This is a genomic window from Flavobacterium sp. CF108, assembly GCF_900129795.1.
Lineage (GTDB): Bacteria > Bacteroidota > Bacteroidia > Flavobacteriales > Flavobacteriaceae > Flavobacterium.
This window is the reverse complement of sequence record NZ_FQWW01000002.1, coordinates 692,058-738,134: the sequence shown is the minus strand read 5'-3', so window position 1 is coordinate 738,134 and position 46,077 is coordinate 692,058. Positions and strand designations below refer to the sequence as shown.

The following is a 46,077-nucleotide window of genomic DNA, read 5'->3' as shown; positions in this document are numbered from 1 at the left end:
CTAAAAAACCCATATAAATCGTCAGATTTGAAACGATATATATGGGCTATTGCTAGATTAGGAGGATGGAAAGGCTATCTTTCTGAAAGAAAACCTGGCATCACAACCTTTTGGATTGGTCTGCAAAAATTTAATTCAGTAATGCAAGGTTGGAGACTCTTTACAGATGTGTCCAGACGGTAGGGCTTAACTGCCTCTTTTTTTATTTATAAACCAGCCAATTACATACGGTAAAATGGACTGAATTATTTTTACATACGAATTTGAAAAGTAATCAGTGTAAGATGAAACGAATCCATTTACAATATTTTGTGGTGTTATGCTTTCTTTAGTTCTCTGAAAACTTAAAACCAATTTCTGATAATTGATATCTTTTTCCAATTTCAGAATTTCTAAATCTCTGTCAATTTCAGCGTATGAGGAGTATTTTTTCTTTTCCATAATTCTCAATCGTTAAAAAATATTTCTGAAAATTTCTCTAAAATCGGACCTTCAACAATCTTATCTTTTATCAGAAAAAGTAAAATGGTGAACAAAAGATAGATCCCTCCTACTGCCAAAAATCCCAAAGCATTGCTTCCCAGTAAATCTCCAAAAGCATACGCTGCTGCAAAAGATCCAAAAAGCAAGACCATACTAAAACACAATAATATCAAAGTAAATTTGAAAATTAAAGTTGTTGATTTCATTGCTACTTTAAAACCCCAAAGTTTGTAGTAAGCTAAATGACTGTCAATGTAAACTTTAGTTTGTTCCTGAATTTTCTCGGTGTTTTCTTTTAACTCTTCAAAAGCCATAATTAGTTTTTTAAAATGAAAAAGCACAAAACTATCTTATAAAAATAAGACAATTATGTGCTTCTTTAATAATTATTATTTTTGAAGTTTAGCGTTTTGTGCTTTTAAATCAGCCAATTTAGATTCTAAAAAAGTGATTACTTCTTCTGTTTTATGGCTTACATTTGAAAGTAAATCATTTAAAGTTCCATCAAGATTTTGTGTTGCACCTGTGAATTTTTCACGCAGCACTTCAGAACTTGCCTGAAAAGAATCCTGCAGATTATGTTTTGCATCATCAATTCCTTCTTTAATTTTAGCACGGGTTTTTGCTCCTTTATCTGGAGCAAATAAAATTCCTAACGCTGCTCCTACTGCAGCACCAGCTAAAATTGCTGCAATTGTATTTGAATTATTTGACATGATATTTATATTTAAAGTGATTAATAAAGATACTCCTTTTTTAAAATGCTAAACTTTATAATTTAAAATTTAACAATATAATTAATACACGTAAGCAACTGCTTCATATTTTCCATCAGCCTTTTCAATAATACTCACAAAAGGATAACCATTTGAAGCTGACTTCGTTTTGATTCTCATAGCAGTCTGCTTTTGATTTGCAATTGGCGGTTCACCTTTTGTCCTTGTCGAGACTCCGGTAAAACTTGCTGCCTGCTTCAGCCCTATTGTCTTTTCCTGGGGAAGAACAGTTACCATTTTGTAATCGTCTTTTGAATCTACTATTATTTTATCAGAAATTTTTTGAGTTTGTTTTGTCTGCTTATTTGTAATAGATGAAACTGCATATTTGCTAATTTTAATTTCTTCAGAACTTCCGTTCAGCGAATAGTAAATTAAACCATTTTCGTTTTTAATAAAATTAACATCAAGTTGTTCACCATTGTGTTTTGTAATTTGATGAGTTTGAGAAATTGTAATATTTGCAAATAACATTGCTAGCGTAAAATATAAAATTTTCATGATAATTGAATTTAAATTTTTATAATTAAAATTTGTCAGATAGAATTATAAAACAATAATTGCCTAAAACTAATGCTATGGAAATTTCACAATTATAAAGAAATTTGAAAAATACCTTTTACGCGAAATATTATCAAAACAACTTCATAATAAAAATTAGAACATAAAATTTGCCGTTTCAAGAATTCAAATTAGAAATAATCTTAAAAACAAAAAGTATTGTCTTTTGTTTTCAAAAAATTCAACTTAGAATCTAATTGGAAATATCAATTTTATAAAATCATTTCTGACTTTTGGTATTGAGATAAAAATAGCAACTTTATAAACAATTGTATGTTAATAACCCGTTAAACTGACAAAAATAACGGTAAAACTTTAAATTAAAGCCATAAATAAACAATAATTCAAAAAATGAGTTATGTATCAACCTAAATTAAATATTACCTTAAAATCAATTTATGAAGGTTGAAATTAATCTATAAAAACTATAATTTTTAATATTTAAATAGTTTTTATGAATAATAATTAAAATTAATAATATTAAAAAATTTAATAAATTATTTTAATAAATAAAAATTAGTCCATTTTCCATTTTTATGAAGTGAAAAAACCAAAAAATTACAAAAAAAGACGAAACTTAAAATAAAGAGTTTTAAAAAAGGATTTCAAAAAAAAGGATTCAAGAGATGGATAAAATTAAAAATTGTCTTAAAATTAATTTATGAAAGTCACTTTTTAATTTAAAATATTTATAAAAAATATAATATTAATAGAAAATATAAATAATAAAAAAAAGCGCTTATAAAAAGCGCTTTCAATAGATTCTAATTATTATTTACTTTTTTACCATTTCAGATAAAATTTCAATTTCTCTCTCCAATGCATTTTTTGGAGGATTTGAATATAATTTTAAAATTTCATCATCAAATTGATTTTTGAAACTTTCATTTTCAATATCTCTTAAATTTAAAAGTGCTTTTGATCGAACATAAGTTGATTCACTTTTTAAAGACATTGAGTATAATTTTTTAATATCTTCTTCTTCAAAATCTGAAGATTTCCAGCTTGAATATTTCAAAATAAATTGAGAAAACAACAACGAAGCCTTATTATTGTTGATATTCTTCTTTAATGAATTTTGTAAAAGTGAAAAACTAGAAACATTTTTGATGTTCTCCCCTATTGCACTTTCAATTGCAATACGTTCCGGTTTAGTTTCAACTTTAAAATATTTGTTGATTTCTTTTAAAGAATTATTGATGCTGTTTTCTTCTTTTTTACCTTTTTCTTCCCAGGCATCTTTCAGTCCAACAGTTTTGTTAAATATTAGTTTTGAAGAAGTTGAGTCTTTATCAACAGTAAAATAACCTAAACGTTGAAACTGAAATTTATCTTCGTTTTGAACAGTCGCTAAACTTGGTTCAACAAATCCGGTTACAATTTCTAATGAATTTGGATTCACAAAATCTAAGAAATTTTTGTCTTTATAACTGTCCGGAGCTTCATCTGTAAACAAACGATCGTACAAACGAACTTCTGCTTCAAGAGCATGCTGAATTGAAACCCAATGTAAAGTTCCTGATACTTTTCTTTGGCTTGCTTCAGTCCCGCTTCCGCTTAAAGAATCAGTATCATATGTTACATGAATTTCTGTAATATTTCCTTCAGAATCTTTTATAACAGATTCACCTTTAATGATATAAGCATTTTTAAGACGAACTTCTTTCCCTAAAGTTAATCGGAAAAATTTAGCAGGAGCTTCTTCTAAAAAGTCTTCTCTCTCAATGTATAATTCACGAGAAAAAGGTACTTTTCTGAAACCTGCATTTTCATCTTCCTGATTATTTTCGGCTTCAAGCCACTCCTCTTTTCCTTCTGGATAATTGGTAATTACCAGTTTTACAGGATCTAAAACAGCCATTACACGAGGTGCAATTTTGTTTAAATCTTCACGAATACAGAATTCTAAAACCGATACATTTATTAAATTATCACGTTTTGCAATACCAATTGTATTGGCAAAATTACGTAAAGATACAGCTGTATAACCACGTCTTCTTAATCCAGAAATTGTTGACATTCTTGGATCATCCCAACCGTTAACATGCTTTTCCTTAACTAGTTGCTGTAATTTTCTTTTACTAACAACAGTATGTGATAAGTTACGTCTTGCAAATTCTCTTTGCTTTGGACGCAGTTTATTTTCATCTAAAATTTGATCTAAAAACCAATCGTATAATTCACGGTGAGGCAAGAATTCAAGTGTACAAAATGAATGTGAAATAGCTTCTAAATAATCACTTTGACCATGTGCCCAATCGTACATTGGATAAATTTTCCAGGCATCTCCAGTTCTATGGTGGTGTTTGTGTAAAATTCTGTACATGATAGGATCACGCATCAACATGTTTGTTGATTTCATGTCAATTTTAGCACGAAGAATATGTGTACCAGCCTCAAATTCACCGTTTTTCATTCTTTCGAATAAATCTAAATTTTCTTCAACAGAACGATTTCTGTACGGACTATCTGTACCAGTTGTCGATGGAGTTCCTTTTTGAATAGCCATATCCTCAGAAGACTGGCTGTCAACATATGCTTTATCTTTTTTAATTAATAAAACTGCCCAATCATACAATTGTTGAAAATAATCTGATGCATAACGTTCTTCTGCCCAAGTATAACCCAGCCATTCTACATCTTTTTTAATGGCGTCAACAAATTCCTGTTCTTCTTTTTCTGGGTTTGTATCATCAAAACGTAAGTTTACAGGTGATTGATAGTCAATACCTAATCCAAAATTTAATGCAATAGAACTTGCATGTCCAATGTGTAAATAACCATTTGGTTCTGGTGGAAAACGAAAATGAAGTTTAGTTTGTGAAAGACCTGATTTTAAATCTTCCTCTATGATTTGTTCAATAAAATTGAGTGATTTCTCTTCTGATGCCATTATTTTATAGTAATTTTAGCAAAGATAAAAAAAAGGTTTCAGGTTTCAGGTTTAAAGTTATTTAAGTGGCAGAAAACATGAAACGTTAAACCTGAAACTCAAAATTAATTTAATTAGTATTTTTGTATAAATATTCAGAATTATGAGACAATTAACTGTTACAATTCCAGACGATTTTTACGAAACTTTTATTAGTTTTTTCAAGCATGTTCCTGATGTTTCTATTGATGAAAATGTTGAGAATGAAATTCCGCTATGGCAGCAAGAAATGGTTTTAGAACGTATAAAAAATTCTAAACCAGAAGATTATATTCCTCTGGATGATGCTTTAAAAGAATTAGATAAAAAATGGCTGTAGAAGAAAATTATAAAACCATAATTCTTCCTAGAGCAAAAATAGAAGTAGACGAAGCTGCTTTTTATTATGAATCTACAAAAAAAGGTTTAGGCAAATTATTTTATAAAGAGTTTAAAAACTATGCTCTAACATTAAAAACATTTCCTCTTTTTGAAGAAAAATACAACATTGTTCGTACTTTACCTTTAAAGAAATTCCCCTACACCATTCATTTTACAGTTGATGAAATTAACAAAATAGTTGCTGTTCATGCTGTAACTTCTAATTACCAAGATCCAAATACTACAAGAATAAAATTATAAAAATGGGAGTTATTAAACTAAAAAACATTCGTACTTTTTCTTACCACGGATGTTTAATTGAAGAAGGAAAAATTGGATCTGATTATACAGTTGATCTAAAAGTGAAAACGAATCTTCAAAAATCAGCAGATACAGATCATCTTTTAGATACTGTTGACTATGTTCATTTGAACAAAATTGTTACCGAAGAAATGGCAATTCGTTCGCATTTATTAGAACATGTGGCTAAAAGAATCAATAATCGCGTACTTGCTGAGATAGAAACTGTAGAAAAAACAACAGTTTGGGTTTCTAAAATAAATCCTCCTATTGGCGGTGATGTTGAATCAGTTACCATAAAAATGACGGAAATTAGAAAGTAATTATTTTATTTAAAATCGTATTTTTTCAAAATAGTTTATATGAAACTTTTGAATTTTAAAGATTTTAGTTACTTTTGCCATCCGTTCAAGCAATGGCGTCGTGGCCGAGCGGCTAGGCTGGGCTCTGCAAAAGCTCCTACTCCGGTTCGAATCCGGACGATGCCTCTAAAACCTTCAAAGCAATTTGAAGGTTTTTTTTATGTTTAATTTTTAGATAAAATTAGATAAATATTAGCGTTCGAATCCGGACGATATCTCAAAAAGAGATATAGAAAAATGTGTCTCTTTTTTTATACCTTGTCCTTGTGAGAAACGAAGCAATCTCACTAATATGATATAAATTGTTGATATACTTCGTGAGATTGCTTCGTTTCTCGCAAGGACTTATAAACAAAAAAAACCTCTGAAATTCAGAGGCTTAATTTTATATTTTTGAGTTATTAACAACTACTTATTTTCAATCTTTTCGAAAGCATTTTTAACCATTTCTTTTTCTTTTGGAAACCAGCCTTGAGTTATTAACACTACTCCAAAAACCATTAAAACAATACTAATTCCTTTTTTGATTTTTAAGATATTAGTTGGTGTCATTTTAGATTTTAATTGTTTGGCTAGTAATATTTTAAGACAATCAACCAGTAAATAAGTTATGATTACCGAAGTAAAAAAAGTAAACATTCTTGTATTTTGCATTTCTAATTTTGGTCCAACTGAAATAATTACGGCTAACCAAAAACCTAAAACACCAATGTTGATAACGTTGAGTAAAAAGCCTTTTATAAATAAACTTCCGTAATTTCTTTTTATAATATCACGGTCAATTTCTTCATCATCAATTTTTTCTTCATTTCTTAATCTTACAAAAGAAATTACACCGTAAGCCAGCATAATTATACCTCCAAAAATGAAAAGAGCAGGTTTATCTTTTAAACTCTGAATTAATCTATAACTTCCTAAATAGGCAATTGCTATAAAAAAAATATCACCTAGAACTACACCAAGATCAAATACCAATGCGGCTCTGAACCCTTTTGTAATACTGGTTTCTAATAGTATAAAAAATACCGGACCTACCATAAAGCTTAGAAAAAGTCCCCATGGCAGTCCAGCCAGAATATCATTTATCATCAAATTACTAATTGTTATTTTACTTCTTCGATTTTACCTCCAAATACTGTTTTTTGATTTATTTGCTTTGGTTTACCATAAATGTAAATAGAGCCTCCTGCGCTTACTTTTGCATCAACAAGGGTTGATGCATTAACATCGGCTTTTCCGCCCGCAGAAACGCTTATTTTAGTTTGAGACGTGGCTAATTTACTTCCTAAGAAATATCCACCGGCTCCTAAACTTGCATCAAGGTTATCTGCTTTTCCTGTTGCGGTGATTTCTCCACCAGAAACTGAACTTACTTTCAGTTTATCAACATTCAAATCTACATTAATTTTTCCACCTTCCTGTGCGCTTACTTTAAATGAAGTTGCTTTTATGGCTTCTTTACTGATAACTTCTGCACCTTCATTAACATCAATCAGTTCAATATGTTTATAATACAAAGTAACTTCGAGATCATTTCCTGACAGCAATTTTGGAAAAGGCATTCTTAATTTTAACACACCGTTTTTATTTACAGCTTCCAGCTCTGCTTCTCTTGCTCCTTTTATAACAACTTTATTTTCAGATGACGGAATTAATTTTACACTTAATTTGTCGTAAACTTTTACGGTATCAAAATCTCCTAACTCTTTTGTAACCTGACCAAAAGACATTTGTACAAATAAAATTGCCGCTCCTATAATTAACTTTTTCATACTTTTATTTTTATAATTAAACTTTTATTCTGCTCTTCTTAAAAAATGAAAATCTAATTGTTTTTTAACCAAATCAGCATTTTTTACTTTCACATAAATTTCGTCCCCTAATTGCAAAATGCTGTTTGAAGTTGCTCCAACTAAGGCATATTGTTTTTCATCGAAAGTATAATAATCATCTTTTATCTCTCTGATTCTTACCATTCCTTCGCATTTATTAGAAACGATTTCAACATAAATTCCCCATTCTGTAACTCCAGAAATAACCCCAAGAAATTCTTCGTCCTGATGATCCTGCATGTATTTAACCTGCATGTATTTTATACTATCTCGCTCAGCATTAGTCGCTAAGCTTTCCATATTAGAACAATGTAAACTTTTTGTTTCATACGTTTCTTCGTCTACAGAAGCCCCGCCATCGAGATAATATTGTAACAAACGGTGTACCATAACGTCTGGATAACGACGAATTGGTGATGTAAAATGGCTGTAATAATCAAAAGCTAAACCATAATGACCAATATTATCTGTCGAATATTTAGCTTTACTCATACTTCTAATCGCAAGAGTATCAATTAAGTTTTGCTCTTTTTTACCATTTACTTCTTCCATTAAAGAATTCAATGATTTTGCAATATCGCCTTTATTTCGAAAATCAATTTTATAACCAAATTTAGCAATTACGGTTTGCATCGCAATTAATTTGTCTTCGTTTGGTTCGTCGTGAATCCTGTAAACAAAGGTTTTCTTTTGTTTACCAATGTATTCAGCCACTTTTCTGTTAGCCAAAAGCATAAATTCTTCAATTAGATGATTGGCATCTTTTGAAATTTTAAAGTAAACTCCTTCTGGTTCTCCTTCTTCATTCAAATTAAATTTCACTTCAACTTTGTCAAAAGAAATAGCACCTTGCTGCATTCTTTTCTTTCTTAAAATCTTAGCTAATTCATCTAATTTTAAAGTTGCCTCTACAATTTCATCCGAAACAACATAAGATTCTCCAGTAATAGAAATATCAACTGGAATTGTATTGTCTTTTGTTTCAATGATATATTGTGCTTCTTCATAAGCAAAACGCTGATCTGAATAAATTACTGTTCTTCCAAACCATTGGTTAATAACCTGTGAAGTTGGAGAAATTTCAAATACGGCTGAGAATGTATATTTCTCTTCATTCGGGCGAAGCGAACAAGCAAAATTAGATAAAACTTCAGGAAGCATTGGCACTACTCTATCTACTAAATAAACCGAAGTTGCACGTTGATAAGCTTCATCATCGAGGATTGTTCCTTCTTCTAAATAATACGAAACATCAGCAATATGAATTCCTATTTCGAAATTTCCATTCTCTAACTTTTTGAAAGACAAGGCATCGTCAAAATCTTTTGCATCTTTTGGATCTATCGTAAACGTAAGTGTATCACGCATATCACGACGTTTTGCAATCTCAGATTCCTGAATAGAAGTATCAATTTTTTGTGCGTACACTTCTACTTCTACCGGAAAATCGGCAGGTAAACCATACTCAGCTAAAATGGCATGAATCTCTGTATTGTGTTCTCCGGGTTTTCCTAAAACTCTAATTACAGATCCAAACGGACTATCAGCTCTCTTAGGCCATTCATCAATCTTAACTAAAACCACATCTCCATTTTCTGCTTCACCAATTTTATCTTTTGCAATAAAAATATCGGTATACATTTTAGGATTTGCAGTCGAAACAAAAGCAAAATTTGCCTGAATATCAATTACTCCAACAAATTCAGTTTTATCTCTTTCTATAACTTCAATAACTTCACCTTCAGGTCTTTTACCTTTTCTACGGTTATAAACGTAAACTTTTACTTTGTCTTTATCTAAAGCACGATTCAAATTATTAGTCGGAATAAAAACATCTTCTTCAAATTCGTCACAAATAAAATATGCCGTTTTTCTACTCGTCATATCTATCGTTCCTTCATAATAATCCTGACTAATTGCTTTGACTAAATATTTTCCAGGTTCTGTTTCTACAATCTTCTTTTGAGCTGCCAGAATTTTTAAATCTTTTATAATCTGGTTTCTGCTATTTGTATCGTCAAGTTCTAACTTCGCTCCTATCTGTTTATAATTAAATGGCTTATTGGCATTTTGCGATAAAATCTTAAGGATCTTCCCAGAGAAATCTTTCTCTTTTTTTATCGGCTTTCTAATTTTCTTACTCATATATCTTTTCTTATAAGGTTTAAAATTACAAATAAGAAATCAGATAATTCTTTTTAACAAATAGAATTATTAAAAATATAACTTTTCGTACATTTACAAAAAGACCTCATATGGAAAGCTTTAAGACGATCGCCGTATTCAATTATCTGCACGAAACAGTGGTTCTCAAACACTTACTTGAACAAGAAGAAATCCCATATTTTTTCGAAAATGAAATGACACTTTCTGTTATGCCGCTTTACTCAAATGCCGTGGGCGGAATCAAACTTAAAGTTCATCCAAACGATTTCGAAGAAGTGCAGCAAATTCTGGACAATCTAAACAATCCTCTCAAAATCGTTTAAACTTCTTCTTTTTTTCAACTCAAAAAAATTTTTTTTTCCTTTTCAACTTTTTTAGTTTTCAACATATATTAAATACAACAAAAAAGAAATTTTAAATTTAATTAATTTTTGATGGTTATTATAGCTTGTTAATATGTCGAATAAATTTATTTTTAAAAGTATTGAAATGAAGTTTCTCTTAGTTATTGGGAGTTATCAACATAGTTATATTTAGCTAAAAGATTAATTTATAAGACTTTTTGTATTTTAATTAACAACGGTTGACAACCAAAAATGAATTCATTTTGTAGATAAGTTCATATGCTGCTATTTGTTGAAAATGGCATTTTTGATATTGATAACTTTTCTAAAAATTCCTAAAACTTTATTAGGATTTTTAATTCCAATTTTGGATTAGGTATTTTTTTGACACAACCAAAAAAAACTTCTAATTTTCTATCTCAACTTATTAACAAATAATGTTAACTTAAAGTTAATTGAATATCAACGAATTACGATTTGGTATTAACATTCTAAAATTTTAACAAATATCTTGTCTATTCTTAATTGATTATGAGGTAGTTATGTAGTTGTTAAAAATGTTGATAAGTGTTAAGGTTTTGATATGATGTGAGTTATAAAAAAGCCAGTATTTAGTGGATTTACCGCAAAGCATACAAAGTTTTTACTCAAAGTTGATAAATTGAAATTTGGATAATCTTTGACTAAATTGTTGCTGCAAAAGAACACAAAGTTTAGTTTTAAAGGATTAAATTTTTGTAAACAAATTCAATTTTTATTTTTTAAAACACAGTAAAATGTTAGTAAGCAAAAAATTAGTGAAAATTAGTGAAATTCGTGGCGAACATTTATTAATTAAGTAAATTTGCATAACACAACTTAATAGTATAGAAAAATGAAAATTTCGATAGGAAACGACCACGCAGGACCAGAATATAAAAAAGCAATTGTGGCAATGCTTGAAGCAAAAGGATATGAAGTAACGAATTATGGAACAGATACTGATGCTTCTGTTGATTATCCTGATTTTGGACATCCGGTTGCGAATGATGTATCTGAAGGTAAAGCTGATTTTGGAATTGTTATCTGCGGAAGCGGAAACGGAATTGCAATGACGGTTAATAAACACCCGAAAGTGAGAGCTGGATTATGCTGGACTAAAGAAATTGCGTATTTAACACGTTTACACAACGATGCTAATATTGTGAGTATTCCGGCGCGTTTTACTTCTATTCCGCAAGCAGTTGAAATCGTTGAAACTTTTTTAACGACTGCATTTGAAGGTGGAAGGCACCAAAACAGAGTTAATAAAATTGCTTGTTAATAAGAGTCGAAAAAAAATCGGGTGCTTCGCACCAAATAAATAGAAACACACCGGGCGGATTTTTTAAATTCATCCGGTTTTTTATTACTTACAATGTAAATCTGATTTATGTACTGATCAAATTAACGTTAATTAGGTTAATTAAATGACTCAATTAATGTTAATTGAGTCAAAGTAATGACTGAATTAATGTTTTTTACTTATATTTGTATTCTAAATTATAAGCCAATTAAAATGAAAAATCATTTAAAAAGAGCTGTTATTGAAGAGTTTAATAAAAAACTAGTACCCAATAAGGTTTTGATTTTGCTTGGAGCCCGTCGTGTTGGTAAAACAGAATTAATTAAAAGTTATTTAAGAGAAATACCATCCGAAAGTTATCTGCAGCTTAATGGAGAAGATATCAATGATGTAAATTTATTAAAAGAACGATCTGTTAATAACTATAAAAGATTACTGTCTGGTATTGATTTACTGGCTATTGATGAAGCTCAAAATGTTCCAGAAATAGGGATAATTCTAAAACTGATTGTGGATACAATTGACGGAATTAGAATTATTGCTACAGGATCTTCGATGTTTGATTTAAGCAATAAATTAGGCGAACCTTTAGTTGGAAGAAAAAATACTATTTATTTATTTCCGTTAGCACAAATAGAATTTTCTGAAAAGGAAAATTACAAACAAACACTTGAAAATTTAGAAGAAAGATTACTTTTTGGAGGTTATCCCGAATTGATACAATACGATAATTGGGAAGATAAAAAGGAGTATCTTTTTGAAATTATCAATTCATATTTATTGAAAGATATTTTGGTTTTTGAAGGTATTAAACATGCAGATAAAATTTATGATCTACTTCGTTTAATTGCGTATCAGGTTGGTAAAGAAGTTTCTATACAAGAATTAGGCAATCAATTACAGTTGTCTAAAAATACGGTAGCAAACTATTTAGATTTACTTTCGAAAGTATTTATTCTTTTTAAAATAGAAGGGTTTAGTAGAAATTTGCGCAAAGAAATCGTAAAATCAAGCAGATGGTATTTTTATGATAATGGTATAAGAAATGCAATTATTAATAATTTCAATACTTTAGACTTAAGAAATGATGTTGGCGATTTATGGGAAAATTATTTGGCTTACGAAAGAATTAAGAAACAACATTATCAAAAAATAAAAACCAGTAATTATTTCTGGCGAACCTATGACCAGCAAGAAATGGATTGGCTCGAAGAAATAGGAGATAAACTGGAAGGATTTGAATTTAAATGGAGTGAAAATAAGAAAGCTAAAATTCCAACTGCTTTCGCAAAAGCTTATCCTGAAGCGGTTTTCAACCTTATTAATAAAAGTAACTACTTAGATTTTATCACTTAATTTCAAATAAACTAAAACAGCCTGAATCAAAAAAATCAATGAGAATTTTACAATAAATGAGGTTTTACTCGTTTTATGTCTAAAGAAAAACATTGCTGTTAATAAACCGGGTGTTCCTCCAATCGCTTCAAGAAAAAACAAAGTATTTTCGGGGATTCTTCGTTTATTTTTTCGGGCCAGATATTTATCATAACCGGCAAGAATAAAAACGATGATATTTATAAATAAAAAATAGAGTAAAAAAATTTCCATTGGCATAATATTAAAAACAAAGATATTAATTTAGCCGAATCATTGATTAATTTCCGAATTAATTTTAACAAGTAAATTACATCAATTTATAATTAAGAATTTATTTCATTAAAGTATGACTAATATTCAATTCATTGCCAAGTCTGTTCAGGCACCTGCAGTTAGTATTCAAAACACTGTAAAATTACTAGAGGAAGATTGTACAATTCCGTTTATTTCGCGTTACCGAAAAGACATTACCGGGAATCTTGACGAAGTTGTAATTGAGCAGATTGCAAAATTGCAAAAAGATTATGATACACTTGTAAAACGTAAAGAAGCAGTTCTAAAATCTATTGAAGAACAAAAAGCGCTTACGCCAGACTTGAAGAAAAAAATTGAAGATAGTTTTGATTTACAGGAAATAGAAGATTTTTATCTTCCGTACAAAAAGAAGAAAAAAACAAAAGCCGATGTTGCCCGCGAATTTGGTTTAGAACCTTTGGCAAAATTGATTATATCTGAAAGTGATGTTGATATTGATTTCCTTTCTACACAATACATCAATGAAAATGTTATTAACGAAGAAGCGGCCATTCAGGGCGCAAGAGATATTGTAGCGGAATGGATTAACGAAAATATTTACGTTCGTAAACAGCTACGAAGATTGTTCCAGAGAAAAGCAACTATTGGAACTAAAGTCGTAAAAAAGAAAGCGGAAGAAGAAGGCGCACAAAAATTCAGTCAATATTTTGATTGGGAAGAATCTTTAACAAAAGCGCCAGCGCATCGTTTACTAGCAATGCTTCGTGCAGAAAATGAAGGTTACATCAAAATGAAAATTGATGTTGATATCGATGATGCTTACGATGTAATTGATGAAATCATCATTAAAAAACAAAATAATACAACAGCTCATTTGCAATTAGCAATTGAGGATAGTTACAAACGTTTGTTGAATCCGGCAATTGGAAATGAAACTTTGCAGGAAGCAAAAGCAAAAGCTGATGCCAATTCTATTCAGGTTTTTGCTAATAATTTAGGACAATTATTATTGGCTCCGCCTTTAGGAGAAAAAAGAATTTTGGCAATCGATCCAGGATTTAGAAGCGGATGTAAAGTAGTGTGTCTGGACGAAAAAGGCGATTTATTATACAACGAAACGATTTATCCGCACGCACCTCAAAACGAGGAATCGATGGCGATAAAAAAAATCCGTTCGATGGTAAATGCGTATCAAATTGACGCGATTTCTATCGGGAATGGAACGGCTTCAAGAGAAACGGAATTTTTCATAAAAAAAATCGCGTTTGACAAACCAGTGCAGGTTTTTATTGTTTCTGAAGCGGGAGCTTCGGTTTATTCAGCATCAAAAATTGCGAGAGAAGAATTTCCAAATTATGATGTAACGGTTCGTGGATCAGTTTCTATTGGGCGAAGACTTTCAGATCCTTTGGCTGAATTGGTAAAAATCGATCCAAAAGCAATTGGAGTTGGACAATATCAACATGATGTTGACCAAACTAAATTAAAAGAAGAATTAGACAGCACGGTAATTCGCTGCGTAAACTCGGTTGGAATCAATATCAATACAGCGAGTAAACATTTACTAAGTTATGTGAGTGGAATAGGAGAGAAGCTGGCCGAAAACATTGTACAATACCGTTCTGAAAATGGACCTTTTGAAGACAGAAAACAGTTGAAAAAAGTGCCGCGTTTAGGAGATAAAGCCTATCAGCAAGGAGCAGCGTTTATTAGAATTACAAATGCTAAAAATCCGCTGGATAATTCGGCGGTGCATCCGGAGGCTTATCCGGTTGTAGAAAAGATGGCGAAGGATTTGAATCTTTCGTTAAATGACTTAATTGCCAATAAAGATAAAACGGTGCTTATTAAGCCCGAAAAATATGTTACACCTGAAATAGGTTTACTTACGTTAAAAGATATCATAAAAGAGCTTGAAAAGCCTGGATTAGATCCAAGAAAGTCGGCTAAGGTTTTTGAATTTGATGCGAATGTAAAATCGATCAAAGATTTGAGAACCGGAATGATTCTTCCGGGAATTGTTAATAACATCACCAATTTCGGCTGTTTTGTTGATATCGGAATCAAAGAAAGCGGATTGGTCCACATTTCGCAATTGAAAGCCGGTTTTGTAAGCGACGTAAACGAAGTGGTAAAATTACATCAGCATGTTGATGTTAAGGTTACTGAGGTTGATGAAGATAGAAAGAGAATTCAGTTGACGATGGTACTTTAATTATTTGTAAATTTGTAAAAACTCAATTTTTCAATGGATTATAGATTAGAACTACTTGAAGATGATAAAAAATTTGAAAGTTTAGTAAATACAATTTGCCAAAAAATTTTAGGTATTGCTGTTATAGAATTCTCTGAAGGTAAAGATGGTGGAAGAGATGGAAAATTTACAGGAACAGCGCAAAACTTTCCTTCAAATATAGATTCGTGGAAAGGGAAGTTTATAATTCAAGCAAAGTTTACAACAAATAGCCAAGCATCTTGTTCAGATAGAGAATTTGAAAAACTTATAGATCTTGAAATACCAAAAATAAAAAAATTAAAAGAAAACGGAGAAGTTGATAACTATTTAATTTTTACAAATAGAAAATTTTCAGGAATAACAGGTTCAAAACTATTGAATAAAATAAAAAAAGAAACAGGTTTAGTTAATGTAGAAATAATAGGAAAAGAAACCATTAATAATAGATATTTGAATCAATTTAATGATATTGTTAAATTATTTGACTTAAATAAACATCATATTCCTTTTGAATTTTCTGAAGAGGAAATTAAAGATATTCTTTTAGAGTTTAAAAAACAATTACCAGAAATAACGGAAGAAATAAAGACTAAAATTGAGAAAGTTAAATATGATTTTGATAAAATTGAAATAGAAGAAAAAAATAAAAAAAATTCTTTAAGTAAAGATTATTATGAGAACGAGATTTTATCTAAGTCACTTTTAGAGTTTACAAAGATTCAAAATTTTTTAGAAGATGATAAAAACTCTGAATTAAGAGATTATTATTTTGACATTACTTCTGAATTAAGTAGTTTGATTACTTTAAAAAGAGATGACTTTAACATGTTTGATGAAGTATTAGTTTTTATATATCAAAAGATGGCTGATGGTTCTTATGAATTAAAAGGAGGAAAAAGACATATTTTTACATTATTACATTATATGTATATGAATTGTGAAATTGGATTAAAATGATAAAACCAACTCGACATACAAATCCGGATTATTCAGTTATCAATATAAGTGCATATATTATTAAATTATTAAAAGCACAATATAGTATAGAGTATGATAAATTATTAGGAAAAGTTTGTAATGAATTAGGAGAGAAAGCAAAAGAAAATTATCCCTATGCTTTAAATTTTTTATTCTTATTAGATAAAATTAAATATCTAGAAAAAACAGATACATTTATTTTTAATGAAGCTAAGTAAATTATATAGTAATCAAGAGAAGTTTAAAAACATTTTGTTCAATTTGAATGGATTGAATGTAATTTATGCTGAAGTTCAAACAGACCTAAAAGATAAAAAAAATTCACATGATTTAGGAAAAACGAAAGTTGCTGAATTAATAGATTTTTTATTATTAAGAAAAATTGACAAAAAAGATTTCTTACTTAAATTAACCAATATAGATAATAAATCGATATTTAATGATTATATCTTTTATTTAGAAATCGAACTAGATAACGGTAAATTTTTGACAATAAAAAGAGGAATTGAAAGTAACACAAAAATATCATTCAGTTTATTAGAAAAGAGAAGCACAGATTTTTTTCCACCTACAAAATTTGATTATGAAAATATTTCAATTGATAAGGCAAGAGAAATTTTGGCTGATTTTTTAAATTTTAATTTTTTCTTTGACAAAAACTATGATTATAGAAAAGCATTAAGTTATAATTTAAGAACTCCTCCTGATGATTATAAAGACGTTTTTCAATTATCAAAATTCTCAAATGGTAAACATAAATATTGGAAGCCTTTTATTTTTGATTTGCTGGGGTTTGATGGAGAACTGCTATTAAAAAAGTATGAAAATGATGAGGAGATAGAAGAAATAAATGGTTTTATAGGAACTTTAAAAAGAGAGTATAAAATAGATAAGAAAGACAGGGACTCTTTAATTGCTGAAAAAATTTCAATTGAGGAAAATAATGCAGAAATTGAAAATAAAATAGATGCATTTAATTTTTATGAACAAGATAAAAAACTAATTCAAAATGGTATATCGGACATTGAAAATTCGATAAGCGAATATAATTCATTATCATACAATTTGAATTTCGAAATTGATAAATTAAAAAAATCAATTCAAAATGATTTTGCTTTTGAATTAAATAAAGTGCAAAAGGTTTTTGAAGAGACAGGTATATATTTTGGTGAACAGATTAAGAAAGATTATCAAGAATTATTAGATTTTAATTCTAAAATAACAATTGAAAGAAATAAATTGATAAAAAAAGTATTAGTTAAGAAACAAAAAGAATTAGTACAAATAAATTCAAGTTTAAGTGAACTAAATTCAAAAAAGGAGAATCTTTTATCTGTTTTACAAGATACTGACACCTTTAAGAAATTTAAAACTTACCAAAAAGCCTTAGCAAAAACAGAAGAAGAACTTAATAATGTAAATTTAAAAATAAGTTACATAGATTTAATTTTCTCAAAAGAGGATGAAATTGAAACAAAAAGAGGTGATATTGAAGAAACAATTGACAAATTAAAATATTTGTCCAGACATACAGAAGAAAACAATAAATATGAAGATATAAGAAAAAAATTTCATTCATATTATAAATTTATTATGGATGAGAGTGCTAATATTTCTTGGCATTTAAACTCAAGTAATAATATTGAATTTCCACCTCCTAAAGTACAAGATAACACGAACAAAAATACAGCAAAAGGAGAAGGAACAACATATAAAAAATTATTATGTGTAGCTTTTGATTTAGCTATTTTAACAAGTTATAATAATCAACCTTTTTTTAAATTCATTTATCATGATGATGTCCTTTCAACACAAGACAATGGTATTAAATTAAGATTATTAGAATTAATTAATAATCTTCTAAAGGATTTTGATTTTCAATATATTTTATCTGTTATTAAATCAGACTTACCAATTGACGAAGAAGAAAATATTCTATACTTTGAAGAAAATGAAGTTGTTTTAAGATTAAATGATGTGAGTGAAGAAGGAACTTTATTTGGATTTAGTTTTTAATCACAATAAAGATATCCATAAATATAAAACAAAAAATCCCAGACTACAATTAGTAATCTGGGATTTTTAATAACTTTTACGTTATTATTTTGTTTCTTCCTCTTCTTTTTTAGCAGGAGCTGGTTGATCGTCTTTAGCAGCGTTTTTAAATTCCTTAATTCCACTTCCTAAACCTTTCATTAATTCTGGAATTTTTTTACCTCCAAAAAGTAATATCACAATACCTACGATAACAAGGATTTCTGTAAGACCTAATCTTCCCATGACTATTATATTTAATGCCGAAGCAAATTGATTTTTTATTTTCACCGCAAAGGTATATAGAATATACGAACAAGAATGGTTTTTGGATTAAAAAATTTCTTTTTAAGAGCGTTAAATATTTTATAAAATCATTATATTACTGCAAATGCTCATTTTTCGCAAGCATCAACAATGCGATTAATTACTATATTTGCTCGTATAAATAACCAAAATGGCTAAGAAAAAAAGGAATTTTAGGAAAAAATTATTCATCAAAAACCGACTGGTAATTTTGAATGAAGATACTTTTGAAGAAATTTTTTCCTTCAGACTTACATTAATGAATGTGTTTGTAATGTTTACTTTAGGCGGAATATTTCTTATTTTGGTTACTACTTTCATTATTGCATTTACTCCTTTACGAGAATTTATTCCGGGTTATTCTTCTTCTCAATTAAAAAGAAATGCGACAGAATTGGCCATAAAATCAGATTCATTAGAAACGGCTCTCAAAAAAAATGAAGCTTATATAAAAGGAGTTCAAAAAGTTTTAAGTGGTCAGCTTGAATACGCAAAATTTAATAAAGACTCTATTATAGGTGAAGCTGATGAACCTTCAGATTTAAATATGAAAGCTTCTGAAGAAGAAATTAAATTAAGGGAAGAAGTGGCAAAAATAGAGCAGGAGACAAGCCAGAAAAAGGGCAAGAAAAACAAAAGTGACAAAAAATAATACCACAAAAAATGTCAATTAAATCGATAGCAGCAAAAATATTTGCCCGCAAAATATATAATCAAACTCTTTCCTGGGCAAATAAACCAGTTGAAACTCAACTAGAAGTTTTTAAAAGTCTGATTGAAAATGCGAAAGAAACCGAATTTGGAAAAGACCACCATTTTGATAAGATAAAAACATTTGAAGATTTTCAAAAAAATGTTCCCATTCGCGATTATGAAGATTTAAAAAATTATATCGAAAAGGTTAAGGTTGGCGAAGAAAATATTTTGTGGAAAGGAAAACCCATTTATTTTGCCAAAACATCCGGAACAACTTCTGGTGCTAAATATATTCCGCTTACAAAAGAATCAATGCCTACGCACGTCAATGCGGCACGAAATGCAATTCTTCATTATATTAATGAAACTGGAAAGGCAGATTTTGTTGATGGTAAAATGATATTTTTACAAGGAAGTCCTATTTTGACTGAAAAACACGGAATTAAATTTGGAAGACTTTCGGGTATTGTAGCGCATTTTGTTCCGAAATATTTACAAAAAAACCGAATGCCATCTTGGGAAACCAATTGTATTGATGACTGGGAAACAAAAGTAAATACAATTGTAGGCGAAACGATTAATGAAAATATGTCTGTGATTTCTGGAATTCCGTCTTGGGTACAAATGTACTTTGAGCGTTTACAGGAAAGAAGCGGCGGAAAAAAAATAAGCGAAATCTTTAAGAACTTTAATTTGTTCATTTACGGAGGTGTTAATTATGAACCTTACCGCGCCAAGTTTGAGCAAATGATAGGTAAAAAAGTAGACAGCATTGAGTTGTTTCCTGCTTCTGAAGGGTTTTTTGCGTATCAGGATTCTCAAAAAGAAAAAGGAATGCTTTTATTATTGAATTCCGGAATTTTCTACGAATTCATTAAAGTCGATGAATTCTTTACGGAAAATCCAAAAAGATATACAATTGGCGAAGTAGAACTAGGCGTAAATTATGCTTTAATAGTTTCTACAAATGCCGGACTTTGGGGTTATAATATTGGCGATACGATTCAGTTCACCTCTTTGGCTCCGTATCGTGTCATAGTTTCAGGACGTATCAAACATTATATTTCTGCTTTTGGCGAACACGTAATTGCAAACGAAGTCGAAAACGCCATGAAAGAAGCAACGGCCGGAACTAACATTGTAATAAACGAATTTACAGTTGCGCCGCAAATCACGCCGGCAAACGGATTGCCATATCATGAATGGTTAATAGAGTTTGAAAAAGAGCCGGAAAATATAGAAACTTTTGCAGAAGCGATCGATGATTCGATGCGAAAACAAAATATTTATTATGACGATTTAATTACCGGAAACGTTTTGAGAAAAGTTGTTATCAGCAAAGTATCTAAAAACGGATTTCAGGAATACATGAAATCGCAAGGAAAATTAGGCGGACAAAATAAAATTCCGAGATTGTCGAATGACAGAAAGATTGCGGATAATTTGAAATAAGGATGAAATTTGGATTTTCACACACCATATGAACAAGCTCGAAAAAGAGACTGTGATTTTATAGTCCAATATCGTTTTTTTTCTCCAGAAGAAGGCGGAAGACCAACTGGAACTCCAATGCAGGGATATCGTTCTGATTTTATGTATTCTGGCGATGAAAAAGCCAGACAACAATGGATAATCTGGCCAGAGTTTTTGGATGATAAAGATAATGTCATTTTAGATAAATCATTACGGGTTCCAGCTTCAGGAAAAGCAAAAATGTGGATATTAAATGATGCACTTACAGAACTTCATAAAGGACGAATTAAAATTGGATTAAAAGCCTTTTTCATGGAAGGACGATATATCGCAGCAGAATGTGAAGTCATTCAAATTGTAAATCCTAATTTGAAATAAACGTTATAATTAAATCACATTTCTAGTTTTCAACTAAAAATAATATTAATATTTCCTACTTTCGCTTGTCAAAGTTAGAATGATCTTCACTATTTCGAAGATTTTTAAAATAAAATAGAATGAAAGAAACCAAACATATATCAAGATCAAGAGCTCAGGAATCATCTGCAGCGATAGAAAAAATGTACATTACAATGCGCCATTTATTCAACCGTGGTTTTTACAAACCAATGGGAGTTTCTGGCGACAGCTTACGTGAATCATTATTGGCTTTACGTCCAGAAATCTACGGAAATATTGCCGAAGAAAAAGTAGAACTAAACGGGCTTTTATATGTTATAGAGCGTCTTCCGATAGGAATTGAACAATGTAGATTCATTAACTTAACTTCAGACGAAGGATATTCTAAATCACATTTTCAGCCAATTGTTCCTCCAAAAAGAAGAAGAAATTGCTACAGAATAGACGAAGAACAAATGAATGTTGAAATCACGCGCGGACGCTCGGACATTTATGATATCCTGACGCATTTGACTTTTATTTTCATAGAATCTCACAAAATTAAAAACAGAGTTTTAATTGACGACGGAGGAGAAGTTTCACGCGATTGGCTAAAATTAGAACAAGCCGTTACGCAGACAAAAAAGCTTTCGCAGATTGAAAAAGAAAAAGCAATTTCGCACGTTGCCAATATTCTAGCCAGAACTTTTGAAGAAGTTTTAGACATTTACGATGCCTTTGGTTCAGAAAATGCACCAGATCGTTTTCTGCATGTTATCTATTGGTTAGGAAAATTAGCGATCGAAGAAATTGTAGAAAACAATAAACGAACCATAACTTTTAGTCCGGTTTTACGTGAACGTCTTGGACATCATATTCACGGAGAAATCTGGGCCACAAACATCAAGGAAGTTCTAAAAGCAAACAATCTTTTAAAACGTCCAATTCATGTAATAAGTGCCAACATGCACAGTGTGATGAACTCGATTTTTGCGACGCCTTTGTTAACATCAAAATACAAAGGCAAAACAGATTTCTTTATTTATGAAGAACTAAGCAGTTCAGGTTCAAAAGAAATAAGAACTCAGGTTGAAGAATTAGCACTGAAAAATGGAATGATTTCTTTGCCAGATACTTCTGGAACAAATATCGACGTTCAAATTTTTGATACTGCTAAAATTGACTGGTCAAAAACGGCATTTTCATATGCCAATATCGACGAAGATAAACCGGTAATTATTGTAATGGATTATGCTTTTGGAGAACAGGCTTATGAAACAATCGATGAGCTTTTAAAACCATTTAAAAAAGAAACATTACTAAACGTAAAATCAGTTTCTATTATGGGTAAAGCCGGAATTCTGGAAGGAGGAAAAGGCGATATCATGATTCCTTCGGCACATATAAATGAAGGAACGGCTGATAATTATTTCTTCGAAAATGAATTGACAGGCGCGATGTTCGAAGGAAACGACATCGATATTTATGAAGGAGCAATGGTAACAGTTTTAGGAACGTCATTACAAAACAGAGATTTGTTGAAATTTTTCCACGAATCGACCTGGGGCGTAATTGGTCTTGAAATGGAAGGTTCGTATTATCAAAAAGCAATTCAGTCGGCATCAAAAATTAGAAAAAGCGTGCCGCACGATATAAAAGTTCGTTATGCATATTATGCTTCAGATAACCCATTAGAAACCGGAAGTACATTAGCCTCAGGCGGATTGGGAACAACAGGTGTAAAACCAACTTATTTGATCACAATTAAGATTTTAGAGCAGATTTTCAACATCAAATAAAACCAAAAATGAGTACAAAAGTACCACCAAATAATACAGATCAGGAGATTGACCTATTTCTAATTTCAAAAAGTATAGGTAGATTTTTTGATAGAATAAATACTGCTATTTTTAGATCGATTCAGTTTTTAATTCGAAATTGGATCATTGTTATAACATTACTTTTATTCGGATTTGGATTGGGGTGGTATTTGGACTCAAGTAAGAAATCATTTCAAAATCAAATTATTGTAACACCAAATTTTGGAAGCGTTGATTATCTGTATTCGAAAATTGATTTAATTGATGCAAAAATTAATGCCGGTGATACTGTTTTTCTAAAAAAGGTTGTTGGAATTTCTCATCCTAAAGCAATCAATAAAATTGAAATTAAACCTGTTTCGGATGCTTTTAAATTTGTAGAAGATAGAGAACAAAACTTTGAACTTATAAAGTTAATGGCTGATGAGGGTGACATCAATAAAATTTTAATTGATAATGTTGTAAGTAAAAATTATACTTATCATACAATATCTTTTATTTCAAGTGAATTAGTTAATGAAAAAGACTTTATAGAACCGTTATTAAAATATTTAAATTCTTCAGAATATTTTGATTCTGCCCAAAAAATAGGGTTTAAAAGCATGAAACAGCAAATTGCTCAAAATGATACTATTATTGCTCAAATAGATAATGTTTTAAGCGGTTTTTCGAATACAGTAAAAAACACGAATAAAAATGATAAATTGGTTTATTATAATGAAAACACCCAATTGAATGACCTTATAAAAACCAAACAATATTTAGTTGTTGAGCAAGGAAGAAACAGATTAAAATTATTAAGTTTTGATAAAACAATTAAAGAAATCAATTCTACTTTAAATATAAAAAACACAAAGTCGCTCAATGGTAAATTAAAGTTTATATTACCTATTTTGTTTCTTTTCTTTTTTCTGTTCTCTAATTTTCTTTTTAAATTTTATAAGAAGCAGTTATTAAAAGAGAAATCAATTAAATCATAACAAAGAGTATACAGGTAATAATTTACTTATGGATAAGTTGAACTGATAAGAAAACGAATAGACTCTATTATTGGTTATTAATTGTATTTATAGACCAATTTGCTAATAATGAAAAAGAATACAATAATAGATTATCTAACATATGGTTCAGGACAGTTAATAAACTTAATTGCACCGCTATTAGTGGCTCCAAAAGTCATTTCTGTATGTGGTATTGAAAATTGGGGTAAAATTGGCGTTGCATTATCTGTTTTTACATTATTAGGATTGTTTATTGATTTTGGTTCTAATATTCTGGGAGTTAAAGAAGTCAGTATTAATAAAGACAATTTTTGCAAAATTCAGGAATATTTAAACACTTCGTTTGCGATTAAACTCATTAACTTTTTTATACTTTTTCTAGGTATCTTTTTGATAAGTTTGGTTTTTAATAACATTGATAAAAAGCTTTATTTACTAGCTCTAACACTTTTATCTGGCCAATTTTTCAATATTACATGGATTTATCAAGGACTAGAGAAATTTGGCATTATAAATAGACTTATATTCTTTTCAAAAATAATTTACGTCTTAATAGTTTATCTTTTAATTCGACAGAAGGAAGATTATTTTCTAGTTTTATTTATACTAGGAACATCAAATACCTTAGTTTATTCGTTTTTTTTTATAAAAATATGGAGATCATATAGACTGTCTCTTTTTAATGCGAAAAGACATTCAATTATAAAACAATTTAAAAATGAATATCCTATACTGATATCTAACTTTTCTATTGCAGCATATGTCCAAAGCCCAATTTTAATAATTCAATATTTACTTGGTGATTATTACGCCGGAATTTATAAAATTGGCGATATGATTCTCAACATTTTTCGAAGCTATTTATCTGTTTTCTTTAATGTTAGTTTTCCTAAATTTTGTGAGAGTTACAGTAAAAGCAAAAAAGAAGGGATTTTATTTTTAAAAAAAATAAACGGTATTAATATTTCACTATTAATTTTTGGAGTTGTAGTTATTTTAACCGGCGGCGTTATTTTTATAAATAACTATATAATAGATGATAAAATTTATAACCTTCTGGGGTTTTATTCAGGTTTTATAATAGTACCAATTATTACGGCTTTAAATATTCCTTTTTATCAATATTTAATTTACAAAAATGAACAGAAGTTATTATCTAAAATTTTATCTTTCGGCTCTGTAATGATGTTGTTATTGGGTTATTTTTTGACCTTATTTTTTAAATTACAGGGAAGTTTGACTGCCGTTTTTTTAATAGAAGGATTGATCACAACTTTGATAATACTATTTTGCTTCCAGAAATACAAAATTAAAGACATTTAAAACAAGCTAGTAAGCAATATGCAAGAATCTTATTTAGATAAAGAAAAAGGATATTTTTCCAATATTAGAAAAGATATTGTTTCTTTTATAGGTATATCAAAAGATCAAACGATTTTAGAAATTGGTGCCGGCACCGGCGCGACTTTATTAGAATTAAAAAATAAAGGCGTTGCAAAAATAATAATGGGATTTGATATCGTTGATGTTAATCAGGATAAAGAAAAATTTGATTCTTTTATTATTGGAAATATTGAACAGGGCAATATCCCTTTTGAATTAGATTTTTTTGATAGTATACTGTTGCCAGATGTCTTAGAACATTTAGTAGAACCGCAAAAAACAATTCAAAAACTGATACCGCATTTAAAAAAAGAGGGACATTTTTATATTAGTTTACCTAACATAAGAAATTTTGAAGTTTTTTATAAAATTTTTATCAAAGGAAATTTTGAGTATACAGACGAAGGAATTTTTGATAAAACACATATCCGTTTTTTTTGTAAAAAAGATATGCTAAAACTAATCAGTTTATTTCCAGAGTTAAAAGTGCAAAAAATAGAATCAAATTTAAAACACCTTTCTTCAATAAAATCAACTTTGAACAAAATTACTTTAGGTGTTTTTGAACAATTTTTAAGTACACAATATTTTCTGAAAGTTAGACGAAATTAAAAACATACAACGCTGTTAATGAATAAGAAAGTATATATTGTTCTTTTAAATTATAACAACTCTGAGGATTCTATTGAATGCTTAGAAAGTATTTTAAAGTTACATTATACTAATTATCAAATCATTATTATTGATAATAGTGAAACATTACGCTATTTTGAAAAGCTGCAATCGTGGGCAGAAGGACAATCTTCATCTTTTTTAAGTATTGATGAAAAAGATTTTTTACTAGAAAGTAAAAATGAAAAAATACTTTTGGTTAAGTCTCATGAAAACAAAGGTTTTGCTGCAGGAAATAATCTGGCATTAAAATATATTTTAAATCAAAAAGAACATGATTCTTATATTTGGCTTTTAAACAATGATACTGTTTTAGAAAAAAACAGCCTTGCAGATATTGTTTCTGAAGTTGATAAGCAAGACATTCCAAGCTTAAAAGTTATTTATGGAACGGCTTTATTAGAATATGATGATCCAACAAAAGTTCAATCTTTAGGAGGTATGTACCATCCGAAAACAGGTTTGACATCACATTTAGGAGAAGGAATTTCGATTAATGAAGCAATTTTAAATTTTAACAAAATAGTTGAAAAAGCAAATTATCCCATCGGAGCTTCTATGATAATTAAGTATACTGATTTAGAATCAATAGGATTATTGTCAGAAGATTACTTTTTATTTTATGAAGAACTTGACTGGGTTTATCGAGCAAAACAAAAAGGCGGAAGTTTAAAAATATTACCGGTTTTTGGAATTTATCACAAACAAGGAAATAGCACAAAGTCAAAAATTAACGAACAAAAATCTGAATTTATAGACTTGGTTTCGATGAATAGCCGAATTACTTTTGCTAAAAAGTATAACCGAAAAAACCTTGGATTTATTTATCTGTCGATTTTAACTTTAACCATTGGGAATAGAATTTGGCAGAGAAATTTTAAAATAATTCCAAAGATTTTAAAAATGGTTTTTAGTAAAACCAAAAATTTAAAGCAATCAAATGAAAATTGATATTAGAAAAGTTTTTTTAGTGTTTCTGCCTTTTACTCAGGCACTAACATTGAATATTTTTTTTCCACTCAAAATATCTGAAATTGCTCTTGTAATTTTGCTGCTTTTCTATATTAATAAAAAAACAATCTCAAGAGATACGATTTGGTTTTTTAACAACAATATTATAATTGTATTAGTTGCGATTTTGGTCACATTATCGTTTATCGTAAATATATATTGGAATTATCCTTATCCGCCAAAAGAATTTCCGTTTCGAATAAATAGGGTTGGAGATAGTTTTATTAGAGTTTGTTATTTTTATTTGTGTCTGGCAGCTTATTTTGTATCTTATAGATTATTTACAAAAGATATAAAAATTTTAGAAATATGGATTTTTGGAGCCATAATAGCAGCAGTCTATGGATGGTATTTATTTTTATCATCAAAATTAAACATACCTTATTTTAAGCTTCCGGGAATCGAGGAGCCACAAATGTTAGAAGGTTTTATCAGGTCTAGTACTTTCAAAGAAGGTAATTATTTTGGATTGTTTTTATTACTATCGGCATCCGTTTCATTTTATTTAAAAAAAATGGTTCATGGCTGGTTTTTACTTTTTAGTGTCATTGTATCAATGTCTACAATTTCAATACTTTCGGTATTTATTTTTGTTTTCTTTTTTTATAAAAAAAAGCTTCTCCAATTAAGTTTTCTCCTTAAAGTTATTCCTGTTGTAATTATAAGTATATTAATATTTACTCAAACTGAATTCTATCAAAAATATGTATATGGAAAATTATTTGATCCGACAAAAACGCTTACTCAAAATAATTTTTCAAAAGCAGATCGGATTATTACCGGAAATGTTGCTTTTTATTCTGGAATAGAAAATCCTTTTTTTGGAGTAGGTCCAGCCAGTTATGGACTTCATTACGATCATTATAATAAGTATAAAAAAATTGTGGTGAATAGAAACGCATATTTTGATCATTTTGCACAACGGAAAAATGAAAGAGCGATACCCAATAATGTATATTTAGAGGTTTTCTCAGAATATGGTGTAATTGCTTCAGTGCTATTTCTACTGTTTTTGTTTTTAATTTTAACGAAAGCTTTTTATTTAAAAGAAGATTCTATTACGGCAGGTATAATTTGCATCATATTATCTTTTAATGCATTTCCGTCCTTTATTATGCTTTTTATTTGGGTTTTTCTGGCAATACCTTTTGCTATTCATAGAAATAAATTAAACGAACAGAAGCTAATAACAAATTAATTTTATCCATCAAAAAAACAGATTATTATGATTCAAGATATGTTTAAGAAATTTAAAATAGAATTAGTTTGTTTATTTTTCATAGCATTCTCATTTGTGTTTAAAATTTCTTTGGCTACACCGGCTATTTTGCTATTATTGCTTTTGAATGTTTCAAAAATAAAAAAACAAGATAATAATTTAACCGTTAAGTTATTGAGCTTATTGTTTGGATCAATTTATGTTTTATACATTTTATCTTTCCTTTTCAATTACGATTCTTCCTCAAAATTAATTGTCAGATCGCTTGGTTTTATATTTATTCCGGGAATGTTTTTAGTTAAAAAATTCAGTTTTGAGGAAATTAAATTTTTTATTTTTTCCTTTTTGTTTTTGCAGTTAATACATTTATTATACGTTGATTTTATTGTATTACAATATCAGTTTTTTTCGGACTCTAAAAGCTTTGAAAACTTTACAGCTTTAGTAGAAAACAAGTTTATTCTGGAAAGACCTTATTTTTCTCTAAATTGTCTACTATCCATTTTTTGTATTAAATTTTTACTCGATAATACAACAATTAAAAAGGCAATTCTTTATTTATTTATTGGTTTAATAATATTTACGTTGTTTATTATTGCGGCAAGACTTGCAATGGGAGTTTCAGTTTTGCTTTGCTTTTTTATCTTTTTAAAACAAATAAAAATCGTTTACGTTGTAGGATTTGTAAGTGTGTTGTTTATTATTGTATTTACTAATCAATACATAATGCAAAGATTAACTGTTGAAAAAGGAGAACCAAGAATTGTAATTTGGAAATGCGCAAAAGGAATTGTCGATGAAAAAACGTTTAATTATTTTGTCGGAACTTTTAGCAGTGAAAAGGTTGATGCAAAATTAATAGATTGTTATAATTCAAAAGAAGTATTGAGCGGTCCATATTGGTGGATTGGAAAAAAGAATTTTAAATACAATACCCACAATCAATACATTTGGTACTTTGTTACGTATGGTTTCTTGGGGCTTACTTTATTTTTAGGAATTTTTGGTATTCAATTTTGGAACTTTATAAAGAATAAAAATGGTTATTCATTTTTTTTCATTTTCATTTTTTCATCCCAAAGTTTATTTGAAAACCTTTTAAGCAGACAACTAGGAATATATTTGTTCTTATGGTTTTGTTACCTCTTTGTAATTCGAACTGAAAATACGATTCAAGATGCGTAATAAAATAGTAGTCAATGGTCGTTTTTTAACTCAAAAAGTTACGGGAGTTCAGCGAGTAGCTACAGAAATAAGTAAAAATCTGCAGGAGCATTATAGCGAAGAAATAGTTTTTCTTTGCCCAAACAAACCCTTCTTAAACCCAGTTTCAGAATCATTAAATTGTAAAAAAATAGGCTGCTTTTCAGGTTATTTTTGGGAACAAGTTGAATTACCTCTTTTTTTATTTAGGAATAAAGTTTTCTTATTAATTAATTTTTGCAATACAGCTCCAATTCTTTTTAAAAAGAATGTGATCGTTGTTCATGACATGGCTGTAAAAGAAAATAAAGATTGGTTTAGCTGGAAATTTGCTTTTGTTTATAACATATTTTTTTATTTCAATTTAAAAAAAGCTTTGAAAATAATTACTGTTAGTAATTTTTCTAAAAATGAAATTTTAAAATTTTATCCAAATGTTGAGCCATCAAAAATAGACGTTGTTTATCTGGCAAGTCTTTTTAGCTCTAATGAAGAAGCAAATCAAAAAGGCGATTATTTTATTGCCGTAAATTCATTAAATCCTAGAAAAAATATTAAAGTAATTTTAGAAGCTTTTAAAGTATTAGATCTACATCAATTTAAATTAAAAATTATTGGGGATTCTTTCAATAATGTATTTAATAATGATCTTTTAGAATCTGATAGTTTGAATGTTGAATTTTTAAATGATATTTCAGATGTTGAATTAAAAAAAGAAATGAAAGGAGCAAAGGCACTTATTAACGGTTCTTTTTACGAAGGATTTGGGCTTTCTGCACTTGAAGCAATGAGTGTTTCTACGCCATGTATTTTGTCAAATATTCCGGTATATAAAGAATTATATAATGAAACAGCATTGTTTTTTGATCCAGGCAAACCTTTAGAATTAGTGCAAAAAATAAAAGATTTAATTGATTTAGAAAACTATACCGATCTTTGTAAAAGATCATTTGAACTATCTCAAAAATTTAACTGGGAAACAACGTCACAACGTTATATTTCTATAATTGAAAATTTGAAAAAAAATAAAACAACTTGAAAAAAGCACTAATTAACGATTGGTATTATGTAAATGGAGGTGCCGAAAAAGTAATTCATTCCATTAACTCAATTTGGAATAATTTTGATCATTTTGCATTAATAGATTTCCTTAATGATGAAGATCGAAACTTCATTCTTAATGGAAAAAAAGCCAAAACGAGCTTCATTCAAAAATTACCAACAGCAAAGAAAAACCACCGTAAATTTTTGCAGCTATTTCCACTAGCAATAGAACAATTTGATTTAAGCGATTATGATTTAATTATTAGCTCATCATCTGCTGTGGCAAAGGGAGTTGTAACAAAACAAGAACAATTACATATTTGTTACTGTCATTCCCCTATGCGTTATGTGTGGGATTTACAAGAAGAATATTTACAAGATGCCAATTTAAATAAGGGAATAAAAGGGCTTTATGCTAAACATGTTTTAAATAAAATAAAAAAATGGGACGTTGCAAACTCTAAAAATGTTGATTTTTTTATTGCAAATTCAAATCATATCGCCAAAAGAATAAAAAGGATTTATAACAGGGAATCAATTGTAATTTATCCGCCTGTTGATGTTGATTTTTTCCAATTAGAAGAACAAAAACAAGATTATTATTTTACAGCATCGCGCTTAGTTTCTTATAAAAAAGTTAGATTAATTGTAGAAGCGTTTAATGAACTTCCTCATTTAAAATTAATTGTTGCAGGAGATGGACCAGAATTTAAAAAACTACAAAAAATAGTTAAAAGCAACATTAAACTTGTTGGTTTTGTTGATTATGAAATGCTTAAAAATTATATGCAAAAGGCTAAAGCGTTCGTCTTTGCCGCTCAGGAGGATTTTGGAATAATTCCTGTTGAAGCACAAGCTTGCGGAACTCCAGTTATAGCTTTTGCAAAAGGAGGAGCTTTAGAAACAGTTGTTGAAAATGAAACAGGGATTTTCTTTAATGATCAATCATGTAAAAAGATTAAAGAAGCTTTAATTGCTTTTGAAAAGACAGAATTTGATCCTAAAAAAATTCGGGAACATGCCATGAAATTTTCTAAGCAGCGATTTGAAAATGAAATGAAAGATTTTGTTGAAAAAAAGTTTAAAGAGCATATGAGGCTTGAACAAAAAAGTATTTGAAAATTATCTTTAAAAGTAAAACGGAAAAAATTTGTTAAATACTATGTTAACAATATTTTCTTAAACAATAAATTTTATCTGTAAAACGATTATTTTTAAAAACAATTAAATCATAAAAATTTAGACATGAAAAAATCATTTTCAATATTAACATTTTTTATTTCTGCAATGTGTTTTTCGCAAATTTATGTGCCATATGGTACTGTATATGCTACTACAAATTCCAGTACAACAAGTAATATTGGAATTGCGGTTACTGATCCAAATGAGAAATTAACAATTGATGGAAATATAAATCTTATAAATCCGGTAAATGTGTATCGAAAAATTGGATTTACAACAACAGATAGTTTTTCAAATGCTCAAACCAACAATATACCAATAGCAAATTATGGTATGACGATGAGTAAATTTGATAGTTCTAGCCCATCGCCAACAGTTTCATTCTCTGGATGGAATGGAATTAATTTTTATACAAATACTGCAGAAAGAATGAAAATAAGCAGTTCTGGAAAAGTAGGAATTGATGTAACTACTTTTCCAACAAATCCACTTTATGCTAACTATAAACTTTTTGTAAAGGGAGGTGTCTTAACAGATGAAATACGTGTTAGTTTAAGTTCAAATGGAACTTGGGCAGATTATGTATTTTATGATAAGTATAAATTAATGCCTTTATCTGAAGTAGAAACTTTTATAGCAACTAATAAACACTTACCAAATGTTCCATCTGCCAAGCAAGTGGAAGAAGATGGAATTAACGTATCAGAGATGTTTAGAATTCAACAAGAAAAAATAGAGGAGTTAACACTATATATTATAGAGCAGAATAAAAAAATAGAAGCACTTGAAACGATAGTAAAATCTAAGAAATAGTATAAAAATCATTTTTAAAAAGAAGAATGATTTGATTTTAAAAACAGCATTTATATATTAAATAACTGCCTAATTAATTTTAGGCAGTTTTGTTTTTTATGATAGTTCTATAATTTTCAAAACACTTACATTTGCGTTGTATAAATAATCATTATGAAAAGAATACTTATTACCGGAGCAGCGGGTTTTTTAGGATCACATTTGTGCGATCGATTTATCAAGGAAGGTTATTTTGTTATTGGAATGGATAATTTGATTACCGGAGATCTTAAAAACATTGAGCATTTATTCAAATTAGAACATTTTGAATTTTACCATCACGATATTACAAAATTTGTCCACATACCGGGCGATTTAGATTATATTTTACATTTTGCTTCACCGGCAAGTCCTATAGATTACTTAAAAATTCCAATTCAGACTTTAAAAGTTGGTTCTTTGGGAACCCACAATTTGCTGGGATTGGCAAGAGTAAAAAATGCAAGAATTCTTATCGCTTCAACTTCTGAAGTGTACGGAGATCCTTTAGTACATCCTCAAACAGAAGAATACTACGGAAATGTAAATACAATTGGACCAAGAGGCGTTTATGACGAAGCTAAACGTTTTCAGGAATCAATAACAATGGCTTATCATACTTTTCATGGTGTAGAAACCAGAATCGTGCGTATTTTTAATACATACGGTCCAAGAATGAGACTAAATGACGGACGTGTTATTCCAGCGTTTATTGGGCAGGCACTTCGCGGAGAAGATTTAACAATCTTTGGAGACGGTATGCAAACTCGTTCATTTTGTTATGTAGACGATCAGGTTGAAGGTATTTTCAGATTATTACATTCTGATTATGTATATCCGGTAAATATTGGAAATCCTGACGAAATCACAATTAAAGATTTTGCAGAAGAAATTATAAAACTAACAGGAACGAATCAAAAAGTAGTATACCATCCTTTACCAATAAATGATCCGTTGCAGCGTCAACCGGATACAACAAAAGCAAAAGAGTTATTAGGTTGGGAAGCAAAAGTAAGTCGTTCTGAAGGAATGAAAATTACATACGATTATTTTAGATCACTTTCTAAAGAAGAACTTTCTAAAGAAGAACATAAAGATTTTTCGAATTACATAAAATAGTATTAGAAAGAACAATTTATGACGGTGGTTCAAACAGGAAGATACTCAAAATATATAAGGCCAATCAGTATTTTAATAGATCTGATGGTGATTACTATTTTGAGTTTTTTTGTTTTTAAGGAATTAGTTGCAAATATTTTATTTTTTATTTTTTATCAATATTTAGGATGGAGCTTAATTGCTTTTTCTATAAAATTTTATGATGTATATCGATTCACGCCACCAGTTGTAATTGCTTCAAAAATATTCAGGCAAATAATTCTGTTTCTTTTAATTGTAATTGCTTTTTTTCCATTTTCCAGGCAGGTTATTTTTGACCAAAGAGCCATTGCAATATTTGCATTTTCAATTACAGTATTGGTAAGTATTTTTAAATTTTTGTTGTTTTTTTATTTAAAAAAATACAGAATAATAACAGGCAGTAATTATAGAAATGCTGTTATTATTGGGTTTACGCCAGAAGCAATTCGGTTAAAAAATCTATTTGAAACAAGAAAAGATTATGGTTATCGTTTTTTGGGATTCTTTTCAGATAAAAAAGAAAATCAAGAGATTACAGGTAAATTAGAAGATTTAAAACCTTTTGTACTAGCAAATTCTGTTGATGAAATATATTGTTCTTTACACGAAGTATCGAACAATTACTTGAAAGGACTAATTGATTTTGCTTACGAAAATAATAAAGGCATAAAATTTATTCCAGATACAAAAGAGATTTTCTCAAAAAATCTAAAAATAGATTATTACGATTTATTTCCTGTGCTTTCGCTGAAACAAACAATATTGAACGAGCCCGCAATTAAAATTTTAAAGCGTTTTTTTGATATTTTATTCTCTATTGTAGTTATTGTTTTTTTATTATCGTGGATATATCCATTATTAGGAATTTTGATAAAATTAGAATCTAAAGGACCAGTTTTTTTCAAACAAGGGAGGCCTGGAATAGACGAAAATGAATTTGTTTGTTATAAATTCCGTTCTATGAAAATGAATAAAACAACAGAAAAAGAAGCCTCAAAAGATGATCCGCGGGTTACAGCAATTGGTAAATTCATGAGAAAAACAAGTATTGATGAGCTTCCGCAATTTGTCAATGTTTTATTGGGAGATATGTCAGTTGTTGGACCAAGACCACATCTTTGGTCACAAAATAAGGAATACGGAAAGAAGTTAAAAAAATATATAATTCGTCATTCTGTTAAACCAGGAATTACCGGATTAGCGCAAGTAAGCGGTTTTAGAGGAGAAATTACAACAGAAAGAGATATGATTAACAGAATAAAATTTGATGTTTTTTATATCGAAAACTGGTCTCTTATTCTTGATCTGAAAATAATTTCGCAGACGATAATAAACATTTTTAAAGGCGATAAAAAAGCATATTAATGAACGATTTAGTATCTATTTTAACCCCGACATATAATACTGAAAAGTTCATTAGAGCTACTATAGAATCAGTTCAAAACCAGACATATCAAAACTGGGAAATGATTTTGGTTGATGATGCATCGACCGATGAAACGGTTAAAATTATTTCTGATTTTGTAGAAAAAGACAATCGAATAAAACTCTTCAAGTTAACCAAAAATTCCGGAAATGGTTTCGCCAGAAATGTTGCTTTAGAAAAAGCTTCCGGAAAATATATTGCTTTTTTAGATGCCGATGATTTATGGTTTCCAAATAAACTCGAAAAACAGCTTCAGTTTTTAAAAGCAAATAATTTGCCGTTTACTTTTAGTTTTTATGATTGTATCGATGAAGAAGGCAATAATTTAAACAGAAGGGTAGAAGCACCTTTAAACTTAACGTATAATCAGTTATTCTTCTGCAATTATGTAGGCAATTTAACAGCCATTTACGATGCAGATTTTTTCGGAAAAATTGTAATTGAAGCTACGCAAAAAAGGCAAGATTGGCGTTTATGGCTCACAATTTTAAAACAAATAAAAGAAACAAAACCAGTTCCAGAATCTTTAGCATTTTATAGAATTAGAAAAGATTCTATTTCATCTTCAAAATTCAAATTGATAAAACACAACTTTGGTATTTATCGAGATTTTCATGGTTTTAACTTCGTGTCTTCTGTTTTATTGATGATACGATTTCTATTTACTCAGTTGGTTATAAAACCAAGATATATAAAGAAAGTTTAAATATTCTCTAAGGTCGCAATTTGCGACCTTAGAGAATCACGATTAAATTGGAGGTCACAATTTGTGACCTCCAATTATCAAATTAAGATATTTTGAGAGGGAATCTTCGCAAAAACTTGATGTCGCAATTTGCGACCTCCAATTTAAACATAAAATTTTTTAAAAAAACTTGAGGTCACAAACTGTGACATCAAGTTTCTAAGGTCACAATTTGTGACAGAGAATTATTTTTTATACCCAATCTTGATTCTTTCAACTTCATTTTCTTTTTTCTCAGTTAGTTCATCTAGATAAGAAAAAACCAATTCAATATTTTTATCATGATTCTCTAACTTCTTTTGAATCTGCAAAATATCAACTTTAATTTCTGTTGTATCCAGAAGCATTTGCCTCACTTTCGAGAAAATACGCATGATTTGAATATTAGTTTGAATTGCTTTGTCACTTTTTAGGATACTTGAAAGCATTAAAATTCCATGTTCAGTGAATGCAAAAGGAGATATTCGAGTTCCTCCCCAACTTGAGGTCACAATTTGTGACCTCAAGTTATTAAATTCATTTTGTGATAATTCAAACATAAAGTCGTCAGGAAATCTTGATATATTCCTTTTAACAGATTGTTTGAGTACTTTAGTTTCTATTTCATAAAGTAAAGCTAGATCACGATCAAGCATCACTTTTTGACCACGGATAAAATATATTTTATTAGAGATACTTTCCTCAGAAAGTAAAGATTGATCGTCCATAAGTTTTTAGTTAAAAAACAAATGTAAGATTTTATTTATATTTATAAATAAGATTTAAACTGTTTTAATTTCCCACGATTAGATCTTTCTAAAATAGATTTTCTTGTAAAAGTGAAGTTTAAATTTGGTTCTAAATATAAATCAATTGCTTCTTTTATTTTTTGAATTTGTTCTGAAACTAATTCTTTTTCAGCAACATATTCAATTTCAAAAGTATCTAAATGAGTTTGTTTGATGATAAATTCTTTTACATTTCCATCATCTTCAATAATGCTTTTAGTAACATAATAGAACGTCAAACCAGGAGATTTTTTCCCGCTTGGTAAAATGGCAACATCATTTGTCCTGCCAATTAATTTTTTTAAGATTGGCTTTTGAGGCGTACTTTTTTCATCGAGAATTCCGATGTCGCCAATTTCATATCTGATAAAAGGATTTGCTTTGTTGAATAATGACGTAATCACAATTTTTCCTTCCGTTCCATGTGGAACAACATTATTGTTTTCATCTAAAATCTCTACAAAAAGAGTTTCTGCATTTACCTGCCATTCGCCTTGCGAATTTTCAAAAGCAATTAAATCCAATTCAGACGCACCATATTCGCTGATAATTGGAATGCCGAATTGTTTTTCCAGTAGTTTTTTATCTGTTTCAAAAAGCATTTCCGAAGTTACGAAACAAGCTTTTAAAGTTGGACAGATTTCATTTAATATGATATTTCTCTGTTCTAAAAATTTGGCAAATAATACAATTGAACTAGTATAACCATTGATATAATCGAATTTTTTCGATCTGAATTTCTGCAGAAATTTTTCAAGAATTTCATCAGATAAATCAAAAACGGGAAAACGAAAACGATGCGTCAGGAAATCTTTGAAACGTTCTTTTTGGTATCCAATAAAATCCATCGGAATTCCATAAAAGCGTGCTTGGTAGGAATGATTAAAATCAATATTAAACCATCCAAAACGCATAATATTGGATGCCCATGTTAAAGCGTGAGAATATTTATCTTTAGCAAAAACAAAAGGAGTTCCGCTTGATCCGGAAGTTTTGTTGAGGTAAATATTGCTTTTTGAATAACCGTTTGAAAGTCTTTCTTCGAGTGGTTTTTGCAGATTTTGTTTGTTCAAAATGGGTAAATCTTCCCAGTTTTTAACATTTATATTTCCAATTAATTCTTTATAAAACGAGTTATTCTTTAAATGAAAATCAACAATTTCTTTCTTTTTATCTTCGAGAAAAGAAGCATATTCTTCTTCAGAAAAATGAACAATTTTATCCAATTCGGCTTTGGCTTTCTTTATCGGAAAACCATTTAATTGAAGGGAAAGATCAAAAAGACGAATCATTAAACTGCTTCTTTTAAATCGTAACGCTTAATTGATTTTAGTTCCTGACCTTTATTTGATTCTTCTTCTTCAATATCAAAGTCGTCTTGAAGCCCCAGCCAAAATTTAGCAGAATTTCCAAAATAATGACTTAATCGCAAAGCAGTATCAGCAGTAATTCTTCGATTTCCTTTAATGATTTCAGAAATTCTCGTCTGTGGAATTTTCAAATCTTTAGATAAACGATAAGGTGTAATATTTAGAGGAATTAAAAATTCTTCTACTAAAATTTCTCCGGGATGTATATTTTTTAATTTTTCCATTTTAATTCATTTTAATGATAATCGATAATTTCAACATTTGAAGCATTTCCATTTTCCCAAACAAAAATTATTCGCCATTGATTATTGATTCGAATGCTGTAAAAATCTTTTAAATTACCACTCAATTTTTCAAGACGGTTAGAAGGTGGAATTCTTAAATCGGTTAAATTTTGAGAGTTATGAAGCATTCTAAGTTTTCTTCTGCTAATTTGTTGTATTTCAATTGAAGGTTTTTTGATAACAATACCATTCCAAATTTTTTCAGTTTCTTTCGACCCAAATGAGATTATCATACCTTTTACATTACTAACGCCAAAAGTAAGTAAAAAAAATTATTATATACGGTTAAAAGCGACTATTTTTGCAGCACAACATAAATACAACTATACCATGACAATTTTATTATTGGGATCAGGCGGAAGAGAGCATGCTTTTGCGTGGAAAATGATTCAGAGTCCGTTTTGCGAAAAACTTTTTGTTGCACCAGGAAATGCAGGAACAGCTGCAATTGCTGAAAATGTGGCAATTGCTCCAACCGATTTTGAAGCAATAAAAGCATTAGTGCTAAAAGAAAACATAAGCTTAGTAGTCGTAGGTCCAGAAGATCCGTTGGTAAAAGGTATTTATGATTATTTTAAAAACGACGAAAGTTTAAAAAATATCCCAGTAATTGGACCATCAAAATTAGGAGCACAGTTAGAAGGAAGTAAAGAATTTGCAAAAGAATTCTTGATGAAACACAATATCCCAACTGCAGCTTACGATAGTTTTACTGCCGAAACGGTTGAAGAAGGATGTAAATTTCTGGAAACATTACAGCCGCCATTCGTTTTAAAAGCAGATGGTTTAGCAGCAGGAAAAGGAGTTTTGATTATTCAGGATCTTGAAGAAGCAAAAACAGAACTTAGAAACATGCTGGTTCACGAAAAATTTGGAGCAGCAAGTTCAAAAGTGGTTATCGAAGAATTTTTGGATGGAATCGAATTAAGCTGTTTCGTCTTAACAGACGGAAAAAGCTATAAAATTCTTCCAACAGCAAAAGATTACAAAAGAATTGGTGAAGGTGATACAGGGTTAAATACAGGCGGAATGGGAGCAGTTTCTCCAGTTCCTTATGTTGATGCTGTTTTGATGGAAAAAATTGAAACGCGCATCGTAAAACCAACAATCGAAGGTTTCCAAAAAGACGGAATCGAATATAAAGGATTTGTATTTATTGGTTTGATCAATGTAAAAAACGAACCAATTGTTATTGAATACAACGTAAGAATGGGAGATCCTGAAACTGAAGTTGTGGTTCCTAGATTAGAATCTGATTTAGTTGAATTGTTCCTTTCGGTTGCGAATCAAAAATTAGATGAATTCGAATTAAAAATTGATCCAAGAAGTGCAACTACAATTATGGTGGTTTCTGGCGGATATCCTGAAGATTTCGAAAAAGGAAAAGTTATTACAGGTTTAGAAAATGTTACTGATTCGATAGTTTTTCACGCCGGAACAAAATTAGATGGCGAAAATGTCGTTAGTAATGGAGGACGTGTTTTGACAGTAACATCATACGGAGATGATTTTCAACAGGCCATAAAAAAATCTTACCAAAATATAGATAAACTAAATTTTGATAAGATGTATTTTAGAAAGGATATTGGCTTCGACTTACTTTAAGAAAGAGTGAGCCGTTGTATCTTGGTTTTCAGTTCCTGCAGCATCAAAAACACGTAATTGTTTAATCCAATATACGATTGCTGCAGAACAGATGATCATGAAAATCCAGTTGATCGTGTTTGCACCAAACCAAGTGATCAACTCTAAATGACGTAAAAAGTCAAGAGGAGCAAACAAAATGTTAACGAATAAGTATTGTATTCCTTCAAAAAAAGCTGTCATAATTTATAAAATTATATGTTATTATTGTTTTAACGCATTGAAGCAAAATTCAAACTGAGAATCTTTTTTCAACTTGTTGGTTTTCCTTTTTAAACAAGTATTATATTTACAGTCACAAAAGTATAAAATATCCTTATGATAACAAGTGTTTTTAAAAAATCTACACCATTAAATTATTCGTTGGTTGTAATTTTGATACTGGTTTTCTTCTTTATGTTTCAAATTCGAGAAACGTCTTGGATAAATTCTTATTTTACAATATTTCAAAAAGTAAGTTTACTGTGCTTTATTTTTGCTTCATTTTTCATGGTCAATTTTATTGTCAAGAAAAACGGGCTCAGTAAAGACAACGGTTACGCGATATTTTTCTACTTATTATTCATTCTGTTTTTTCCAACAATATTCAATCATCCAAATGTTGTTTATGCCAATTTCTTTATATTATTGGCACTTCGCAGGTTGATTTCCCTTCAGTCTTTAAAAGCGTCAAAAGAAAAAATATTCGATGCTTCTTTTTGGATTTTTGTAGCTTGTTTATTTCAATTTTGGAGTATCCTTTTTATAATTTTAGTTTTTATATCAATAATTTTTCACGTTTCAAGAGATTATAGAAACTGGGTTTTGCCATTTATTGCACTTTTGGCCGTGTTAATAGTCTTTTATATGGTTTCATTAATGTTCCATATTGATGCTTTTAAATTTGTTCAGGAACGTGCCGTGGTCGATTTTAGAATAGATTATTTTAAAAATAATTACGAAAATGGAGCACTTTCGATATATGCAGCAGTTGTCGTATTTTTTGTGTTTTCAATGTTAACAACATTATCAAACAGACCGCAGATTGTGCATACATCGTATAAAAAAGTTGTAGCCTGTTTTTTTATTGCGGTTTTAGTTTACGTTATTTCGCCGGACAAAACTAATGATTTGTTATTTTTCAGCATCGCACCACTATCAATGATGGCGGCAAGTCATGTAGAATATATGCAGCAAAAACTCAACAACGAAATTGTATTTTATGTTTTGATTTTGTGCAGCTTATTTACTTTTTTCTCTCAGTTATAATTTACTTCCGTACGCAAGATCGCCGGCATCACCAAGACCGGGAACAATATAATTTTTCTCATTCAGTTTTTCGTCTAAAGAAGCAACCCATAAATGACAATTTTCGGGAAGGTTTTTTTCAAGATGGGCAATTCCTTCCGGAGCAGCGATAACCACAACAATATGAAATTCTGTTGGAGCAGCATTTTCAATCAACTTTTTATGAACTGCTACAATAGATTGCCCCGTTGCCAGCATAGGGTCAAGAAGTAAAACCGTTTTATTGTTTAAGTTTGAAATAGCCTGATATTCAACTAAAATTTCAAAATCGTCACCGCCATTTGGATGATGTCTGCAGGCAGAAACAAAGCTGTTTTCAGCATGGTCAAAATAATTTAAAAAGCCATTATGAAGAGGTAATCCGGCTCTTAAAATCGGACACAAAACCAAATCAGTTTCAATCTCCGTTGTTTTTTTGATGCCCAGCGGCGTTTGAATTTCAACACTTTTATACGGTAAAATTTTGCTTAATTCATAAGCCATAATTTCGCCAATGCGTTCTATATTTCTTCTAAAACGCATACTGTCGTTCTGCACATTTACATTTCTAATTTGTCCCAGAAAATGATTTAGAACACTATTGTTTTCAGATATATAATGAATTTTCATGATGATTTTTTAATTTATTAACGAACAATTATATAAAAACAAAAATTAATTTCTTTTTTTCGCAGCATAAAAGTATAAAAAGTATCTTTGTATCTCTAAAAAATAAAGACATGTTTTCAAAATTAGCATATTCTGTTTTCGAACAAAGCATTAAAGATTATCATCAATTTGATAATGTTGACCAGCCTATAAACAATCCATTTCCAAAAGATAAATTCGAACATTTATTATATTTAAAAAACTGGATCGATACTGTTCAATGGCATTTTGAAGATATCATTCGCGATCCGCAAATTGATCCCGCAGCGGCTTTGACTTTAAAAAGACGAATCGACGCTTCAAATCAGGAGCGTACTGATATGGTTGAATATATCGACAGTTACTTTTTGCAAAAATACAGTCATGTAAAAGCAAAAGACGGAGCAAAAATTAATTCAGAAAGTCCAGCTTGGGCATTTGACAGATTGTCTATTTTAGCTTTGAAAATTTATCACATGAATGAAGAAGCTACTCGAGCAGAAGCTACTCAGGAACACAGAGATAAATGTCAGGAAAAATTAAACATTCTTTTAGAGCAAAGGACAGACTTGTCTACAGCAATTGAAGAATTATTGACTGATATCGAAAGTGGAGAAAAATTCATGAAAGTTTACAAACAAATGAAAATGTACAACGACGATGATTTGAACCCGGTTTTATACCAAAATAAAAAATAATTTGGCAGAGTTGTCTAACAGCCAAATTAAACATATAGCCGTCATGAGACTTTCCGCAATGGGAGATGTCGCCATGACGGTTCCTGTTTTACGTGCTTTTGTAAAGCAATATCCAACGGTAAAACTAACCGTTATTTCGCGTCCTTTTTTTAAACCTTTTTTTGACGGAATCCCAAATCTTGAGTTTTTTGCTTTTGATGAAAAAGAAAGACACAAAGGATTTCCGGGACTTTTACGTTTATTTAGAGACGTAAAAAAACTCAAAATTGATGCTTTTGCAGATCTTCATAATGTTTTGAGATCTAAAGTGGTGAGTTTGCTTTTCGCTTTAAGCGGAAAAAAAAGAGCAACTGTAGATAAAGGTCGAGAAGGAAAAAAAGAATTAACAAGAGCTGAAAACAAAATTTTCAAACAATTGCCAACGATGTTTGAAAGACATGCGAAAGTGTTTGAAGAACTTGGTTTTCCTGTAGATTTATCGAATCCAGAGTTTCCTAAAAAGGCAGTTTTTGGTGGAGAAATCACAGATTTAGTTGAAGAAAATTATGAAAAACTGATTGGAATTGCTCCTTTTGCCCAATACGATTCTAAGGTTTATCCTTTAGATTTAATGAAGGAAGTAATAACAAAACTGGCAGAAAATAAAGATTATACGATTTTGCTTTTTGGAGGAGGAAAGAAAGAAATTGAAATTTTGAATTCACTTTCAGAACCTTTTAAAAATGTAATAAACGTTGCCGGAAAAATTAAATTTCAGCAGGAATTAAAATTAATAAGCAATCTGGATGTAATGCTTTCTATGGATTCTGGAAATGCACATATTGCTGCAATGCTTGGTGTAAAAGTAATTACACTTTGGGGCGCAACACATCCTTATTCCGGGTTTTTACCTTTCAACCAAAGTTTAGAAAACGCTTTAACTTCAGACAGAAATCAATATCCAAAATTACCGACTTCTGTTTACGGAAATAAAATTGTAGAAGGTTATGAAGATGCAATGAGAACGATTTCTCCAGATGAAGTTGTTTCTAAAATTAAGAACCAATTATAATATTATTGTCAGACTGAGCGAAGTCGAAGTCCTCTGAGCATATAAGCCCTTCGACTTCGCTCAGGGTGACAAAAGCAATAAAGGTCAAATAAAAAAATTCCAAATTCCAATTGTAACGTTGGAATTTGGAATTTTTTTTTAATTGGAGTTTTTATAAGTCCAGAAGAAAATATCCCAATGCTTTCTTTTTGTTTTTATCAACTACAACTTTAACAAAATGATTTTCTTTTTCTGTAGCCAATAAAATGTGTTCAAAATCATTGGTTGAATTTCTGTACACTTTATGTACCAATTCAGATTCTTTAATTTTTTTCGATAGAATTTTAGCCGCTTTCAATTCACTTACATAAGGCCAAATATTAAAAAAGCTATCATTCGAGATTGAGATTTCGGTCATTCCCTCATTCTTTGAGCAATCATACTTTTCTTTTGAAAGTAGTTTAGGAGCTTTTCTGTTTTTTCTTTTTTTGATAACGAAGTAGAGACAAAAAAGAGAAGTTATTACAAAAAGTAATATAAAAGTTAGACGAAGGTAGTGATGCATTGCCATAATATTGAATGTTTTAAAAACGTGTTGACAAGTCTTAAGTGCACTACTAATATACTAAATTTCCAGCATGTTTTTTAAAAACAACCCAATTATTTAAATGTTTTTTTGTGTATTTCTTAAATTTGAGAAGTAAGCTTTCCAAAATTTAATTCTGATAAAAGAAAAAATCTCACAAAAAAAAGTCCAAATCCCAACAGTAAAATTGGAATTTGGAATTTATCCCGAAGCCTCGGGATTGGAATTTAACAGACTAAACGTCGTCGTAATCTACATAAATAGTATCCGAAGTTGGGTGCGCCTGACAAGTTAAAATTAAACCTTCGGCAATTTCACCATCTGTTAAAATAGAATTTTTTGTCATTTCAGCAGTTCCGGCAGTAACTCTTCCTAAACAGCTGCTGCAAATTCCGCCCTGACAAGAGTAAGGAGCATCAACGCCATGTTTTAAAGCTGCATCAAGAATGGTTTGTTTTTTAGACATTTCAAAAGTAACTTCTTCATCATCAACTAAAACAGTAATTTTAGTATGTCCTTCCTGAGAACCTTGAATTACATGTTCTTCAGAAGAAGTAGTAAAAAGCTCAAATTTAATAGCAGATTCTTTTACGTTTTTCTCTTTCAAAACATTCGAAACTGTATTGATCATTTCTTCAGGTCCGCACAAATAAAACTTATCAAATTCTAATTCTTTGTGCTTGTTGTTCAATACAAAATTCACAGTCGATTTTTCGATTCTTCCAAACAATGCATTTTCAACTTTAGCCTGACTGTAAACATAATGCACGAAGAAACGGCCCACATACTGTAATTGCAAATCGTGTAATTCCTGATGGAAAATAGTTGATTCTGGAGTTCTGTTTCCGTAAACCAATACAAATGAACTTTTTGGCTCATTCTTTAAAACTGATTTTAAAATAGAAAGTACTGGCGTGATTCCGCTTCCGGCAGCAAACGCCACATAATTTTTTTGTCTCTCAGCATCCGGCTCAAAAGTAAATTTTCCTTCCGGCTGACCCACTTCAAGAACATCTCCTGCTTTTAGTATTGTATTCGCAAATTGCGAAAACAAACCGCTTTTTACGGCCTTAACCGCAATTCGCAATTCACCGCTTTCTGGTGCAGAGCAAATAGAGTAAGCACGGCGAATTTCTTGATTATCAAGAGTTAATTTTAAATTTATGTATTGTCCGGCTATAAATTTATAGTCTTGTTTAAGTTCTTCTGGAACATTAAAAAGTACTGAAACCGCATCGGCAGTTTCACGTTTTACCTCTTTAATTATAAGTTTTAAGAATGAAGGCATGATTTAATTTTTTTGCAAAAGTAGCAAACCATAAGTAATTGACACTTACTAAAATATTTTTTTTAACTTTTTTTGTAACGTTTTCCTACATTTGATCTCTTACTACAAAAATCTAAACCAATTAACCATGATTAAAAAGTTTATTTATCTCGAATGGAAAGCCTTTATTAGGTCGGCATCATTTGGTAAAAACCTGGCAATGAAAATTATAATGGGATTTTTAATGATCTATTTTTCATTAATTTTTATTGCAATGGGTATTGGGGCATTTTACATTCTTAAAGAAATGCATCTGGAACCATTAGTAACCATAAACAGGTTTTTGATTTATTATTTTCTTTTTGATTTAGTAATTCGTTTGCTGCTGCAATCAATTCCCGTTTTGAACATAAAACCGTTATTGGTTTTGCCTTTTAAAAAACCCGTAATTGTTCATTTTTCATTGGGAAAAACTGTTTTGTCCTTTTTTAATTGGGTTCATGCTTTATTTTTTGTTCCGTTTTCAGTTGTTTTAGCGATAGAAGGATATGATATAACAGCTATTATTTTCTGGAATTTGGCAATGATTTCTTTTATATACATCAACAATTTTTTAAATATAATTTTAAGTAATATCGATAAATTATTTGTTGTTTTTGTTGGATTA

Annotated in this window: 49 protein-coding genes, 1 tRNA gene and 1 pseudogene (1 of these 51 cut by a window edge); 33 read left to right on the top strand and 18 right to left on the bottom strand. The window is 29.7% G+C overall.

All coding sequences use genetic code 11. The features are described from left to right. A pseudogene (locus tag BUE10_RS08585) lies at nucleotides 1-183 on the top strand (hypothetical protein); the annotation flags it as partial. A gap of 3 nt (nucleotides 184-186) precedes the next feature. Here BUE10_RS08585 and BUE10_RS08580 read toward each other — a convergent pair. The 5 genes from BUE10_RS08580 to BUE10_RS08560 form a co-directional block, all read right to left on the bottom strand. Continuing rightward, nucleotides 187-441: a DUF6327 family protein gene (locus BUE10_RS08580; protein WP_073484155.1), complete on the bottom strand. Its 255-nt coding sequence runs from the start codon at nucleotides 439-441 to the stop codon at nucleotides 187-189. 5 nt (nucleotides 442-446) lie between these two features. Further along, nucleotides 447-797 carry a competence protein gene (locus BUE10_RS08575; RefSeq protein ID WP_073484152.1) on the bottom strand — a complete coding sequence of 117 codons (351 nt, stop codon included), beginning with the start codon at nucleotides 795-797 and terminating at the stop codon, nucleotides 447-449. Between the two features lie 75 nt (nucleotides 798-872). After that, complete coding sequence (locus BUE10_RS08570; RefSeq protein ID WP_073484150.1) at nucleotides 873-1,199, bottom strand: YtxH domain-containing protein; 327 nt, start codon at nucleotides 1,197-1,199, stop codon at nucleotides 873-875. Between the two features lie 81 nt (nucleotides 1,200-1,280). After that, entirely contained in the window at nucleotides 1,281-1,760 is a 480-nt protein-coding gene (locus BUE10_RS08565; protein ID WP_073484147.1) for a hypothetical protein, read from the bottom strand. A gap of 835 nt (nucleotides 1,761-2,595) precedes the next feature. Then, nucleotides 2,596-4,713: a glutamine--tRNA ligase/YqeY domain fusion protein gene (locus tag BUE10_RS08560; protein ID WP_073484144.1), complete on the bottom strand. Its 2,118-nt coding sequence runs from the start codon at nucleotides 4,711-4,713 to the stop codon at nucleotides 2,596-2,598. Between the two features lie 142 nt (nucleotides 4,714-4,855). Here BUE10_RS08560 and BUE10_RS08555 point away from each other — a divergent pair, with 142 nt between their 5' ends. The 4 genes from BUE10_RS08555 (at nucleotide 4,856) to BUE10_RS23995 (ending at nucleotide 5,900) form a co-directional block, all read left to right on the top strand. Continuing rightward, nucleotides 4,856-5,071 carry a hypothetical protein gene (locus BUE10_RS08555; protein ID WP_073484141.1) on the top strand — a complete coding sequence of 72 codons (216 nt, stop codon included), beginning with the start codon at nucleotides 4,856-4,858 and terminating at the stop codon, nucleotides 5,069-5,071. Continuing rightward, a complete protein-coding gene (locus BUE10_RS08550; protein ID WP_073484138.1) occupies nucleotides 5,062-5,373 on the top strand; it encodes a hypothetical protein in 312 nt (103 codons plus the stop codon). The genes BUE10_RS08555 and BUE10_RS08550 overlap by 10 nt, the downstream gene beginning before the upstream one ends. A gap of 2 nt (nucleotides 5,374-5,375) precedes the next feature. Beyond that, on the top strand, nucleotides 5,376-5,735 hold the full coding sequence (folB, locus tag BUE10_RS08545) for a dihydroneopterin aldolase (RefSeq protein ID WP_053474332.1): 360 nt from the start codon (nucleotides 5,376-5,378) through the stop codon (nucleotides 5,733-5,735). A 94-nt stretch (nucleotides 5,736-5,829) separates the two neighbouring features. Beyond that, nucleotides 5,830-5,900 (top strand) — tRNA-Cys (locus BUE10_RS23995). Nucleotides 5,901-6,182: 282 nt separating this feature from the next. Here the strand turns inward: BUE10_RS23995 and BUE10_RS08540 are convergent. The 3 genes from BUE10_RS08540 to rnr are packed head-to-tail and all read right to left on the bottom strand — an operon-like array spanning nucleotide 6,183 to nucleotide 9,751. Then, complete coding sequence (locus tag BUE10_RS08540) at nucleotides 6,183-6,863, bottom strand: LysE family translocator (protein ID WP_073484135.1); 681 nt, start codon at nucleotides 6,861-6,863, stop codon at nucleotides 6,183-6,185. 14 nt (nucleotides 6,864-6,877) lie between these two features. After that, nucleotides 6,878-7,546, bottom strand: a complete 669-nt coding sequence (locus BUE10_RS08535; RefSeq protein WP_073484132.1) for a head GIN domain-containing protein — start codon at nucleotides 7,544-7,546, stop codon at nucleotides 6,878-6,880. 24 nt (nucleotides 7,547-7,570) lie between these two features. After that, nucleotides 7,571-9,751, bottom strand: coding sequence for a ribonuclease R (gene rnr / locus BUE10_RS08530; protein WP_073484129.1), 2,181 nt, complete (start codon nucleotides 9,749-9,751; stop codon nucleotides 7,571-7,573). 110 nt (nucleotides 9,752-9,861) lie between these two features. Here rnr and BUE10_RS08525 point away from each other — a divergent pair, with 110 nt between their 5' ends. The 3 genes from BUE10_RS08525 to BUE10_RS08515 all read left to right on the top strand — a co-directional run bounded on the left by BUE10_RS08525 (nucleotide 9,862) and on the right by BUE10_RS08515 (nucleotide 12,796). Beyond that, nucleotides 9,862-10,095 carry a putative signal transducing protein gene (locus BUE10_RS08525; protein ID WP_073484127.1) on the top strand — a complete coding sequence of 78 codons (234 nt, stop codon included), beginning with the start codon at nucleotides 9,862-9,864 and terminating at the stop codon, nucleotides 10,093-10,095. Nucleotides 10,096-10,990: 895 nt separating this feature from the next. Continuing rightward, nucleotides 10,991-11,419 carry a ribose 5-phosphate isomerase B gene (gene rpiB / locus BUE10_RS08520; RefSeq protein WP_073484123.1) on the top strand — a complete coding sequence of 143 codons (429 nt, stop codon included), beginning with the start codon at nucleotides 10,991-10,993 and terminating at the stop codon, nucleotides 11,417-11,419. Nucleotides 11,420-11,653: 234 nt separating this feature from the next. Beyond that, complete coding sequence (locus tag BUE10_RS08515) at nucleotides 11,654-12,796, top strand: ATP-binding protein (protein ID WP_073484121.1); 1,143 nt, start codon at nucleotides 11,654-11,656, stop codon at nucleotides 12,794-12,796. Here BUE10_RS08515 and BUE10_RS08510 read toward each other — a convergent pair. Then, on the bottom strand, nucleotides 12,779-13,048 hold the full coding sequence (locus BUE10_RS08510; RefSeq protein ID WP_073484240.1) for a DUF1294 domain-containing protein: 270 nt from the start codon (nucleotides 13,046-13,048) through the stop codon (nucleotides 12,779-12,781). The genes BUE10_RS08515 and BUE10_RS08510 overlap by 18 nt on opposite strands. 115 nt (nucleotides 13,049-13,163) lie before the next feature. On the opposite strand from BUE10_RS08510, the gene BUE10_RS08505 reads away from it, so the two are divergent. The 4 genes from BUE10_RS08505 to BUE10_RS08490 are packed head-to-tail and all read left to right on the top strand — an operon-like array spanning nucleotide 13,164 to nucleotide 18,302. Further along, nucleotides 13,164-15,287, top strand: coding sequence for a Tex family protein (locus BUE10_RS08505; protein ID WP_073484119.1), 2,124 nt, complete (start codon nucleotides 13,164-13,166; stop codon nucleotides 15,285-15,287). A gap of 33 nt (nucleotides 15,288-15,320) precedes the next feature. Then, a complete protein-coding gene (locus tag BUE10_RS08500) occupies nucleotides 15,321-16,265 on the top strand; it encodes an ABC-three component system protein (protein ID WP_073484117.1) in 945 nt (314 codons plus the stop codon). Next, a complete protein-coding gene (locus tag BUE10_RS08495) occupies nucleotides 16,262-16,504 on the top strand; it encodes an ABC-three component system middle component 8 (protein ID WP_073484115.1) in 243 nt (80 codons plus the stop codon). Before BUE10_RS08500 ends, BUE10_RS08495 begins: the two co-directional genes overlap by 4 nt. Continuing rightward, the gene (locus tag BUE10_RS08490) at nucleotides 16,491-18,302 is read left to right on the top strand and encodes a DUF2326 domain-containing protein (protein ID WP_073484113.1); all 1,812 of its coding nucleotides are present in this window, start codon (nucleotides 16,491-16,493) and stop codon (nucleotides 18,300-18,302) included. Before BUE10_RS08495 ends, BUE10_RS08490 begins: the two co-directional genes overlap by 14 nt. A gap of 84 nt (nucleotides 18,303-18,386) precedes the next feature. Here BUE10_RS08490 and BUE10_RS08485 read toward each other — a convergent pair whose 3' ends face one another. Then, nucleotides 18,387-18,566, bottom strand: a complete 180-nt coding sequence (locus BUE10_RS08485; RefSeq protein ID WP_068841718.1) for a Sec-independent protein translocase subunit TatA/TatB — start codon at nucleotides 18,564-18,566, stop codon at nucleotides 18,387-18,389. 211 nt (nucleotides 18,567-18,777) lie between these two features. Here BUE10_RS08485 and BUE10_RS08480 point away from each other — a divergent pair, with 211 nt between their 5' ends. The 16 genes from BUE10_RS08480 (at nucleotide 18,778) to BUE10_RS08405 (ending at nucleotide 35,811) form a co-directional block, all read left to right on the top strand. Further along, the gene (locus tag BUE10_RS08480) at nucleotides 18,778-19,278 is read left to right on the top strand and encodes a peptidase (protein ID WP_073484111.1); all 501 of its coding nucleotides are present in this window, start codon (nucleotides 18,778-18,780) and stop codon (nucleotides 19,276-19,278) included. An 11-nt stretch (nucleotides 19,279-19,289) separates the two neighbouring features. After that, nucleotides 19,290-20,774: a GH3 auxin-responsive promoter family protein gene (locus BUE10_RS08475; protein ID WP_073484109.1), complete on the top strand. Its 1,485-nt coding sequence runs from the start codon at nucleotides 19,290-19,292 to the stop codon at nucleotides 20,772-20,774. A 9-nt stretch (nucleotides 20,775-20,783) separates the two neighbouring features. Further along, nucleotides 20,784-21,173 carry a hypothetical protein gene (locus BUE10_RS08470; RefSeq protein ID WP_073484107.1) on the top strand — a complete coding sequence of 130 codons (390 nt, stop codon included), beginning with the start codon at nucleotides 20,784-20,786 and terminating at the stop codon, nucleotides 21,171-21,173. Between the two features lie 119 nt (nucleotides 21,174-21,292). After that, nucleotides 21,293-22,972, top strand: coding sequence for a DUF6909 family protein (locus BUE10_RS08465; RefSeq protein ID WP_073484105.1), 1,680 nt, complete (start codon nucleotides 21,293-21,295; stop codon nucleotides 22,970-22,972). Between the two features lie 8 nt (nucleotides 22,973-22,980). Further along, nucleotides 22,981-23,973, top strand: coding sequence for a hypothetical protein (locus BUE10_RS08460; RefSeq protein ID WP_073484103.1), 993 nt, complete (start codon nucleotides 22,981-22,983; stop codon nucleotides 23,971-23,973). Between the two features lie 108 nt (nucleotides 23,974-24,081). Further along, nucleotides 24,082-25,317 (top strand): oligosaccharide flippase family protein, encoded by a 1,236-nt coding sequence (locus BUE10_RS08455; protein ID WP_073484101.1) that lies wholly within the window; start codon nucleotides 24,082-24,084, stop codon nucleotides 25,315-25,317. A gap of 18 nt (nucleotides 25,318-25,335) precedes the next feature. Beyond that, nucleotides 25,336-25,989 carry a class I SAM-dependent methyltransferase gene (locus BUE10_RS08450; protein ID WP_073484100.1) on the top strand — a complete coding sequence of 218 codons (654 nt, stop codon included), beginning with the start codon at nucleotides 25,336-25,338 and terminating at the stop codon, nucleotides 25,987-25,989. Nucleotides 25,990-26,007: 18 nt separating this feature from the next. After that, nucleotides 26,008-27,000, top strand: coding sequence for a glycosyltransferase (locus BUE10_RS08445; protein ID WP_073484098.1), 993 nt, complete (start codon nucleotides 26,008-26,010; stop codon nucleotides 26,998-27,000). Then, nucleotides 26,990-28,258 (top strand): O-antigen ligase family protein, encoded by a 1,269-nt coding sequence (locus BUE10_RS08440; RefSeq protein WP_073484096.1) that lies wholly within the window; start codon nucleotides 26,990-26,992, stop codon nucleotides 28,256-28,258. The genes BUE10_RS08445 and BUE10_RS08440 overlap by 11 nt, the downstream gene beginning before the upstream one ends. Before the next feature lie 747 nt (nucleotides 28,259-29,005). Beyond that, nucleotides 29,006-29,464: a hypothetical protein gene (locus BUE10_RS23860; protein WP_143055952.1), complete on the top strand. Its 459-nt coding sequence runs from the start codon at nucleotides 29,006-29,008 to the stop codon at nucleotides 29,462-29,464. Then, nucleotides 29,457-30,521 carry a glycosyltransferase family 4 protein gene (locus tag BUE10_RS08430; protein ID WP_073484092.1) on the top strand — a complete coding sequence of 355 codons (1,065 nt, stop codon included), beginning with the start codon at nucleotides 29,457-29,459 and terminating at the stop codon, nucleotides 30,519-30,521. Before BUE10_RS23860 ends, BUE10_RS08430 begins: the two co-directional genes overlap by 8 nt. Then, entirely contained in the window at nucleotides 30,518-31,645 is a 1,128-nt protein-coding gene (locus tag BUE10_RS08425) for a glycosyltransferase (protein WP_073484090.1), read from the top strand. The genes BUE10_RS08430 and BUE10_RS08425 overlap by 4 nt, the downstream gene beginning before the upstream one ends. A 126-nt stretch (nucleotides 31,646-31,771) precedes the next feature. Next, on the top strand, nucleotides 31,772-32,521 hold the full coding sequence (locus BUE10_RS08420; protein ID WP_073484089.1) for a hypothetical protein: 750 nt from the start codon (nucleotides 31,772-31,774) through the stop codon (nucleotides 32,519-32,521). A 153-nt stretch (nucleotides 32,522-32,674) separates the two neighbouring features. Further along, nucleotides 32,675-33,658: a UDP-glucuronic acid decarboxylase family protein gene (locus BUE10_RS08415; RefSeq protein ID WP_073484087.1), complete on the top strand. Its 984-nt coding sequence runs from the start codon at nucleotides 32,675-32,677 to the stop codon at nucleotides 33,656-33,658. A gap of 18 nt (nucleotides 33,659-33,676) precedes the next feature. Beyond that, nucleotides 33,677-35,044 (top strand): exopolysaccharide biosynthesis polyprenyl glycosylphosphotransferase, encoded by a 1,368-nt coding sequence (locus tag BUE10_RS08410; protein WP_073484085.1) that lies wholly within the window; start codon nucleotides 33,677-33,679, stop codon nucleotides 35,042-35,044. Next, nucleotides 35,044-35,811, top strand: a complete 768-nt coding sequence (locus BUE10_RS08405) for a glycosyltransferase family 2 protein (RefSeq protein ID WP_073484083.1) — start codon at nucleotides 35,044-35,046, stop codon at nucleotides 35,809-35,811. The genes BUE10_RS08410 and BUE10_RS08405 overlap by 1 nt, the downstream gene beginning before the upstream one ends. A 224-nt stretch (nucleotides 35,812-36,035) precedes the next feature. Here BUE10_RS08405 and BUE10_RS08400 read toward each other — a convergent pair whose 3' ends face one another. From BUE10_RS08400 to BUE10_RS08385, 4 genes are read right to left on the bottom strand one after another with little or no spacing between them, the layout of a single operon-like run. Next, the gene (locus BUE10_RS08400) at nucleotides 36,036-36,557 is read right to left on the bottom strand and encodes an ORF6N domain-containing protein (protein WP_073484081.1); all 522 of its coding nucleotides are present in this window, start codon (nucleotides 36,555-36,557) and stop codon (nucleotides 36,036-36,038) included. Nucleotides 36,558-36,598: 41 nt separating this feature from the next. Next, a complete protein-coding gene (locus BUE10_RS08395) occupies nucleotides 36,599-37,909 on the bottom strand; it encodes a phenylacetate--CoA ligase family protein (RefSeq protein ID WP_073484079.1) in 1,311 nt (436 codons plus the stop codon). Next, on the bottom strand, nucleotides 37,909-38,211 hold the full coding sequence (locus BUE10_RS08390) for a HigA family addiction module antitoxin (protein ID WP_073484077.1): 303 nt from the start codon (nucleotides 38,209-38,211) through the stop codon (nucleotides 37,909-37,911). The genes BUE10_RS08395 and BUE10_RS08390 overlap by 1 nt, the downstream gene beginning before the upstream one ends. Nucleotides 38,212-38,222: 11 nt before the next feature. After that, on the bottom strand, nucleotides 38,223-38,504 hold the full coding sequence (locus tag BUE10_RS08385) for a type II toxin-antitoxin system RelE/ParE family toxin (RefSeq protein WP_073484075.1): 282 nt from the start codon (nucleotides 38,502-38,504) through the stop codon (nucleotides 38,223-38,225). A gap of 97 nt (nucleotides 38,505-38,601) precedes the next feature. On the opposite strand from BUE10_RS08385, the gene purD reads away from it, so the two are divergent. Continuing rightward, the gene (purD, locus tag BUE10_RS08380; protein ID WP_073484072.1) at nucleotides 38,602-39,876 is read left to right on the top strand and encodes a phosphoribosylamine--glycine ligase; all 1,275 of its coding nucleotides are present in this window, start codon (nucleotides 38,602-38,604) and stop codon (nucleotides 39,874-39,876) included. Here purD and BUE10_RS08375 read toward each other — a convergent pair. Further along, the gene (locus BUE10_RS08375; protein ID WP_073484070.1) at nucleotides 39,868-40,098 is read right to left on the bottom strand and encodes a DUF6341 family protein; all 231 of its coding nucleotides are present in this window, start codon (nucleotides 40,096-40,098) and stop codon (nucleotides 39,868-39,870) included. The two genes, purD and BUE10_RS08375, sit on opposite strands and share 9 nt — an antisense overlap. A 135-nt stretch (nucleotides 40,099-40,233) precedes the next feature. Here BUE10_RS08375 and BUE10_RS08370 point away from each other — a divergent pair, with 135 nt between their 5' ends. Beyond that, nucleotides 40,234-41,163: a DUF6427 family protein gene (locus tag BUE10_RS08370; protein WP_073484068.1), complete on the top strand. Its 930-nt coding sequence runs from the start codon at nucleotides 40,234-40,236 to the stop codon at nucleotides 41,161-41,163. Here BUE10_RS08370 and upp read toward each other — a convergent pair. Next, nucleotides 41,158-41,811 (bottom strand): uracil phosphoribosyltransferase, encoded by a 654-nt coding sequence (gene upp / locus BUE10_RS08365; protein ID WP_073484066.1) that lies wholly within the window; start codon nucleotides 41,809-41,811, stop codon nucleotides 41,158-41,160. The genes BUE10_RS08370 and upp overlap by 6 nt on opposite strands. A gap of 110 nt (nucleotides 41,812-41,921) precedes the next feature. Here upp and BUE10_RS08360 point away from each other — a divergent pair, with 110 nt between their 5' ends. Together BUE10_RS08360 and BUE10_RS08355 are read left to right on the top strand one after the other, a co-directional pair. Beyond that, nucleotides 41,922-42,527, top strand: coding sequence for a DUF4254 domain-containing protein (locus BUE10_RS08360; protein ID WP_073484064.1), 606 nt, complete (start codon nucleotides 41,922-41,924; stop codon nucleotides 42,525-42,527). A 43-nt stretch (nucleotides 42,528-42,570) separates the two neighbouring features. Beyond that, on the top strand, nucleotides 42,571-43,578 hold the full coding sequence (locus BUE10_RS08355) for a glycosyltransferase family 9 protein (RefSeq protein WP_073484238.1): 1,008 nt from the start codon (nucleotides 42,571-42,573) through the stop codon (nucleotides 43,576-43,578). A 151-nt stretch (nucleotides 43,579-43,729) separates the two neighbouring features. On the opposite strand, the gene BUE10_RS24205 is transcribed toward BUE10_RS08355, so the two are convergent. Next, a complete protein-coding gene (locus BUE10_RS24205) occupies nucleotides 43,730-43,975 on the bottom strand; it encodes a hypothetical protein (protein WP_234984725.1) in 246 nt (81 codons plus the stop codon). Nucleotides 43,976-44,378: 403 nt separating this feature from the next. After that, complete coding sequence (locus tag BUE10_RS08345; RefSeq protein ID WP_073484060.1) at nucleotides 44,379-45,431, bottom strand: ferredoxin--NADP reductase; 1,053 nt, start codon at nucleotides 45,429-45,431, stop codon at nucleotides 44,379-44,381. Between the two features lie 127 nt (nucleotides 45,432-45,558). On the opposite strand from BUE10_RS08345, the gene BUE10_RS08340 reads away from it, so the two are divergent. Continuing rightward, a protein-coding gene (locus tag BUE10_RS08340) for a DUF5687 family protein (protein ID WP_073484059.1) crosses the window boundary here: on the top strand, nucleotides 45,559-46,077 show its start. It continues 951 nt past the right edge of the window; 519 of the gene's 1,470 nt are visible here — the first part of the coding sequence; its start codon is at nucleotides 45,559-45,561; its stop codon lies off the right edge, out of view.

Excerpts from the sequence above, each read along its gene's own strand:
- BUE10_RS08570 (WP_073484150.1), bottom strand. The coding sequence starts at position 1,199 with ATGTCAAATAATTCAAATACAATTGCAGCAATTTTAGCTGGTGCTGCA.
- BUE10_RS08445 (WP_073484098.1), top strand. The coding sequence starts at position 26,008 with ATGAATAAGAAAGTATATATTGTTCTTTTAAATTATAACAACTCTGAG.
- BUE10_RS08410 (WP_073484085.1), top strand. The coding sequence starts at position 33,677 with ATGACGGTGGTTCAAACAGGAAGATACTCAAAATATATAAGGCCAATC.
- BUE10_RS08495 (WP_073484115.1), top strand. The coding sequence starts at position 16,262 with ATGATAAAACCAACTCGACATACAAATCCGGATTATTCAGTTATCAAT.
- BUE10_RS08515 (WP_073484121.1), top strand. The coding sequence starts at position 11,654 with ATGAAAAATCATTTAAAAAGAGCTGTTATTGAAGAGTTTAATAAAAAA.
- BUE10_RS08370 (WP_073484068.1), top strand. The coding sequence starts at position 40,234 with ATGATAACAAGTGTTTTTAAAAAATCTACACCATTAAATTATTCGTTG.
- BUE10_RS08375 (WP_073484070.1), bottom strand. The coding sequence starts at position 40,098 with ATGACAGCTTTTTTTGAAGGAATACAATACTTATTCGTTAACATTTTG.
- BUE10_RS08475 (WP_073484109.1), top strand. The coding sequence starts at position 19,290 with ATGTCAATTAAATCGATAGCAGCAAAAATATTTGCCCGCAAAATATAT.
- BUE10_RS08510 (WP_073484240.1), bottom strand. The coding sequence starts at position 13,048 with ATGGAAATTTTTTTACTCTATTTTTTATTTATAAATATCATCGTTTTT.
- BUE10_RS08580 (WP_073484155.1), bottom strand. The coding sequence starts at position 441 with ATGGAAAAGAAAAAATACTCCTCATACGCTGAAATTGACAGAGATTTA.
- BUE10_RS08455 (WP_073484101.1), top strand. The coding sequence starts at position 24,082 with ATGAAAAAGAATACAATAATAGATTATCTAACATATGGTTCAGGACAG.
- BUE10_RS08390 (WP_073484077.1), bottom strand. The coding sequence starts at position 38,211 with ATGGAAAAATTAAAAAATATACATCCCGGAGAAATTTTAGTAGAAGAA.
- BUE10_RS08535 (WP_073484132.1), bottom strand. The coding sequence starts at position 7,546 with ATGAAAAAGTTAATTATAGGAGCGGCAATTTTATTTGTACAAATGTCT.
- BUE10_RS08460 (WP_073484103.1), top strand. The coding sequence starts at position 22,981 with ATGAGTACAAAAGTACCACCAAATAATACAGATCAGGAGATTGACCTA.
- BUE10_RS08360 (WP_073484064.1), top strand. The coding sequence starts at position 41,922 with ATGTTTTCAAAATTAGCATATTCTGTTTTCGAACAAAGCATTAAAGAT.
- BUE10_RS24205 (WP_234984725.1), bottom strand. The coding sequence starts at position 43,975 with ATGACCGAAATCTCAATCTCGAATGATAGCTTTTTTAATATTTGGCCT.
- BUE10_RS08485 (WP_068841718.1), bottom strand. The coding sequence starts at position 18,566 with ATGGGAAGATTAGGTCTTACAGAAATCCTTGTTATCGTAGGTATTGTG.
- BUE10_RS08555 (WP_073484141.1), top strand. The coding sequence starts at position 4,856 with ATGAGACAATTAACTGTTACAATTCCAGACGATTTTTACGAAACTTTT.
- BUE10_RS08420 (WP_073484089.1), top strand. The coding sequence starts at position 31,772 with ATGAAAAAATCATTTTCAATATTAACATTTTTTATTTCTGCAATGTGT.
- rnr (WP_073484129.1), bottom strand. The coding sequence starts at position 9,751 with ATGAGTAAGAAAATTAGAAAGCCGATAAAAAAAGAGAAAGATTTCTCT.
- BUE10_RS08450 (WP_073484100.1), top strand. The coding sequence starts at position 25,336 with ATGCAAGAATCTTATTTAGATAAAGAAAAAGGATATTTTTCCAATATT.
- folB (WP_053474332.1), top strand. The coding sequence starts at position 5,376 with ATGGGAGTTATTAAACTAAAAAACATTCGTACTTTTTCTTACCACGGA.
- BUE10_RS08565 (WP_073484147.1), bottom strand. The coding sequence starts at position 1,760 with ATGAAAATTTTATATTTTACGCTAGCAATGTTATTTGCAAATATTACA.
- BUE10_RS08560 (WP_073484144.1), bottom strand. The coding sequence starts at position 4,713 with ATGGCATCAGAAGAGAAATCACTCAATTTTATTGAACAAATCATAGAG.
- BUE10_RS08355 (WP_073484238.1), top strand. The coding sequence starts at position 42,571 with ATGAGACTTTCCGCAATGGGAGATGTCGCCATGACGGTTCCTGTTTTA.
- BUE10_RS08525 (WP_073484127.1), top strand. The coding sequence starts at position 9,862 with ATGGAAAGCTTTAAGACGATCGCCGTATTCAATTATCTGCACGAAACA.
- purD (WP_073484072.1), top strand. The coding sequence starts at position 38,602 with ATGACAATTTTATTATTGGGATCAGGCGGAAGAGAGCATGCTTTTGCG.
- rpiB (WP_073484123.1), top strand. The coding sequence starts at position 10,991 with ATGAAAATTTCGATAGGAAACGACCACGCAGGACCAGAATATAAAAAA.
- BUE10_RS08505 (WP_073484119.1), top strand. The coding sequence starts at position 13,164 with ATGACTAATATTCAATTCATTGCCAAGTCTGTTCAGGCACCTGCAGTT.
- BUE10_RS08440 (WP_073484096.1), top strand. The coding sequence starts at position 26,990 with ATGAAAATTGATATTAGAAAAGTTTTTTTAGTGTTTCTGCCTTTTACT.
- BUE10_RS08490 (WP_073484113.1), top strand. The coding sequence starts at position 16,491 with ATGAAGCTAAGTAAATTATATAGTAATCAAGAGAAGTTTAAAAACATT.
- BUE10_RS08395 (WP_073484079.1), bottom strand. The coding sequence starts at position 37,909 with ATGATTCGTCTTTTTGATCTTTCCCTTCAATTAAATGGTTTTCCGATA.
- BUE10_RS08575 (WP_073484152.1), bottom strand. The coding sequence starts at position 797 with ATGGCTTTTGAAGAGTTAAAAGAAAACACCGAGAAAATTCAGGAACAA.
- BUE10_RS08465 (WP_073484105.1), top strand. The coding sequence starts at position 21,293 with ATGAAAGAAACCAAACATATATCAAGATCAAGAGCTCAGGAATCATCT.
- BUE10_RS08500 (WP_073484117.1), top strand. The coding sequence starts at position 15,321 with ATGGATTATAGATTAGAACTACTTGAAGATGATAAAAAATTTGAAAGT.
- BUE10_RS08540 (WP_073484135.1), bottom strand. The coding sequence starts at position 6,863 with ATGATAAATGATATTCTGGCTGGACTGCCATGGGGACTTTTTCTAAGC.
- BUE10_RS08415 (WP_073484087.1), top strand. The coding sequence starts at position 32,675 with ATGAAAAGAATACTTATTACCGGAGCAGCGGGTTTTTTAGGATCACAT.
- BUE10_RS08400 (WP_073484081.1), bottom strand. The coding sequence starts at position 36,557 with ATGGACGATCAATCTTTACTTTCTGAGGAAAGTATCTCTAATAAAATA.
- BUE10_RS08430 (WP_073484092.1), top strand. The coding sequence starts at position 29,457 with ATGCGTAATAAAATAGTAGTCAATGGTCGTTTTTTAACTCAAAAAGTT.
- BUE10_RS08405 (WP_073484083.1), top strand. The coding sequence starts at position 35,044 with ATGAACGATTTAGTATCTATTTTAACCCCGACATATAATACTGAAAAG.
- BUE10_RS08480 (WP_073484111.1), top strand. The coding sequence starts at position 18,778 with ATGGCTAAGAAAAAAAGGAATTTTAGGAAAAAATTATTCATCAAAAAC.
- BUE10_RS08550 (WP_073484138.1), top strand. The coding sequence starts at position 5,062 with ATGGCTGTAGAAGAAAATTATAAAACCATAATTCTTCCTAGAGCAAAA.
- BUE10_RS23860 (WP_143055952.1), top strand. The coding sequence starts at position 29,006 with ATGCAAAGATTAACTGTTGAAAAAGGAGAACCAAGAATTGTAATTTGG.
- BUE10_RS08385 (WP_073484075.1), bottom strand. The coding sequence starts at position 38,504 with ATGATAATCTCATTTGGGTCGAAAGAAACTGAAAAAATTTGGAATGGT.
- upp (WP_073484066.1), bottom strand. The coding sequence starts at position 41,811 with ATGAAAATTCATTATATATCTGAAAACAATAGTGTTCTAAATCATTTT.
- BUE10_RS08345 (WP_073484060.1), bottom strand. The coding sequence starts at position 45,431 with ATGCCTTCATTCTTAAAACTTATAATTAAAGAGGTAAAACGTGAAACT.